The 57,671-nt window shown below is 68.0% G+C and carries 47 protein-coding genes (2 of these 47 running past the window's edge); 18 read left to right on the plus strand and 29 right to left on the minus strand.

Translation table 11 applies throughout. The features are described 5' to 3' along the window. The 6 genes from C8J26_RS04315 to C8J26_RS04340 form a co-directional block, all read right to left on the minus strand. On the minus strand, positions 1 to 733 hold the 5' portion of the coding sequence (locus tag C8J26_RS04315; protein WP_056411772.1) for a putative DNA modification/repair radical SAM protein. The gene continues 518 nt to the left of window position 1, outside the view; the window shows 733 of its 1,251 coding nt (coding positions 1–733); the start codon lies at positions 731 to 733; its stop codon lies off the left edge, out of view. A gap of 223 nt (positions 734 to 956) precedes the next feature. Then, positions 957 to 1,133: a hypothetical protein gene (locus C8J26_RS20380; protein WP_167398769.1), complete on the minus strand. Its 177-nt coding sequence runs from the start codon at positions 1,131 to 1,133 to the stop codon at positions 957 to 959. A 62-nt stretch (positions 1,134 to 1,195) separates the two neighbouring features. Beyond that, on the minus strand, positions 1,196 to 4,582 hold the full coding sequence (locus tag C8J26_RS04325) for a chromosome segregation SMC family protein (protein ID WP_107956823.1): 3,387 nt from the start codon (positions 4,580 to 4,582) through the stop codon (positions 1,196 to 1,198). A gap of 339 nt (positions 4,583 to 4,921) precedes the next feature. Then, positions 4,922 to 5,662, minus strand: a complete 741-nt coding sequence (locus C8J26_RS04330; protein WP_107956824.1) for a thioredoxin domain-containing protein — start codon at positions 5,660 to 5,662, stop codon at positions 4,922 to 4,924. 26 nt (positions 5,663 to 5,688) lie between these two features. Next, entirely contained in the window at positions 5,689 to 6,354 is a 666-nt protein-coding gene (locus C8J26_RS04335) for a thioredoxin domain-containing protein (RefSeq protein WP_056411768.1), read from the minus strand. Then, complete coding sequence (locus tag C8J26_RS04340) at positions 6,354 to 6,917, minus strand: DUF721 domain-containing protein (protein ID WP_199860826.1); 564 nt, start codon at positions 6,915 to 6,917, stop codon at positions 6,354 to 6,356. Before C8J26_RS04340 ends, C8J26_RS04335 begins: the two co-directional genes overlap by 1 nt. Before the next feature lie 59 nt (positions 6,918 to 6,976). Between C8J26_RS04340 and C8J26_RS04345 the strand changes: the two genes are divergently transcribed. Genes C8J26_RS04345 through nudC form a run of 3 tightly spaced genes read left to right on the plus strand, consistent with a single transcriptional unit; the run spans position 6,977 to position 10,241 of the window. Further along, on the plus strand, positions 6,977 to 8,008 hold the full coding sequence (locus C8J26_RS04345; protein ID WP_107957071.1) for an A/G-specific adenine glycosylase: 1,032 nt from the start codon (positions 6,977 to 6,979) through the stop codon (positions 8,006 to 8,008). Continuing rightward, on the plus strand, positions 8,005 to 9,357 hold the full coding sequence (locus C8J26_RS04350) for a serine hydrolase domain-containing protein (protein WP_107956825.1): 1,353 nt from the start codon (positions 8,005 to 8,007) through the stop codon (positions 9,355 to 9,357). Before C8J26_RS04345 ends, C8J26_RS04350 begins: the two co-directional genes overlap by 4 nt. A gap of 5 nt (positions 9,358 to 9,362) precedes the next feature. Next, positions 9,363 to 10,241 (plus strand): NAD(+) diphosphatase, encoded by an 879-nt coding sequence (gene nudC / locus C8J26_RS04355; RefSeq protein WP_107957072.1) that lies wholly within the window; start codon positions 9,363 to 9,365, stop codon positions 10,239 to 10,241. Positions 10,242 to 10,390: 149 nt separating this feature from the next. Here the strand turns inward: nudC and C8J26_RS04360 are convergent, their stop codons facing one another. Together C8J26_RS04360 and C8J26_RS04365 are read right to left on the minus strand one after the other, a co-directional pair. Continuing rightward, a complete protein-coding gene (locus tag C8J26_RS04360) occupies positions 10,391 to 11,389 on the minus strand; it encodes an LLM class flavin-dependent oxidoreductase (protein ID WP_107956826.1) in 999 nt (332 codons plus the stop codon). 195 nt (positions 11,390 to 11,584) lie between these two features. After that, positions 11,585 to 13,903, minus strand: coding sequence for a S8 family peptidase (locus C8J26_RS04365; RefSeq protein WP_107956827.1), 2,319 nt, complete (start codon positions 13,901 to 13,903; stop codon positions 11,585 to 11,587). A gap of 134 nt (positions 13,904 to 14,037) precedes the next feature. On the opposite strand from C8J26_RS04365, the gene C8J26_RS04370 reads away from it, so the two are divergent. The 5 genes from C8J26_RS04370 to C8J26_RS04390 all read left to right on the plus strand — a co-directional run bounded on the left by C8J26_RS04370 (position 14,038) and on the right by C8J26_RS04390 (position 19,562). Then, positions 14,038 to 14,703 carry a pyrimidine 5'-nucleotidase gene (locus C8J26_RS04370; protein ID WP_056411758.1) on the plus strand — a complete coding sequence of 222 codons (666 nt, stop codon included), beginning with the start codon at positions 14,038 to 14,040 and terminating at the stop codon, positions 14,701 to 14,703. Then, entirely contained in the window at positions 14,700 to 15,518 is an 819-nt protein-coding gene (dapD, locus tag C8J26_RS04375) for a 2,3,4,5-tetrahydropyridine-2,6-dicarboxylate N-succinyltransferase (protein WP_107956828.1), read from the plus strand. The genes C8J26_RS04370 and dapD overlap by 4 nt, the downstream gene beginning before the upstream one ends. A 61-nt stretch (positions 15,519 to 15,579) precedes the next feature. Further along, entirely contained in the window at positions 15,580 to 16,551 is a 972-nt protein-coding gene (glpX, locus tag C8J26_RS04380; RefSeq protein ID WP_082445030.1) for a class II fructose-bisphosphatase, read from the plus strand. A 360-nt stretch (positions 16,552 to 16,911) separates the two neighbouring features. Continuing rightward, positions 16,912 to 17,643: a CPBP family intramembrane glutamic endopeptidase gene (locus tag C8J26_RS04385; RefSeq protein WP_167398770.1), complete on the plus strand. Its 732-nt coding sequence runs from the start codon at positions 16,912 to 16,914 to the stop codon at positions 17,641 to 17,643. A gap of 53 nt (positions 17,644 to 17,696) precedes the next feature. Further along, on the plus strand, positions 17,697 to 19,562 hold the full coding sequence (locus C8J26_RS04390; RefSeq protein ID WP_107956830.1) for a CocE/NonD family hydrolase: 1,866 nt from the start codon (positions 17,697 to 17,699) through the stop codon (positions 19,560 to 19,562). Between the two features lie 145 nt (positions 19,563 to 19,707). Here the strand turns inward: C8J26_RS04390 and C8J26_RS04395 are convergent, their stop codons facing one another. The 5 genes from C8J26_RS04395 to C8J26_RS04415 all read right to left on the minus strand — a co-directional run bounded on the left by C8J26_RS04395 (position 19,708) and on the right by C8J26_RS04415 (position 27,041). After that, positions 19,708 to 20,484 carry an ABC transporter permease gene (locus C8J26_RS04395; protein ID WP_425275392.1) on the minus strand — a complete coding sequence of 259 codons (777 nt, stop codon included), beginning with the start codon at positions 20,482 to 20,484 and terminating at the stop codon, positions 19,708 to 19,710. Further along, positions 20,481 to 21,410, minus strand: a complete 930-nt coding sequence (locus tag C8J26_RS04400) for an ABC transporter ATP-binding protein (protein WP_107956831.1) — start codon at positions 21,408 to 21,410, stop codon at positions 20,481 to 20,483. Before C8J26_RS04400 ends, C8J26_RS04395 begins: the two co-directional genes overlap by 4 nt. A 166-nt stretch (positions 21,411 to 21,576) precedes the next feature. Further along, positions 21,577 to 22,287 (minus strand): DsbA family protein, encoded by a 711-nt coding sequence (locus tag C8J26_RS04405; RefSeq protein ID WP_107956832.1) that lies wholly within the window; start codon positions 22,285 to 22,287, stop codon positions 21,577 to 21,579. Beyond that, positions 22,284 to 23,639 (minus strand): M48 family metalloprotease, encoded by a 1,356-nt coding sequence (locus tag C8J26_RS04410; RefSeq protein ID WP_107956833.1) that lies wholly within the window; start codon positions 23,637 to 23,639, stop codon positions 22,284 to 22,286. Before C8J26_RS04410 ends, C8J26_RS04405 begins: the two co-directional genes overlap by 4 nt. 486 nt (positions 23,640 to 24,125) lie before the next feature. After that, positions 24,126 to 27,041 carry a ribonuclease E/G gene (locus C8J26_RS04415; RefSeq protein WP_107956834.1) on the minus strand — a complete coding sequence of 972 codons (2,916 nt, stop codon included), beginning with the start codon at positions 27,039 to 27,041 and terminating at the stop codon, positions 24,126 to 24,128. A gap of 562 nt (positions 27,042 to 27,603) precedes the next feature. Between C8J26_RS04415 and C8J26_RS04420 the strand changes: the two genes are divergently transcribed. Both C8J26_RS04420 and C8J26_RS04425 read left to right on the plus strand, forming a co-directional pair. Further along, a complete protein-coding gene (locus C8J26_RS04420; RefSeq protein ID WP_107956835.1) occupies positions 27,604 to 28,845 on the plus strand; it encodes an N-acetylmuramoyl-L-alanine amidase in 1,242 nt (413 codons plus the stop codon). 159 nt (positions 28,846 to 29,004) lie between these two features. Next, positions 29,005 to 30,978 (plus strand): OPT family oligopeptide transporter, encoded by a 1,974-nt coding sequence (locus C8J26_RS04425; protein WP_244185150.1) that lies wholly within the window; start codon positions 29,005 to 29,007, stop codon positions 30,976 to 30,978. Positions 30,979 to 31,202: 224 nt separating this feature from the next. Here the strand turns inward: C8J26_RS04425 and C8J26_RS04430 are convergent, their stop codons facing one another. The 3 genes from C8J26_RS04430 to queF all read right to left on the minus strand — a co-directional run bounded on the left by C8J26_RS04430 (position 31,203) and on the right by queF (position 35,443). Continuing rightward, positions 31,203 to 32,486 carry a glycoside hydrolase family 130 protein gene (locus C8J26_RS04430; protein ID WP_056411727.1) on the minus strand — a complete coding sequence of 428 codons (1,284 nt, stop codon included), beginning with the start codon at positions 32,484 to 32,486 and terminating at the stop codon, positions 31,203 to 31,205. Positions 32,487 to 32,550: 64 nt separating this feature from the next. Continuing rightward, positions 32,551 to 34,821 (minus strand): glycosyltransferase family 4 protein, encoded by a 2,271-nt coding sequence (locus C8J26_RS04435; protein WP_107956836.1) that lies wholly within the window; start codon positions 34,819 to 34,821, stop codon positions 32,551 to 32,553. Positions 34,822 to 34,966: 145 nt separating this feature from the next. Continuing rightward, positions 34,967 to 35,443: a preQ(1) synthase gene (gene queF, locus C8J26_RS04440; RefSeq protein ID WP_107956837.1), complete on the minus strand. Its 477-nt coding sequence runs from the start codon at positions 35,441 to 35,443 to the stop codon at positions 34,967 to 34,969. A gap of 20 nt (positions 35,444 to 35,463) precedes the next feature. On the opposite strand from queF, the gene C8J26_RS04445 reads away from it, so the two are divergent. From C8J26_RS04445 to C8J26_RS04465, 5 genes are all read left to right on the plus strand, one after another. Continuing rightward, a complete protein-coding gene (locus C8J26_RS04445) occupies positions 35,464 to 37,020 on the plus strand; it encodes a cryptochrome/photolyase family protein (RefSeq protein ID WP_107956838.1) in 1,557 nt (518 codons plus the stop codon). Positions 37,021 to 37,043: 23 nt separating this feature from the next. Next, entirely contained in the window at positions 37,044 to 37,874 is an 831-nt protein-coding gene (locus C8J26_RS04450; RefSeq protein ID WP_107956839.1) for a sulfurtransferase, read from the plus strand. Continuing rightward, positions 37,871 to 39,082, plus strand: coding sequence for a cystathionine beta-lyase (gene metC / locus C8J26_RS04455; RefSeq protein WP_107956840.1), 1,212 nt, complete (start codon positions 37,871 to 37,873; stop codon positions 39,080 to 39,082). The genes C8J26_RS04450 and metC overlap by 4 nt, the downstream gene beginning before the upstream one ends. A gap of 71 nt (positions 39,083 to 39,153) precedes the next feature. Next, the gene (locus C8J26_RS04460; protein WP_107956841.1) at positions 39,154 to 39,522 is read left to right on the plus strand and encodes a hypothetical protein; all 369 of its coding nucleotides are present in this window, start codon (positions 39,154 to 39,156) and stop codon (positions 39,520 to 39,522) included. A 199-nt stretch (positions 39,523 to 39,721) separates the two neighbouring features. Continuing rightward, positions 39,722 to 40,579 (plus strand): TorF family putative porin, encoded by an 858-nt coding sequence (locus C8J26_RS04465; protein ID WP_056411714.1) that lies wholly within the window; start codon positions 39,722 to 39,724, stop codon positions 40,577 to 40,579. Positions 40,580 to 40,961: 382 nt separating this feature from the next. On the opposite strand, the gene C8J26_RS04470 is transcribed toward C8J26_RS04465, so the two are convergent. From C8J26_RS04470 to C8J26_RS04500, 7 genes are all read right to left on the minus strand, one after another. Continuing rightward, on the minus strand, positions 40,962 to 41,375 hold the full coding sequence (locus tag C8J26_RS04470; RefSeq protein WP_056411713.1) for a DUF3035 domain-containing protein: 414 nt from the start codon (positions 41,373 to 41,375) through the stop codon (positions 40,962 to 40,964). Then, positions 41,368 to 41,871 (minus strand): signal peptidase II, encoded by a 504-nt coding sequence (gene lspA / locus C8J26_RS04475; protein WP_107956842.1) that lies wholly within the window; start codon positions 41,869 to 41,871, stop codon positions 41,368 to 41,370. The genes C8J26_RS04470 and lspA overlap by 8 nt, the downstream gene beginning before the upstream one ends. Next, complete coding sequence (locus C8J26_RS04480) at positions 41,864 to 44,830, minus strand: isoleucine--tRNA ligase (protein WP_107956843.1); 2,967 nt, start codon at positions 44,828 to 44,830, stop codon at positions 41,864 to 41,866. The genes lspA and C8J26_RS04480 overlap by 8 nt, the downstream gene beginning before the upstream one ends. A 168-nt stretch (positions 44,831 to 44,998) precedes the next feature. Then, positions 44,999 to 45,925 (minus strand): bifunctional riboflavin kinase/FAD synthetase, encoded by a 927-nt coding sequence (locus tag C8J26_RS04485; protein ID WP_107956844.1) that lies wholly within the window; start codon positions 45,923 to 45,925, stop codon positions 44,999 to 45,001. Positions 45,926 to 46,002: 77 nt separating this feature from the next. Beyond that, on the minus strand, positions 46,003 to 46,467 hold the full coding sequence (locus C8J26_RS04490; RefSeq protein WP_107956845.1) for a dihydrofolate reductase: 465 nt from the start codon (positions 46,465 to 46,467) through the stop codon (positions 46,003 to 46,005). 181 nt (positions 46,468 to 46,648) lie between these two features. Then, positions 46,649 to 47,167, minus strand: a complete 519-nt coding sequence (locus C8J26_RS04495) for a hemerythrin domain-containing protein (protein WP_031395906.1) — start codon at positions 47,165 to 47,167, stop codon at positions 46,649 to 46,651. Positions 47,168 to 47,244: 77 nt separating this feature from the next. Then, complete coding sequence (locus C8J26_RS04500; protein WP_107956846.1) at positions 47,245 to 48,039, minus strand: thymidylate synthase; 795 nt, start codon at positions 48,037 to 48,039, stop codon at positions 47,245 to 47,247. 100 nt (positions 48,040 to 48,139) lie between these two features. Here C8J26_RS04500 and C8J26_RS04505 point away from each other — a divergent pair, with 100 nt between their 5' ends. Further along, on the plus strand, positions 48,140 to 48,517 hold the full coding sequence (locus C8J26_RS04505; protein ID WP_244185151.1) for a JAB domain-containing protein: 378 nt from the start codon (positions 48,140 to 48,142) through the stop codon (positions 48,515 to 48,517). Positions 48,518 to 48,839: 322 nt separating this feature from the next. On the opposite strand, the gene C8J26_RS04510 is transcribed toward C8J26_RS04505, so the two are convergent. The 3 genes from C8J26_RS04510 to C8J26_RS04520 form a co-directional block, all read right to left on the minus strand. After that, a complete protein-coding gene (locus C8J26_RS04510; RefSeq protein ID WP_056411697.1) occupies positions 48,840 to 49,535 on the minus strand; it encodes a class I SAM-dependent methyltransferase in 696 nt (231 codons plus the stop codon). 23 nt (positions 49,536 to 49,558) lie between these two features. Beyond that, positions 49,559 to 50,686 carry a peptide chain release factor 2 gene (gene prfB / locus C8J26_RS04515; protein WP_056411695.1) on the minus strand — a complete coding sequence of 376 codons (1,128 nt, stop codon included), beginning with the start codon at positions 50,684 to 50,686 and terminating at the stop codon, positions 49,559 to 49,561. A gap of 113 nt (positions 50,687 to 50,799) precedes the next feature. Continuing rightward, on the minus strand, positions 50,800 to 53,316 hold the full coding sequence (locus tag C8J26_RS04520; protein WP_107956848.1) for a penicillin-binding protein 1A: 2,517 nt from the start codon (positions 53,314 to 53,316) through the stop codon (positions 50,800 to 50,802). Between the two features lie 121 nt (positions 53,317 to 53,437). On the opposite strand from C8J26_RS04520, the gene hrpB reads away from it, so the two are divergent. Next, positions 53,438 to 55,960, plus strand: coding sequence for an ATP-dependent helicase HrpB (gene hrpB, locus C8J26_RS04525; RefSeq protein ID WP_107957074.1), 2,523 nt, complete (start codon positions 53,438 to 53,440; stop codon positions 55,958 to 55,960). A gap of 10 nt (positions 55,961 to 55,970) precedes the next feature. Continuing rightward, positions 55,971 to 56,252, plus strand: a complete 282-nt coding sequence (locus C8J26_RS04530; protein WP_055881180.1) for an ETC complex I subunit — start codon at positions 55,971 to 55,973, stop codon at positions 56,250 to 56,252. A gap of 129 nt (positions 56,253 to 56,381) precedes the next feature. Here C8J26_RS04530 and C8J26_RS04535 read toward each other — a convergent pair whose 3' ends face one another. The 3 genes in view from C8J26_RS04535 to C8J26_RS04545 are tightly spaced (at most 1 nt apart) and all read right to left on the minus strand, a layout consistent with a single transcriptional unit that may run on beyond the window. Next, complete coding sequence (locus C8J26_RS04535) at positions 56,382 to 56,885, minus strand: NUDIX hydrolase (protein ID WP_107956849.1); 504 nt, start codon at positions 56,883 to 56,885, stop codon at positions 56,382 to 56,384. Beyond that, positions 56,882 to 57,553, minus strand: coding sequence for a TPM domain-containing protein (locus C8J26_RS04540; protein ID WP_107956850.1), 672 nt, complete (start codon positions 57,551 to 57,553; stop codon positions 56,882 to 56,884). Before C8J26_RS04540 ends, C8J26_RS04535 begins: the two co-directional genes overlap by 4 nt. A gap of 1 nt (position 57,554) precedes the next feature. After that, positions 57,555 to 57,671 carry the final stretch of a TPM domain-containing protein gene (locus C8J26_RS04545; protein WP_107956851.1) on the minus strand. Its footprint extends 753 nt past the window's final position, so only the last 117 of its 870 coding nucleotides appear in the window; its start codon lies beyond the right edge, outside the window — the gene reads right to left on this strand; the stop codon is at positions 57,555 to 57,557.

The raw sequence follows: 57,671 nt of genomic DNA on the forward strand, positions 1-57,671 counted from the left end.
TTGACGCCTTGCGCACGATGTCGCCGTCGGTCGCGGCGTCGGCGCCGACGATCATCTGCGTCGACTGGCCGGCGGGGGCATAGCGCGGCGCGGACTTGTACTTGGCCTTCGCATCCTTGCCGTCGATGATCGACGTCTTGACCTCGGCCATCGCGGTTTCGATGCGGACGCCGTCCTTTTCGGGGGCGAGGCGCTTCAGTCCGTTCGCGGTCGGCAGCTCGACGTTGATCGACAGGCGGTCGGCGTAGAGCCCGGCCTGGTGGACGAGCTCGGGGTCGGCGTCGGGGATCGTCTTGAGGTGAATATAGCCGCGGAAATGATGGTCCTCGCGCAACGACCGCGCGACCTCGACCATCTGCTCCATCGTGTAGTTGGACGAGGCGATGATGCCCGACGAGAGGAACAGCCCCTCGATATAATTGCGCTTGTAGAAGGCGATCGTCAGGTCGACGACTTCCTTGGCGGTAAAGCGCGCGCGGCGGACGTTCGAGCTCTTGCGGTTGATGCAGTAATGGCAGTCGAAGATGCAGCTGTTGGTCAGCAGGATCTTGAGCAGCGAGATACAGCGGCCGTCGGGGGCGTAGGCGTGGCAGATGCCCATGCCCTCGGTCGAGCCGAGCCCCTTGCCGTCCTTCGAATTGCGCTTCGCGGTCCCCGACGACGCGCAGGAGGCATCGTATTTCGCCGCATCGGCGAGGATCTCGAGCTTTTCACGGGTGTCGAGTTGGGCCATTCGTTCGTCTTACGTTCCGTGGCGGAAGGTGTCGAGTGATGGAGATCAACTTGTCGGCATGCCGCTATGTCGCTGAGACGGCGTGGTTCTCGGTCGGGGCGCCAGAGTGAAGTATAGGAAGTATAGACGCTGGGAGCGTTTCTGCACGAGGGATGCCGCCCCGGTATTTTGGGGGCGAGTGGTCGCATGGTGTCAGGACGACGGCGTGTAGGACAGCGCTCGTTCAGTCGAACAGATAGCGGATCAGATCGACCATGCCGCCGAGGCTGACGGGGAGGATCAGCAGCAAAACGAGATAGACGAAGATCAGCCGCGTAAGCGCCTTTTCGTGGCGATAGACGGGCCTTTTCGGAGGAAGCTCCTCCTTGCGCGGCCAGATGCTGGAGTCGTCCAGGAACATGATCTCATTATAGCGCGGTGACGGCGAAAATATCGCGCAAAATCGCCGGCCGGTATCGTGCATCATCCGGTCGCGATCAGCCCGGTCGCGGCCTGGAGGTCGACCGAGACGAGGCGGCTTATGCCGCGTTCGATCATCGTCACGCCAAACAGGCGGTGCATCCGGCTCATCGTGACGGCGTTGTGCGTGACGACGAGGTAGCGCGTGTCTGTGTCGCGCGCCATCCGGTCGAGCAGGTCGCAGAAGCGTTCGATATTGGCGTCGTCGAGCGGCGCGTCGACCTCGTCGAGGACGCAGATCGGTGCGGGGTTGGTGAGGAAGAGGCCGAAGATCAGCGCGACCGCGGTGAGGGCCTGTTCGCCGCCGGACAGAAGCGTGAGCGATTGCAGGCGCTTGCCGGGCGGTTGGACCATGATCTCAAGCCCCGCCTCAAGGGGGTCGTCCGAATCGACGAGTTCGAGATGCGCGCTGCCGCCGTCGAACAGCGTCGTGAAGAGCCGTTGAAAATGGCCGTTCACCGCCTCGAATGCCGCGAGCAGGCGTTGCCGGCCCTCGCGGTTGAGCGTGCCGATCGAGCCGCGCAGACGGCTGACCGCCTGGCCGAGTTCGTCGCGTTCGACCGCGTTGCCGCGCGACGCGTCTTCGAGGGCGGCGAGTTCGGTTTCGGCGACGAGGTTGACCGGGCCGATGCGTTCGCGGTCGGTCGCGAGACGATCGTGCGTCGCGGATTCTTCGGTCGGCGCGCGGACGTCGGCGACCGCGAAGCCGAGGCGTTCGGGGAGGACGGGGGCGGGGCACTGGAAGCGTTCGCCCGAGAGCTTGCCGAGATCGAGCCGGCGCGCCTCGTGGTTTTCGACGCGGGCGATGGCGCCGGCGCGGGTTTCGCGGGCGACGGCGAGCGCTTCGGTGGCGGCACGGTGCGCATCATCGGCGGCGCGCGTGACGGCTTCGGCGGCGCGTTCGGTGGCGAGCAGCGCGTCGGCGGCGGCGCGGGCGTCGCGATGCGCGTCGTCCAGCGTGGCGATGTCGCGGTCGAGGTGCGCGGGGCGATCGGCGATCGCGGCGAGATCGACGCTCAGCGCGCTCTCGCGTGTGTCCATGTCGGCGATGCGCCTGGCGGCCTCACCGGCGCGCGCGCGCCAGCTTCGCGTGTCGGCCTGCGCTGCGGACAGGCGTTCGCGGTCGGTGGCGATGCCGCGGTCGAGCGTGGTGCGATCGGCGCGGACCTGCGCGACCGCGGTACGGCCGCGTTCGGCGTCGTATTGGAGCGTGGCGACGAGGCGCGCGTTGGCGCTGCCGTCGGGGACCGCGGCCATCGCCGCCTCGGCCCGTGCGTACTCGGCATGTGCGTCGGCGACGTCGTCGGCGATGCGGTGCGCGCGAACGTCGAGATCGGCGCGCTGGGCGGCGAGGCGTTCGAGCGCGGCGGCGGCGCGGTCTTCGTTGCGGGCCGCATCGCGCGCGGCGGTTTCGGCGCGGTGTAGCGCGGCGCGGGCCATCTGGGACTGGCGGCGCGTTTCGGCGATCTGGTGGTCGATTGCGGCGCGTGCCTGTTCTGCGCGGTCGAGCGCTGCGGCCGCGGCGGGGCGTTCGGCCTCGAGTGCGGCGAGGCGGTTGCGGCGGACGAGGCGTTCCGCCGCTGCCGCGCCGGTGCCGGTGGCGGTGAACCCGTCCCAGCGGCGCAAGGTCCCGTCGCGGGTGACGATCCGCTGCCCGACCGCGAGGGCTTGTCCCTCGTCGGTGTCGATGGCGAAGACCTGCGCCAGCCTGCGGGCGAGCGCGGGGGGCGCATCGATATATGCTGCGAGCGGGGTGGCGTTGTCGGGGGCTGCGGGATCGTCGGCGTGGGGCGCGGCGCCGGCCCAGGCGTCGAGACCGGTATCGAGATCGTCGCCGAGAGCGGCTGCCAGCGCGCGTTCGTAGCCGGCGCTTGCCGAGACATGGTCGAGCAGGCGATCACGTCCGCTGTGCCGCGTGGCCTTGGTGAGCGCGGCCATTTCGCTGTCGATCGCGGCGAGGTCGGCGCGGGCGGTCGCGTAGGCGGTTTCGGCGGTGTCGCGGCTCGTGACGGCGGCGGCTTCGTCGGTGTCCGCACGGGTGATGGCATGGCGTGCGGCGTCCGCGGCGGCGGTGGCGTCGCGGCGGGCTTCCGCGGCGGCCTCGCGGTCTGCGGCCAGCGGGGCAGGGTCGCCGAGCGTGCGGAGCGCGGCGGCGATCTGCGCGGCGTCGCGATCGGTGCGGTCGGCGCGGGACCGGGCGGCGGCGAGTGCGGCGGTGGCGACGCGGACTTCGGCGGCGTCGCGCGCTTGCGTGGCGAGCGCCTGGGCCAGCGAGACTTCGGCGTCGCGGGCGGCGCGTTCGGCTTCGGCCAGCGCGACGTCGAGATCGGGGCGCGCGGCGGTGGCGTCGGCGATCGCGGTGTCGAGGGTCCTGGCTTCGTCGGCGAGGGCGGCAAGTGCGGTGGCGGCGTCGCTGGCGAGCGAGCCTTCGCGTGCACGATCGTCGGCGATGCGGGCGCGGGCAGCTGCGAGGTCGGCGACCCTGCGCGCGACGCTGGTCTTCTCGGTCTTGAGGGTGACCAGTTGGTGGGCGAGGTCACCGGCCTGGTCGCGCGCGGCGAGCGCGGCGGCGCGCGCGGTGGCGACGGCTTCGATGGCGCGGTGCTGGTCGGTCGCAGCGCTCCGTTCGGCGCAGGTGGCGGCGCGGACGTGTGTATCGGCGGAGGTGGCTTCGGCCTTGGCGGCGTCGGACGCGGTGGCGGCGTCGCGCCAGCGGGAGAAGAGCGTGCGCGCCTCGGCGACGCGGATCTGCGCGGAGAGGAGGCGGTAGCGTTGGGCGGCGCGCGCTTGGCGCTTCAGCGTGGCGGCGCGTGCGTCCTGGTCGGAGATGATCTCGTCGAGCTTGGCGAGATTGGCTTCGGTGGCGCGCAGCTTGCCCTCGGCGTCCTTGCGGCGGACGTGGAGCCCGGCGATTCCGGCGGCGTCCTCGAGCATCGCGCGGCGGTCGGCGGGCTTGGCGGCGATGACCGCGCCGATCCGGCCCTGGCTGACGAGGGCGGGGCTGTGCGCGCCGGTCGCGGCGTCGGCGAAGAGCAGCCCGACGTCCTTCGCGCGGACATCGCGGCCGTCGATCCGGTAGGCGGAGCCGGCGCCGCGCTCGATCCGGCGGACGATCTCGCGTTCATCGCCGCTTATTTCGGCGAGGATCGAGACTTCGGCGAAGTCGCGCGGCGGGCGGGTCGCGGTGCCGGCGAAGATGACGTCGTCCATGCCCGCGCCGCGCAGCGACTTGGCGCTGGCCTCGCCCATCGTCCAGCGGAGCGCTTCGAGGAGGTTCGACTTGCCGCAGCCGTTGGGGCCGACGACGCCGGTCAAGCCGGGTTCGATGCGGAGATCGGCGGGGTCGACGAAGCTCTTGAAGCCGGTGATGCGGAGGCGTTTGATCTGCATTTTTGCGCCTCCCCCCTACGACTCCGTGTTGATCCTTAGCCTGAGCCCAAGCGTAAAACTTGTGTCCCCGCGAAGGCGGGGACCCAGACTGGGCTCCCGCCTTCGCGGGAGAACAAGGGAAGGGGCGCACCACGCTGGCTCGGTCCCTACCCAATCCGTTCGTGCTGAGTAGAGGCCGAGTAGCTCCGTCAGGAGCGTATCGAGGGCTCGTATCGAAGCAGGGTTGGACGCGCCAACCTGTCCTTCGATACGCCGTCTCGATACGCTGCGTTGCAGCTACTCGACGGCTACTCAGGACGAACGGGGAGGGGGTGTTCGTCCGAGCAGTTTGACGGTGTCTTACGCCCCGGCCGCCTTCAGCGCCTTCTCCATCTGATCCCAGCTCACGACCTGGTCGAGCTTCTTGTCGTTGATCAGGAAGGTCGGCGTGCCCGTCACCGTGCCGGCCTGCATCGCGGTTTCGGTCGGCTTGGCCATCACTTCGAGCTGCTTCTGGTCGGCGAGGCAGGCGCGCGCCTTGGCCTCCGGAATGCCGCGCTGCTTGACGAAATCGATCGCGCCCATCTGTTCGGCGAGCTTGGTGGCGACGACCGTCGGCGGCTGGTTGGCGAGCTCCTGCTGCTGCGCGGGCGTCATCGCCTGGAGCTTGTCGAGGAACGCGATCTGGTTGCCGTACATCTGCTCGAGGATCGGGAAGAACGGCGCGACGCCGCCGCACTGGCCGAGCAATGTCAGCGCGACGTCGGGCGCGCCGTGGACGAGGAAGTCGCGGAATTCGAAGCTCACCTTGCCGGTCGAGACATATTTCTCGGTCAGCGGCTTGTACGCCTCGCGGCCGAAAGCGCCGCAGGTCGGGCACGAGCGCGCGCCATATTCGACGAGCTTGATGGCCGCATTCGGGTTGCCCATCAGATAGCCCTCGGGGGTCTTCACGACCGTCTCGGTCCAGTTCTGGCCGGCGGGCGCAGCGGTGGCGGCGACGGGCGCGGCGGTGGGCGTGTCGACGTTGCCGGTGGAATCATTCTTCGAGCAGGCGGCGAGCGCGAGCGGCAGGACGGCGAGCGTGGTCAGGAACTTCATGGGGGTACTCCAGAGGATCGGATGAATTAGCGGGCGCCGGCCTTGCGCAGCGCGGGTTCGAGCTGGTCCCAGCCGACATGGGGAACGATCTTGCCGTTGAGGTAGAAGGTCGGCGTGGAGTCGATCTCCTTGGGCGCGTCGGCGGTCAGTTTGACGATCCGGTCGATCTCGGGCTGGTTGGCGAAGCACGCGTCGATCGCCGCGTCGGACAGCCCGCGCGCCTTGACCATCGCGGTCAGGCCCGAGCCGTCGGCGTTGGCGCGGACCTGCGCGGCGGCCGGGTACATGGCGAGACGTGCGGCGTTGCCCTGCTGATACTCGATCCCGCGCTCCAGCCATTGCGGCTGCGCAGCGAAGATCGCGGACGAGGTGGCGGAGAAGCCCTTGGGTCCGGTGCAGCGCGCGAGGATCGCCGCCGCCAGATCGAGCCGGTCGCGGATGAAGCTGCGGACCTCGAGGCTGGTCGAGCCCGAGGCGATCATCTGGCGCTTCAATACGGGCTCGGACTTCACCGAGAAGTCGGCGCAATGCGAGCAGGTGTAGCTGGCATATTCGACCAGCTTCACGCGCGCGGCGGGGTTGCCGATCAGATACGCGCCCGACGGGAGGATGCGCGCGGTCTGCGACCAGTCGCGTTTCGGCGCGGCGCCGGTCAGGAGGAAGAGGGCGAAGACGGCAAGGAGGACGCGCATCAGTTGATCCTGGGAAGGCCGTGCGTCGAGGCGACTCCGGCGGCGAGGGATTCGAGGACGGCGCGCAGTTCCGGATCGGCGATGCCCTTCAGGCTCGCACCGAGATCGACGGGGACCGGGCGGATCGACGGCGGGGCGCGGCGGGGTGCGGGGGCGGCGACGTCGCCCTGGCGGATCGCGACCTTCACGATCGCCGCGTAGCCGAAGAAGCGGTTCACGCGCTCGATGATCTCGGGCGCGATGTGCTGCATCATCGGCGCGTGCGCGCCGCGGACGGTCAGCGTGAGCACGCCGTCCTGTTTCTTGCCGAGCGGGAAGCGGATCGATTCGGGGGTGCTGGCGCCCGCGAGCTTCGCGCCGACGATATCGGGCCAGCGGCTGACGATCGACGACTGGACGAAGCCGAATCGCCGGAACGCCGCGCCGCCGATCGCCGGCAGCAGCTCGGCGACCGCGCGCGAGCGGTTCTCGCGCGGGGCGTCGGGATCGGTCTTGCCCCTCACGCGCTTCGTCGCCGGCTTGGGCGTCGCAACTTTAGGCAGGGAAACGGGCGGCTTGCTCATCCGCAAACCCATGCCATAGGCGACGCGTGAACGCCAAGCGCTCTTCGGTCTCGACGGCCCTGCTCGACTGGTACGATGCGCATCGCCGCGACCTGCCGTGGCGCGCCAAGCCGGGAGAGATCGTCAATCCGTACCGGGTGTGGCTGTCCGAGGTGATGTTGCAGCAGACGACTGTCGCCGCGGTGACGCCCCGGTTCCTGGCGTGGACCGCGCGCTGGCCGGATTTCGCGAGCCTCGCGGCGGCGGATGATGCCGATGTGATGGCGGCGTGGGCGGGGCTCGGCTATTATGCGCGCGCCCGCAATCTGGTGAAGGCGGCCAAGGCCGTTGTCGCCGAGCATGGCGGCGTGTTCCCGCGGACCGAGGCTGAGCTACGCGAACTGCCGGGGCTCGGCGCGTATACCGCGGCGGCGGTGGCGGCGATCGCGTTCGGCGAGCGCGCGGTGGTGGTCGATGCCAATGTCGAGCGGGTGGTCGCGCGGCTGTTCGCGATAGAGACGCCTTTGCCGGGCGCGCGGCCGGCGATTCGGGCGGCGGCGGACTCGATCACGCCCGACGCGCGCGCAGGCGATTTCGCGCAGGCGATGATGGATCTGGGTTCGGGGACGTGCACGACGCGCAGTCCGAAATGCCTGCTGTGTCCGATCCGCGAGCATTGCGAGGGGTTCAGGCAGGGTGCACCCGAGCGGTTGCCGGTCAAGGCGAAGAAGGCGGCCAAGCCGCAGCGCTTCGGCACGATCTTCTGGCTGGAACGCGACGGGCAGGTGCTGCTGGTACGGCGGCCCGATACGGGGCTGCTCGGCGGGATGCGCGCGTTTCCGACCGGGCCCTGGGGCGAGGGCCCACCGGGGTTCGAGGACGCGCCGGCGCAGGCGGAGTGGCGGATGCTGGACTCGACCGTCGCGCACGGCTTTACCCATTTCGATCTGCAACTGACGCTTGCGGTGGCGACGGTCGAGGCGCATCAATCCCGCGTTCCAACGGCAAGCGAATGGTGGCCGATCGACGACCTGGATACCGCCGGGCTCCCGACCGTTTTCGCAAAAGCCGGCCAAGCCATACGAAACTGGGCCATACGGAGAGCTGCATGAAACTGGTGCACTGGATTTCGACCGGCGGCCTCGCCGCGCTGGCTGCCGCGACCGCCTATGCGCAACAGGCGCAGCCCCGGCCTGCACCCACGCCGCAGGCCCGGCCGACGCCTCGGATGACGATCCCGGTCAAGGCGCTGCTGCCCGCCACGTCCGCATTGTTCGACGGCTATGTCGCGCAGGACAAGATGCCGGGGATCGTTGGCGCGTTCGGCGTCGGCGACGGCCCGACCTTGTTCCCGGCGGCGGGCAGGATCCGCGACGATGCGGGCGCTCCCGCGGCGGGGCCGGACAGCCTGTGGCGCGTCTATTCGATGAGCAAGCCGATCACCGGCATGTCGGCGATGATGCTGATCGAGGACGGCAAGCTCAACCTCGACGATCCGGTCAGCAAATATATCCCGGCGTTCAAGGACATGAAGGTGGCGATCAGCCCCGACACGTCGCTCGACGCGCGCCCGGCGACGCGGCCGATCACGATCCGCAATTTGCTGACGCACACCGCCGGGCTCGGTTATTCGATCATCACCAAGGGGGCGTTGCTCAAGGAATATGAGCGGCGCGGCATCCTGCCGGCATCGGTCAATGCGGCGATGGAAGAGAAGATGCGGCTGGTCCGGCCGACGTCGCTGGAGGAGTTCGCCAACCGTGTCGCGACGCTGCCGCTGATCGCCGATCCGGGCACCAAGTGGAGCTATTCGATCGGGCTCGACGTGATGGGGCGCGTGATCGAGGTCGCGAGCGGCATGAGCTTCGAGCGGTTCGTGCAGACGCGGCTGTTCGATCCGCTCAAGATGAAGTCGAGCTTCTGGCAGGTGCCGCAGAGCGAGGTTGGCAGGCTTGCGACGAACTATGCGTTTGTCGGCGACACGCGGACGCCGCTCGATCCCGCCGCGACGTCGGTGTTCCTGCAGAAGCCGAGCTTTCCCTATGGCGGCGCGGGCCTCGTGATGTCGGCGCGCGATTACGACCGGTTCCTGCACATGATCCAGAACGGCGGCACGCTCGACGGCGTGCGCGTGATGAAGCTGGAGACGATCGCGCTGGCGACGTCGAACCTGTTGCCGTCGGGCGTCACCTATGGCGGCGTGAGCGGCGGTACCGGGGGGACGAAGGGCAGCAACATGGGCTTTGGCGCGGGCGGATCGGTGGTGCTGGCGACGACGCCGAACGGCCCGGGCAAGGGCACCTATGCCTGGGGCGGTGCGGCGGGGACGATCGCGTGGGTCGATCCGCTCAAGCGGTCGCGCGGCAATGTGATGGTCAATTACTTCCCGGCGGACCGGATTCCGCTGCGCGAGCAGGTGGTCGCGGCGCTGATGCAGGATGCGGCGAGGTTGCGCCGATGAGCGTGATGGAGGCACCGGGTTTCACGGGCGGGACGCTCGACCGGGTCGATGCGATGCGGCACGATGCCGAGGCGCTGGCGGCGGCGCGGAGCGACTGGCGCGCGCGGCTGCTGGTGCTCGACGGGCTGCTGCCGGGGGTGACCGACGACGGGCGGCTGGCGTGGACGTCGATGGCCGACCTGCCCGACGATGCTTATCCGATGCTGCTTGGGCTCGACGACGAGGGCCGGCCGCATTTCGCCGCGCTGCTGGCGGGGATGCGAGTCGATACCGCGCCGGCGATGCGGTCGCCCGCGCTGATGGCGGTGCTGGGCGCGCTGGCCCCGGGCGAGGCGGCGACCTATGCGGCGGCGCGAAGCCTGATCGACTGGCATGTCCGGCATGGCTTTTGCGCGAAATGCGGGTCGCCGACTGACGTGTTCCGGGCTGGCTGGGCGCGCAAATGTCCGGCGTGTGCGACCGAGCATTTCCCGCGTGTCGATCCGGTGGTGATCATGATCGCCGAGCATGACGGGCGCGCGCTGCTCGGGCGCGGCAAGGGGTGGCCGGCGGGGCGCTATTCGGCGCTTGCCGGGTTCCTCGAGCCGGGCGAGTCGATCGAGGAAGCGGTCGCGCGCGAGATCGTCGAGGAGGCGGGCGTGCGCGTCGGCAAGGTGCGCTATATCGCGAGCCAGCCCTGGCCGTTTCCTTCGTCGCTGATGATGGCGTGCGTCGCGGAAGCCGAGGACGACGCGATCACCCTCGATACCAACGAGCTGGAGGACGCGATGTGGGTGCCACGCGAGATGGTGCGCGCGGTGCTGCGGGGGGAGGACGGGCCGTTTCTGCCGCCGCCGCCCTATGCGATCGCGTATACGCTGTTGAAGGAATGGGCGGGGGAGTAGGGTTAGCCCTTACTCCCGATACAACCCCGGCGGAGGCCGGGGCCCAAATGGGGGACGGTCGTAACTGAGGCCGCGCTTCGTTACCCCAACCTTTCCAATTGGGCCCCGGCCTTCGCCGGGATGGTGGTCATGGGTAGTGCGCGGGTAGATTACGCCGCGATCTTCATGTCCTGCATCACGCCGGCGGTGATCGATAGGCTCCGCTTGCGCGCGTCGTGGTCGTAGATCGCGCTGGTCACCATCACCTCGTCCACGCCGGTGCGCTCGACGAACGCCGCGATGCCGCGCGCGACGGTGGCCGGGCTGCCGACCGCCGAGCATTGCAGCACATGCCCGAGGATCTGGTTGCCCTGCGCGCCGAGCGACTCGCGGTAGCCCGCGACGGGCGGCGGAAGCTGGCGGGGGTTGCCGGTCCGCAGCGCGACGAACGACTGTTGCTGCGAACTGGCGAGCAGTTCGGCCTCGGCATCGGTGTCGGCCGCGAAGACGTTGAAGCCGGCCATCGCATGCGGCTTGGCGAGCCGCGCGGACGGGCGGAAATCGCGGCGGTAGATCGCGAGCGCGGCATCGAGCGCATCGGGCGCGAAATGCGACGCGAAAGCGTAGGGCAGGCCGAGCGCGGCTGCCAATTGCGCGCCGAACGTGCTGGAGCCGAGGATCCACATGTCGACGTCCGCGCCCGCGCCGGGCGTGGCGACGATGCCGGTCTGGCCGTCGTTCGCGAAATAGCTTTGCAGCTCCATCACGTCCTGCGGGAAGGCGTTGGCGTCGGTTTCCAGCGTGCGGCGCATCGCGCGCGCGACGCGCTGGTCCGAGCCTGGCGCGCGGCCGAGGCCGAGGTCGATCCGGCCGGGGAACAGCGCGTCGAGCGTGCCGAACTGCTCGGCGATCGTCAGCGGCGCGTGGTTGGGGAGCATGATGCCGCCGGAGCCGACGCGGATCGTGCTGGTGGCCGCGGCGATGTGCGCGATCACGACCGCGGTCGCGGCGGAGGCGATCCCGGTCATGCCGTGATGTTCGGCGACCCAATAGCGCTGGAAGCCGACGCTCTCGGCGTGGCGCGCGAGATCGGCGGCGTTGGCGAGCGCCTGGGAGACGGTGCCGCCTTCGACGACGGGGACGAGATCGAGCAGGGAATAGCGTGTCATGCAGTAGAGATAGGTACCGAGCGGTAGCTTATCCAGTGGTGGTGTTGGATTGACCCGTAATCCTCCCCCGCCAGGTGGAGGTGTCGCCGAAGGTGACGGAGGGGGAGGACACGGAACACGCGTTTCGCGTACCGCCCCCTCCGTCAGGCTGCCGCCTGCCACCTCCCCTTGGCGGGGGAGGATCTCAAATGGCCCTCAAAACCCCAGACTGTACCGCATCGCCATGCCGTAGTCGTTCGGCAGCGCGGCGATGTTGCCGGGGTCGCGGCGGAAGAACAGGTTCGTGTCGAGCCCGCCGCCGAACACGGGCAACCCGTAGCGCAGCTCGACGTCGAGTTCGCGGCCTTGCGGGGCGAGGTTGAGGCGTTGCGTGGTCCAGTCGGTGACGGTGCCGCTCGAGTAGTCGAAATAGGTCGGCAGGCGGAGGTCGACGCCGCCGCGGGCGACGCGCAGCGGCTGGGCGATGCGGAGGCCGAGGCTGTCATGGCCGAACACGCCGTCCTTGCCGATATCGGCGGCAAACGCGGTGGTGCGGACGAGGCCGTCGCCGTCGAGACCGCCGCGCACCGCCGCCTGCGTCCAGCCCTGGCGCATCGATCCGCCGATGCTCCAGCCGGCGCCGGCATCGAGGCGCGCCCTGGCATCGACGAACCACGTCGCCGCGCGCGTCGCGCCGAGCGCCGCGTCGAAGCGCGCGCCGAGGACGGTGTCGCGCTCGTCCATCCGGGTGACCGAGATCATCGTCGCGAGCGCACCGAAGCGCCGGTCGACCGTCAGCGAGGCGCGGGTGTAGCCCGAGCGTTGCCAACGGTGGCGCAGTTGCAGCGCGCCATCGCGTTGCGTCAGGACGTCGCCATTCTCGAGTCCTGCGGTGAAGCCGAATTCGCCGACGCTCTGCCGGATCGCGCTCGAGGCGCGCGTGCTGCTGTCGAAGCCCATGCTCCCGGTATTGGCGATCAGGAAGGCGGGTTCGGACTGGCCAGAGAGCTGCGCACCCAGCGCGCCAGATCCTTGTGAGAAGCCGAAGCCGAACGAGAGCGTGCTGCCGAGCTTCTGCGTCACCATCCCCGCGATCGCGCGCGCGCTGGTCGCGTCGGTGGTGGAGAGCGTCGTCCGGTCGAGCGCGACGTCGCCGTTGCTGCGCGGGGCGAGCGTCATCGATACCCTCATGCCGCCCTGCGCGAGCGCGACGTTGCGGAACCGCGACTGGAGCGCCGACCCGAGCGAGCGGTCTGGGCTGCGGCGCGCGATCGTCTTGGCCAAGTCGATCGCGAAGGCGCGGCTGTAGCCGTCGAGTATCACCGCGCCGAGTTCGCCCTGCGTCGCGTCACCCATCGGTGCGGAGAGCGTAGCGTTGCTGGTGGTCGAGACGACCGCCTTGGATCCCGCCACCGACGTCGTCCCGAGCGGCTGGAACGCGCGGGTCAGGTCGAGCACGCCGTTGCCATAGACCGAGTCGACGCCGGGCGCGCCGGCATCGCGCGCGCTCTTGAACAGGATGTCGACGATCTGCGCGCCGGTGAGGTTGGGGAAGGCTTGCGCCAGCAACGCAACCGCGCCCGAGATCTGCGGCGCGGCGAACGACGTGCCCGACCAGAGAGCGGCGGTGTCGGTCTGGTCGGGCGCGCGGACGCTTTCGCCGACTGCGGTCAGGAAATGCGCGGCGCCGGTGCCGGCCCTGTCGCTGAAGCTCGAAATGCCGTCGCCGGCGCCGACCGAGCCGGCGATGATGACCTGGTTGCGGCCCTGCGCCTCGCTGGCGACGTTCGTGAACGGATCGGGATTGGTCGAGCCGTCATTGCCCGCGGCGATCACGACGACGAGGCCGGCGGCGGTGGCGCGGCCGACCGCGTCCTTGAGGCTCTGCGGCATGTCGGAGCCGCCGAGCGAGATGTTGACGACTTTTGCGCCGGCGGTGCGCGCGGCGTCGAGTCCGCGCGTGATCGCGTCGGTGCCGAACTTGCAGCCCGAATCCTCGTCGTCCTTGCTCGCGGTGGCGCAGGTGCCGGGACGATCGGCACGCAACACGATCAACGTCGAGTCGAACGCGACACCGTGCGTGCCCGCGTCGTTGCGGCGTCCGGCGAGCGTGAAGGCGACCGCGGTGCCGTGGCCGCCCTCGTCGTCGATCGAGCTGTTGCCGGCGACGGCCTGCGACGCGGACGAGACGCGGGTGCCGAACTCCTGGCTCTGCAGGTCGATGCCGCTGTCGATCACGCCGACGCCGATACCCTTGCCCGTCGCGCCGACGCGATAGGCGGCGAGCGCGTTCATCGAGACCGCGCCGACCGTCGCGCGATATTCGGCGGTGTCGTAGCTGGCGGTCGGGGTTGGCGTAGGGGCGGGCGTCGGAGCCGGAGTGGGCGTGGGCGTGGGCGTCGGTGCTGGAATCGTCGCGGAGGGCGGAGTCGGCGTACTGTTGATGCCGCCGCCGCCGCCGCCGCCACAGCCGGCGAGGAGAAGCCCTGTCGCGATTGGCGCCGATCGCAGCAGGCCGGCCTTGAAGCGTCGCATGAGTCGTACCCGTTTTGCCCCGTAAGGCTACTGGATTACAAAGTGTTACGCGAACGTAAACTCGGTGGGGGTAAAGACCGCTGCTGCCGGAGCCGACTTGCCCGCTCGGTTTGCGGTGCCTAGAGGTTCGCGCCATGCTTGCCAGCCTCGACCATGTCCGCAACTGGATCTTCGATCTCGACAATACGCTGTACCCGGCGAGCGCGAACCTGTTCTCGCAGGTGGACGCGCGGATGACCGGGTTCATCCAGGACCTGCTCGGGCTCGATCACGACGAGGCGCGGCGCGTGCAGAAGGGGTATTTCCACAATCACGGCACGACGCTGTCGGGACTGATGACCGAGCATCACGTCGATCCGCACGCGTTCCTCGCGCATGTCCACGATATCGAGATGGACGTGATCGAGCATGACGCGCCGCTGGTCGCCGCGATCGCGAAGCTGCCGGGGCGCAAGCTCGTCTTCACCAACGGCGACACGCCCTACGCGACGCGGATCCTCGACCGGCTGGGCCTGAGCGAGAGCTTCGAGGCGATCCACGATATTCACGCGATGAACCTGATGCCCAAGCCGCATGCATCGGCCTATGCCGGGTTCTGCGCTGCGTTCGATATCGATCCGGCGCAATCGCTGTTCGCCGACGACATGGCGCGCAACCTGACGCCGGCCAAGGCGATCGGGATGACGACCGTGTGGATCGACAACGGCTCCGAACAGTCGCCCGAAGCGGCGCGCGATCATATCGATTTTACCGTGCCGGTGCTCGCACCCTGGCTCGAAACCATCCTGGAGACATCATGACCTTGCAGACCATCATCGACGCCGCCTGGGACGATCGCGCGAACCTCGGGCTGGAGACCAAGGGTGAAGTGCGCGACGCCGTCGAGTCCGCGCTGGCGATGCTCGATGCGGGCACCGCGCGCGTCGCCGAGCCGACGGCAGATGGCTGGCAGGTCAACCAGTGGCTGAAGAAGGCGGTGCTGCTGTCGTTCCGGCTCAACGACAACGTCGTGATCGACGGCGGCTCGGCGGGTGCGCCTGCGTTCGACAAGGTGCCGTCGAAGTTCGCGGGCTGGGGCGATGCCGAGTTCCGCGCGGCAGGCATCCGCGTCGTGCCGGGCGCGGTCGCGCGCCGCGGCAGCTTCATCGCCAAGGGTGCGATCCTGATGCCGAGCTTCGTCAATATCGGCGCCTATGTCGGCGAGGGGACGATGGTCGACGCCTGGGCGACCGTCGGGTCGTGCGCGCAGATCGGCAAGAACGTGCATCTGTCGGGCGGCGCGGGAATCGGCGGCGTGCTCGAGCCTCTCCAGGCGGACCCGGTGATCATCGGCGACGGCGCGTTCATCGGTGCGCGCGCCGAAGTCGCCGAGGGCGTGCGCGTCGGCGAGGGCGCGGTGCTGTCGATGGGCGTGTATCTGGGCGCGTCGACCAAGATCATCGATCGTGCGACCGGCGAGGTCTTCAAGGGCGAAGTGCCGCCGTATGCGGTGGTCGTGCCTGGCTCGATCGGCGGCGGAGACGGCAAGCCCGCGCTGTACTGCGCCGTGATTGTCAAACGGGTCGACGCGCAAACGCGCTCGAAGACCTCGATCAACGACCTGCTGAGGGACTGATCGGGTCGACAACGTGGCGGGGGCTGCCTATCCGGTACGAAACATACCGAGGAGATAGACTTTGACCGCTGCTGCCAGCCAGGTTCTCGACCGCGTACTCGTCCTCGAAATGGTCCGCGTGACCGAGGCGGCGGCGATCGCCGCCTCCACGCTCGTCGGGCGCGGTGACGAGAAGGCGGCGGATGCCGCCGCGGTCGAGGCGATGCGCGAGGCGCTCAACTCGCTGTACATGGACGGCACCGTCGTCATCGGCGAGGGCGAGCGCGACGAGGCACCGATGCTGTTCATCGGCGAGAAGGTCGGCTCGGCGATTGGCAAGGGCCCGAAGATCGACATCGCGCTCGATCCGCTCGAAGGCACCACGATCTGCGCGACCGCAGGGCCGAACAGCCTTGCCGTGCTGGCGATCGCCGAAGAGGGCGGGCTGCTCAACGCCCCCGACGTCTATATGGACAAGATCGCGGTCGGCCCGGGCTATCCCGAGGGCATCATCGATCTCGACAAGACGCCGACCGAGAACATCATGGCGGTTGCGGCCGCCAAGGGCGTGCCCGCGCGCGACCTGATCGTGTGCGTGCTCGATCGCCCGCGTCATGAAAAGCTGATCGCCGAGCTGCGCTCGGTCGGGTGCGGCGTGATGCTGATCGGTGACGGCGACGTGGCCGGCGTGATCGCGACGTCCGATCCCGAGACGACGGTCGACGTGTATATGGGCTCCGGCGGCGCGCCCGAGGGCGTGCTGGCGTGCGCGGCGCTGCGCTGCGTCGGCGGGCAGTTCAAGGGCCGGTTGCTGTTCCGCAACGACGATGAGCGCGGCCGTGCGGCGAAGTGGGGGATCACCGATCTCGACAAGCAGTATGACCTGTCCGAGCTGGCCAAGGGCGACTGCATCTTCGCGGCGACCGGCGTGACCGATGGCTCGCTGCTGGCTGGCGTCAAGCGGAAGAAGGGCAAGATGACGACCGAGAGCGTCGTGATGCGCGCGTCGTCGGGGACGGTGCGGTGGGTCAAGGGCGAGCATCGGACGGATTGATCTGGGGGCTTCGCCTCATTGGCATTTGAGCACCGCCCCGGTGCTGGCCTCGTCGATAGGTGAGCACCGCCCCGGCCGAGGCCGGGGTCCAATTGGGGACCGTTGCTAACGTAGCGATGCGCTTCGTTACTCCGGACGTTCCATTTGGGCCCCGGCCTCCGCCGGGGTGAAGTATGGGGTTGGGGTTGCGGACTACCATCCTGTTTCCCCGCGAAGGCGGGGATCCAGACTGGGCTCCCGCCTTCGCGGGCGAACAAGGTGGGGCTGGGCTACCGGCTTTGCAAAGACCAAGGCTTGGCGTTCGCCTTTGCGGACTAAGAGGCGGTAGCATGGGGGCGTATGGGCGGTGGGAGTGCCGGCATGATCGTTCCGATGGCTCTCCTGCTCCTCACGCTCGGCGCGCTGCGCTGGTTTCTCAAGGGCGATCTGCGCGGGTATCGGCGGGTCAAGCGGCGGCCCGATACTGCATCGCGCCAGCGGACCTATCGATTGTGGATCGGCAAGGCGGGGATCGGCTTCGTGCTGCCGGCGCTTGTCGGGCTCGCGCTGCTTGGGCGCCTCGACGCGCTCGTTACCATTCCGGTCGAATTCGATGATCTGCGCCTCTGGCTGCCGACGTTTGAGGGGGAGGATCGTGCCGCGCTGCTGGGGCTGATGGGTGGCGGCGCGCTGGGCGGGCTAGTGCTCGGCGCGCTCTTCGCGATGTGGCGCGGCGGGCGGGGTCAGAAGCCGATCGCCAATGTCGGGTCGCTTCTCCCGCGTAATCGCCCCGAACTCGCGCATGCCGCGGTCATGGCGATCGCGGCGGGTATCTCCGAAGAACTCGCGTTCCGGCTGTTCCTGCCGCTGCTGCTCGTGCTCGTCACCGGCAACGCGGTCGTCGCGTTCGGGATCGCGATCGCGCTGTTCGGGGCGATGCATCGCTATCAGGGGTGGGCGGGCGTGATCGCCACGACGATCGTCGGTGCGCTGATGGCGGCGGTCTACCTCATGACCGGGTCGTTGTGGCTGGCGATGCTGTTGCACGCGCTGATCGATCTCAATTCGCTGGTCCTGCGCCCGGCGCTGGGCGGCGCGTGGCGCGCGGCTTGACTTCGCCGGCGCGGGTTCGTCCAATCGCCGCTGGTTTCATCAAGGGGACACCGATGTCACGCCACGCCCTCCTGCTCGCCTTGGCGATCACCGCCGCGGTACCCGGCGCCACCGTCGCGCAAGCGGGGGCGGGGCAGGCGGGTGCGCAGGCCCCGCAGCCAGCGCCCTTCACCTATCAGGAGGTCATGGTGCCGATGCGTGACGGCGCGCGGCTGCAGACCGTCGTCATGCGGCCGCGTGGGGTCACCGGCCCGCTGCCGATCCTGCTCCAGCGCACGCCCTACGGGGTGCCCGACGCGCCGTTCGCCAGCGCCAGCCGCTTCGGGCCGCTGATGAAGGACGGCTATATCTTCGTGTTCCAGTCGATGCGCGGGCGGTTCAAGTCGGACGGCGTCTTCACGCTGTCGACCGCGGTGCATCCGAACGATCCCAAGGCGGTCGACGAGGCGACCGATGCGTATGATACGGTCGACTGGCTGGTGAAGACGCTCCCTGAGAACTCTGGCAAGGTCGGTATGTGGGGGGTGTCCTATCCCGGGTTCGCGGCGGCTGTGGCGCTGGCCAAGCCGCATCCTGCGCTGAAGGCGGTCAGCCCGCAGGCGGCGTGGATCGATTACTGGCAATCGGACGACCTGCACCGCAACGGCGCGTTGCGGCTGAGCTATGCGACCGACTGGGTGTCGTCGCTGCAGCTCGACAAAACGAAGAATTCGGACTTTGCGTATCCGAGCGACACCTACGACTATTTCCTGAAACAGGGGTCGGCGGAGGCGATTGACCGGACCGTCTTCAAGGGGCGGGTGCCGATGTTCACCGCGCTGCTCGATCACCCGAACCACGACGCCTTCTACACCGGGCAGCGCTGGACGGATTCGCTCGGCGAGACGACGGTACCGACGCTGAACGTAGCGGGGTTCTGGGATCAGGAGGATCCGTGGGGCTCGTGGCAGATCTACGCGCGGCAGAAGCGCAACGATCCGAACCATCTGGCGCAGATGGTGGCGGGGCCGTGGCGGCATGGCGGCTGGCAGGGGGTGGCGGATCATCTGGGGCCGATCCCGATCGGAACGCCCAGCGGCACGCAGTTCCAGGAGCAGATCCAGGCTCCGTTCTTCGCCTATTGGCTGCACGGCAAGGGGCCGCGGCCCGACTTTGCCGCCAGGATGTTCCAGTCGGGATCGAACGCGTGGAAGACCTATGCCGCGTGGCCGCCGGCGGGGGCGAAGCCGACGAACCTCTATCTGCATGCCGATGGCAGCCTGTCGTTCACTGCGCCCGCGGCAGGCGAGGGGTGCCGCGACTATGTGTCCGATCCCGCCAACCCGGTGCCGTTCCGCCGGCGGCCGATGTCGGCGACCTATGCCAGCCCTGACTGGTCGTGGTGGGAGGCCGACGACCAGCGCTTCGTCGATCATCGCCCCGACGTGCTTGGCTATGTCTCCGAATCGCTCGACGCGGACCTGACGGTGACGGGCGCGCTGTCGGCGACGTTGCAGGCATCGACGAGCGGGACGGACAGCGATTTCGTGGTGAAGCTGATCGACGTGCTGCCCGACGATACCGCGCCGTTCGACGGCCAGACCGCGCAGCCGGGGGACTATGCCAGGACGCTCAACGGCTATCAGCTGCCGATCGCGATGGAGGTGCGGCGCGGGCGGTTCCTCGCCAGCGACACCGCGCCGCAGCCGTTGGTGCCGGGAAAGGTCGTCGCGTGGGACGTGCCGCTGCGCGACCATGACCATGTGTTCAAGGCGGGGCACCGGATCATGGTGCAGGTCCAGTCGAGCTGGTTCCCGATGATCGACCGCAACCCGCAATCGTTCGTGGCGAACATCGCGCGGGCGAAGCAGGGCGATTATGTGAAGGCGACGCAGAAGGTCTGTGCAGGATCGCGGGTTACGTTGCCGGTGATGCGGTAAGGCTTGTAGCTGCTTGCACCTCCCCGGCGGGGGCCGGGGCCCAGTTGGGAAGTGCCGCTGATTAGAGACTGCGTCTCGTTATTACGGCCTCACCAATTGGGCCCCGGCCTCCGCCGGGGAGGTGGTCTTTCGACCGTCGGCTCTGTCAGTTCTTCATCCGCCAGCCGGTCTTGAAGATCAGCGCGATGACGATGAGGCATGCGGCGAGGAAGCCCGCCGTGACCGCGAGGCTGATCCCCACCGCGACATCGCCCTGCCCGAAGAAGCTCCAGCGGAAGCCGCTAATGAGATAGACGACCGGGTTGAACAGGCTGACGGTACGCCAGGGCTCAGGCAGCATGTCGATCGAGTAGAACGCGCCGCCGAGGAAGGTGAGCGGCGTGATCAGCAGCGCGGGGACGAAGTTCAGCTGTTCGAAGCCGTTGGCCCAGACGCCGATGATGAACCCGAACAGGCTGAACGCGACCGCGGTGAGGACCAGGAACGCGATCATCGCGAGCGGGTGCTCGATCCGCAGATCCACGAAGAACGATGCGGTCGCCAGGATGATCAGCCCGAGGATCACCGACTTGGTGGTCGCCGCGCCGACATAGCCGATCACCATCTCCATCGCCGAGACGGGCGCGGAGAGCAGTTCGTAGATCGTGCCGGTGAATTTGGGGAAGTAGATCCCGATCGACGCGTTCGAGATGCTCTGCGTGAGCAGCGACAGCATGATCAGGCCGGGGACGATGAAGCTGCCATAGCCGACGCCGCCGACCTGTTGCATCCGGCTGCCGATCGCACCGCCGAAGACGATGAAATAAAGCGACGTCGTGAGGACGGGGGTGACTAGACTCTGCCACAAGGTGCGGAGTGCACGGGCCATTTCAAAGCGATAGATTGCCCAGATGCCGTGCCAGTTCATGAGGGGGATATTCATGCGCGCTCTCCGACGAGATCGACGAAGATGTCTTCGAGGCTCGATTTGCTGGTTTCGAGATCCTTGAAGCCGATGCCAAGTTCGGCGAGCTTTCGGAGCAACGAGGGGATGCCGGTGTGATCGGCCTGCGCGTCGAACACGTAGCGCAGGCGCTTGCCGTCGTCCTGTAGCGATACATCCCAGTCCGCCAGTTCGGCGGGGATCGCGGTCATCGGATCCTGGAGCGACACGTCGAGTTCGCGCTTGCCGAGCTGCTTCATCAGCGCCGCCTTGTCGTCGACCAGCAGCAGCTTGCCCTTGTTGATGACCCCGACCCGGTCGGCCATCTCCTCGGCCTCCTCGATATAATGCGTCGTCAGGATGATCGTCGTGCCGCCCTCGCGCAGGCGGTGGACGAGCTTCCACATGTCGCGGCGCAGCGCCACGTCGACGCCCGCGGTGGGCTCGTCGAGGAAAAGGATCTCGGGCTCGTGGCTAAGCGCCTTGGCGATCAGCACGCGGCGCTTCATCCCGCCCGACAATTCCATGATCTTGGCGTGGCGCTTGTCCCATAGCGACAGGTCGCGGAGTACCTGTTCGATATACGCGCTGTGGCCCGAGCGGCCGAACAGCCGGCGGCTGAAGGTGACGGTGGCGAGCACCGTCTCGAACATGTCGACGTTGAGTTCCTGCGGCACGAGGCCGATGCGGCTGCGCGCCTGCTTGTAGTCGCGGATCGCGTCGAAGCCCGCGACCTTGATCGTGCCGGCGGTCGGCGTGACGATGCCGCAGATGATGCTGATCAGCGTCGTCTTGCCCGCACCGTTGGGGCCGAGCAGCGCGAAGATCTCGCCCTTGCGGATGTCGAGATCGACGGGGTGGAGCGCGGTGGTACCGCTCTTGTAGGTCTTGGTGACGCCCGCGACGGACAGGATCGGTTCGGTCATTGGCACCCCTTTTTCGTGAGGGGAAGATGGGGGTGGGGCATTGGGAATGATAGGGGGCGTCCGTCCCATTCCCGTCATCCTGGGCTCGACCCAGGATCCAGAGCCGCGTTCGCCCCGCTTGTGGCTCTGGATCCTGACTTTCGTCAGGATGACGGAGTTGGTGGGGTTAGCCCGCCCGTGCTGCCGCTACCGCCTTTTGCAGGTCTTCGAGCGGCAGCGCGCCCGACAGGACTCGGTCGCCGACGACCCAGCTTGGCGTGCCGGTCAGCCCGAGCTTGGCGGCGGTTTCCATGTTCTTGGCGATCTCTGCGTCGGCGGTCTTGGTGAAGCCTGGCTGCGAGAGGTCGACCCCGGCCTTGCCAGCCGCGGCGGCGATCGAGGCGTCGCTGACCGGGCCGCCGGCATAGAGCGCGTCGTGGAAGGAGGCGAACTTGCCCTGTTGCGCGGCCGCCAGGCTCGCGCGCGCGGCGATGCGGCTTTCGGCACTGAGGATCGGGAGTTCGCGGAAGACGACGCGCACCTTGGGGTCGGCGGCGATCAGCTTGGCGATCATCGGCAGGCTCGCGCGGCAATAGCCGCAATTATAGTCGAAATACTCGACCAGCGTGACGTCGCCCTTGGGATTGCCCGCCCAGGCGCTGCCGAACGGCGTGACGATCGCATCGCGGTTCGCGGTGACGGTCTTGCCCGACTCGCGGTCGCGCAGCTTCTCCATCGCCTCGGGGAGGATTTCGGGGTGCGCCAGAACGTAATCGTGGACGATCGATTCGACCTGCGCGCGCTCGACGCCCCCGCCCTGGCGATCGAAACCCCAGACCGCGAGGCCTCCGATGACGGCGCCGGCGACAGCGATCGCCGGGAATGTGAATTTGCTCATTTGCGGCGCTTATACTGCTTGGGGTTGTCGTCCATCTCGTTCTGCGCGGCCATCGCGATATCCTGCGCGCGGATCCAGTCGGTGGTGTTGGCGGGGATGTTGGCGAGCGCATATTGCGCGCTGGCCGACGCGGTCCGCATGTCGCCGCCCATGCTCGCGCGCTCGGCGGTGGCAAGCGCGGCGCGCGCGGTGTCGCCGGTCAGTTCGTACACCGTGCCGAGCTGCATCCAGGCGAACGGATTCTGGTCGTCGCGGCCGACCGCGGTGCGCAGGACGCGAGTCGCCTCCGGATAGTTCGCCTTGTTCTCGGTCGCGATCAGCGCGTGGCCGAAGGTGGTGGCGATCAGCGGGTTGTTGCGCGAGCCTTCGGTCGCTTCGCGCAAGGGCACCAGCGACTCGACCGGCTTGCCCGCCTCGAGCAGGATCTGGCCCTTGATCTCGAGGAAATAGGGGTCGGTCGGCTCGGCCCTCACCAGCGCGTTCGCCTCGGCGTCGGCTTTCTCGGGATAGCCGGCCTTGTGATACGCATAGGCGCGGGCGTAGTGCGCGTAGATCGACTGGTTGCTGGGCGGGAAGGCCTGCAGCGTCTGGTCGGCGGGCATGACGTAGCCGGCGAGTTTCGCCTTCACGCGGCGGAAGCGTTCCTCCAGCGCGGCGTCGGGCTTGTTGGCCCAGGCGGGCGAGGCCTGGAGATCGGCGGTGAGTGTTGCGACGCGCTCGCCTGAAAGCGGATGCGACTGCATGAACGGATCGATGTTCGCGGTGCCGAAGCGATATTCCTGCTGCTGCAGTTTCTTGAAGAAGCTGAGCATGCCGCGGCCCGAGACGTTGGCCTCGCGCAGGAATTTTGCGCCGGTCGCGTCGGCGGTCGATTCCTGGACCCGGCTGAACGAGAGATAGGTCCCCATCGCCGCCTGCTGGCCCGCCGCCATGATGCCGGCGCCGGCTTCGCCGCTGCCCGCGGCCATCGCGGCGAGGCCGAGGACCATCGATAGCAGGTACATGCCCATCGCCGGTTTCGTGCCGCGATCGGCGAGGACGACATGGCCGTCGGCGATGTGGCCGAGCTCGTGCGCGATGACGCCCTGGACTTCGTTGGCGTTGTCGGCGGCCTGGATGAGGCCGGAGTGGACGTAGACGGTCTGCCCGCCCGCGACGAACGCGTTGATCGACTCGTCGTTGATCAGGACGACCTTGACGTCGCGCGTCGAGAGCCCGGCGGCCTTGATGAGCGGGTTCGACATTTCGGCGAACATCGTCTCGGTCTCGGCGTCGCGGAGAATCGACTGCGCCTGAAGGGGTTGCGTCCAGAGGAGGAGGGCGGTGGCTGCGGCGGCTACGAAGCGCTTCATGCCGGGGGTTATCGTCGATTGGGGGCGGGGGGGCAATGGCTGGGGGTGGGGGTGCGGTGGTCGGAGACGCGAGGTCGTTCGGGGGGGGGCGTGCGTCGACGCACCGCTGTCGTGATGGAGGGCGCGCTTCTGCCGGCCACCTCCCCGGCGGAGGCCGGGGTCCAGTTGGGGGACGGTACTGGCTGAGGGGGGCGCTTCGTTATTGCCACCTTTCCAACTGGGCCCCGGCCTTCGCCGGGGTGGGTAGGGGAGTGGGGGTGGGTGGGGGAGCCGGGGGCGTCCTTCGACATGCTGAACGTCCCAACTGCGCATCGCTCCCGCCTCCTTGTTCTCCCAAGAAGGCGGGAGCAGAGTCTGGGTCCCCGCCTTCGCGGGGACACAAGCCTTGGCACAGGGCGCGCTTCACCGAGAGTGTTCGCCCGCTCCATAAACGAAAACGGGCGCGGCCTTTCGGTCGCGCCCGTCCTTCGGTCACAGCGTCCGGCGTTAGCCGAAGGTGCGCTGCCACCAGCCGCGGCGGGGGGCGCCGTCGGGGCCGTCGTTGGTGCCATCGTCGGTGCGGTCGGTCGCGACGTCCTGCGGCTGGACTTCGGCCTTTGGCGGGACGGTGTCGATCGGCGTATCGAGCGGTTCGCTGGTCGGCGCGGCATCGCCGGCGTCGACCACGGCAGCCTTGCGCGGGCGACCGCGGGGCTTGGCGGCCTTGGCAGGCGCTTCCTCGACGACCGGCGTTTCGGCCACCGCGTCCGACGCCTTGCGGCGCGCACGCTTGGGCTTCGGCGCCGCAGCCTCGATAGTCTCGGCGGGCGTTGCGCTCACCTCGTCCATCGTCGCTTCGGCGACCGCCTCACGACGACGGCGGCTCGGCTTGGGCGCAGCCGGCTCGGCGGCGACGGGCTCGGGCGCGACCGGCTCTGGCGCGACCGTCTCGACGTCCGCCTCGACCGCGCGCGGCTTGCGACCGCGACGCGCCTTGGGGGCCGCCTCTGCAACCGGCTCGGCGATGTTCGCCGCAGCGGCTGCCGCGCGGGCGCGCGGACGACGGCGCATCTTCGGACCGTCGGCGACCTCTGCGACCGGCGCCTCCTGGACGACCGGCTCTTGCGCCGGCTCGTAAGGCGGCTCGGCATAGGTCGACTCGACCGGCTCATACGCTTCCGGCTCTGGGGCCTCGGCGATCAGCTGGGCATCGTCGATGCTGCTGACGGCGACCGATTGGCCATTGTCCGACCCCTGCTCGTTGCGGCGACCGCCACGACGACCGCGACGACCGCGACGACGACGGCCTTCGCCCTCGGCACCGTTGGCCTGTTCGGCCGACATGATCTTCTCGGCCTCCTCGCCACCGCCGACTTCGACGATGTCGCCCTCGACCGCGTCGATTTCCTCGACGTTGGTGTCGGCGTCCTCGAACGAACCCTCGCCGTTGGTGCCCTCGACCGCACCCTCTTCGCCGGGACGTCCGCGACCGCGACGACCGCGGCGACGGCGACGCTTCTTGCCGCCTTCACCGTCCGCATCGCGACCGTTTTCACGGGGTGCATTCTGCTCGCGCGGTTCACGACGACGCGGCTGCTCGGCTTCGGCCTCTTCGACCTCGTCCTCCTCGATCTCGTCCTCGATTTCCTCGGGAAGGTCGTCCTCGTCTTCCTCGATGATCTGGACGAACTTGGGCGCGTGCGCGGGCGGCGGGCCGCTGGCCTCGACCGTCATGTGCGCGCCTTCCTCGTCCTGGCCGGGGATGATCTCGACGATCACGCCGTAGCGATCCTCGATCTCGGCGATGTCGGCGCGCTTGCGGTTGAGGATGTAGACCGCAGCCTCCTGGCTCGCGCGCAGGGTGAGCAGCGACCCGCGACCGCGCGCGGCTTCGTCCTCGATGAGGCGGAGTGCGGAGATGCCCGACGACGATGCGGTGCGGACCAACCCGGTGCCCTCACAATGCGGGCAGGCGCGGGTCGATGCTTCGAGCACGCCGGTGCGCAGACGCTGGCGGCTCATTTCCATGAGGCCGAACGACGAGATGCGGCCGATCTGGATGCGCGCGCGATCGTTCTTCAGCGCCTCCTTCATCGCCTTCTCGACCTTACGGACGTTGGAATTGTTATCCATGTCGATGAAGTCGATGACGACGAGCCCGGCCATGTCGCGCAGACGAAGCTGGCGGCCGATTTCCTGTGCGGCCTCGAGATTGGTCGCGGTCGCGGTCTGCTCGATCGAATGCTCACGCGTCGAGCGGCCCGAGTTGATGTCGATCGAGACGAGCGCCTCGGTCGGGTTGATGACCAGATAGCCGCCCGACTTCAGCTGGACGACGGGATGGTACATCGCCGACAGCTGATCCTCGACGCCCGCGCGCTGGAACAGCGGAACCGGATCGGCGTAATGCTTGATGCGACGGGCGTGCGTCGGCATCAGCAGGCGCATGAATTCGCGCGCCTGGCGATAGCCGTCCTCGCCCTCGACGATGACCTCTTCGATTTCCTTGTTGTAGATATCGCGGATCGCGCGCTTGATCAGGTCGCTGTCGCCGTAAACGAGCGCCGGCGCCGACGCCTGCAGCGTGGCTTCGCGGATCCCGTCCCACAGGCGGGCGAGGTAATCGAAGTCGCGCTTGATCTCGACCTTGCTGCGCTGGAGCCCGGCGGTGCGGACGATGCAGCCCATCGAGGGCGGCAGCTGCATGTCGGCCATGATCGACTTCAGGCGCTTGCGATCGCCCGCGTTGCTGATCTTCCGCGAGATGCCGCCGCCATGCGACGTGTTGGGCATTAGCACGCAGTAGCGGCCGGCGAGCGACAGATACGTCGTCAGCGCCGCGCCCTTGTTGCCGCGCTCTTCCTTGACGACCTGGACGAGCAGCACTTGGCGGCGATGGATCACGTCCTGAATCTTGTAGCGGCGGCGCAGGTTCATGCGACGCTCGCGCAGGTCCTCGACCGCGGCATCGTCGCTGCTCGACTTGCGCTTGCGGCGCGGAGCATCGCCCGTTTCGCCACCTTCGAGTTCCTCGGCGACGTCGGGATCTACCCCGCCATCGTCCTCGAAGCGCTCGATATCGTCCTCGTCGTCACCCTCTTCGTCGTCCGCGTCGTAGTCGGCGCGCAGGGCGGCCTCCTCGGCGGCATGCTCGGCTTCTTCGCGGAGCAGCGCGTCGCGGTCTTCCTTGGGAATCTGGTAGTAATCGGGGTGGATTTCGCTGAACGCGAGGAAGCCGTGGCGATTGCCGCCGTAATCGATGAACGCCGCCTGGAGCGACGGCTCGACCCGCGTAACCTTGGCGAGGTAGATATTGCCTTTCAGCTGCTTGCGTTCGGCACTCTCGAAATCGAATTCCTCGATCCGGTTACCTTTGACGACGGCGATCCGGGTTTCTTCCCGGTGGCGTGCGTCGATCAGCATACGCGTTGTCATTATAGAATCTCCGCGCGCGCGCCGGGCCTGTCGGCAGCCGTCGCGCGCTTGATGGTGGGGCGGTCGGACACGGACGTCCTGAGCCGCGGAAGGTATGCGAAACTGCCTCTGCTCGGTTTGCATGCCGCGGGAACTCTCCCTGCGGCGCCCGCACGACCGCGATCCCGTCGGCGAAGGCCGGTCGGAGAGCGGGGCGGGGGGAATGCGTCATTCGAGCGTCAACCTGAATTGCCGCGCCGGCGAGGATCCGCAGGCGGGCGTCGAGACCAGCGCGTCGCTGGTCAAAACCAGGCGACACACGGCTGTACGACAGGACTAGCACTGCATACCCGATCCCGCAATGCGCCACATAATGTCGGCAAACCGCCCGCGGACACGCGCGCTTCACCGCGGAACTGGGGCAGCAAGGCGCAGAATTGCCGGGGCGGCAGCGCGTTGCCGGCAAATTCATGGCAAACGGCAAATTAACCGCACACCGCAACGCGCTCTTGGGACACCGGGGCTTACCTGTCCGTGCAGCGATCGGATGTATCGATCAAAGGGGTGTAGCATGGATTTTCGCTGGACCGGCGGCACGTCCGCACGGCAAGGACGCGGGGTGTTGACCGTCATCGCCCTCATGGCCGGCTGGCTGGCGAGCGTGCCCGCCTGGGCGGCGACCGTGCAGAGCGTCGCGATCAGGGACGGGCGTATCGTGATCCGGTTCGACGAGGCGGTCGGCGATGCCGCCAGCCGCGTGCTGACCGGGCCGCGCCAGATCGCGGTCGACGTGACTGGTGCGACGCCGGGTCGCGAGGTCGCGGCGCGCGGGCTGGTGACTGGCGTGACGCAAATGCGCAGCGGGCGCTCGGGGATGCGGATGGTGTTCGATCTCGCCGAGCCGGCGATCGTCACCGATGGCGGGTTCGATTCCGACGGCCGCGAACTCACGCTCGCGTTGCGCACGGTCGACGACGACCAGTTCGCGGAAGCGGGAATTGCAGGGCCGCTCAACTTCTTCCCGTTCAATTTTGGCGCGGCCTCGCGGCCCAGATACAAGGTGTCGGTCGCGGTGCCGCCCAAGGCGCGCGGGGTCCGGCTGCCGCGCGTGGACGGCGACGACACGCGGCCACTGGTGGTGATCGATGCGGGGCATGGCGGTGTCGATCCGGGTGCGATCGGGCCGAACGGGCTGCGCGAGAAGGACGTGACTCTCAAGGTCGCCAAGGCCATTCGCGATCAATTGCTGGCATCGGGGCGCGTGCGCGTGGCGCTGACGCGCAGCGACGACCGCTATCTGATCCTGCGCGAGCGGTACGGCGTTGCGCGGCGGCTGAAGGGCGATCTGTTCATCTCGATCCACTGCGACAGCACCGGCACCGAGACGGCGAGCGGCGCGACCGCGTACACGCTGTCCGAGGTGGCGTCGGACAAGGAGGCAGCCCGGCTGGCGGCGCGCGAGAACAAGGCGGACGTGATCTCGGGCGTAAACCTGGGCGAAGCGCCCGCGGACGTGTCGTCGATCCTGATCGACCTGACCCAGCGCGAGACGATGAACGCGTCGGCGACGTTTGCGCGGTTGCTCGGGCGCGAGGCCAAGCCGCTGATGCCGCTGAAAGCGAACTTCCACCGGATGGCGTCGCTGATGGTGCTGAAAGCGCCGGACATGCCGTCGATCCTGTTCGAGACGGGATATATTTCGAACCCGCAGGACGCCGCGTTCCTGGATAGCGCCGAGGGGCGGCACCGGATCGCGGAGAGCGTGACGCGCGCGGTCGAGGTCAATTTCGCGCGGCGGATGGCCGTGCGGTAGGGTTTGGGGAGGGGGCAGCCCCTTCTTGTTCTCCCGCGAAGGCGGGAGCCCAGTCTGGACTCCCGCCTTCGCGGGAGAACATACCGGTTACGGTCGATACGGTTTCCTCTGACCGCACATCATGGCACATGTCGCCCAAATTGCTTTGAGGCTGACGAGATGACCGACGCGACGCGGGGCGTACCCGAGACGGGACCCGAAACGAGCATGCGCGAGCTCACCTTTCGTGGGATCGTGCTCGGCGGGATCATCACGCTGCTGTTCACCGCGGCCAACGTCTATCTCGGGCTCAAGATCGGGCTGACCTTCGCGACGTCGATCCCCGCCGCGGTGATCTCGATGGCGGTGCTGCGCCTGTTCAAGGATTCGACGATCCTCGAGAACAACATCGTCCAGACGATCGCGTCCGCCGCGGGTACGCTGGCGGCGATCATCTTCGTGCTGCCCGGGCTCGTGATGATCGGCTGGTGGCAGGGCTTCCCGTTCTTCACCACCGCGGCGATCACGATGTTCGGCGGCGTGCTCGGCGTGCTGTTCTCGGTGCCGTTGCGCCGCGCGCTCGTCGTCGACACCGTGCTGCCCTACCCGGAGGGGCGCGCGGCGGCCGAGGTGCTCAAGGTCGGCGCGGGTAGTCGCGAGGGCGGCGAGGAGAGTGCGCGCGGGCTCGGCATCATCGTCGCCAATGCGATCGTCTCGTCGGGCTTCGCGATCCTGACCCAGACCAAGCTGGTCGCTGCCGAGGCTGCCACCTATTTCCGCGTCGGCGCGGGCGCGACCGGGATTTCGGGCGGGCTGTCGTTCGCGCTGCTGGGCGCAGGGCATCTGGTCGGCATCTCGGTCGGCATGGCGATGTTCGCGGGCGTCATCATCGGCTGGTGGATCCTGCTGCCGATCCTGACCTCGGGCGGGAGCATCACCGGGACCGCGGAGGTGATCGCGACCACGGTGTTCCGCTCGGACGTGCGGTTCTTCGGCGCGGGCGTGATCGGCGTCGCGGCGATCTGGACGTTGCTCAAGATCGCAGGACCCGTGGTCGGCGGCGTGCGCTCGGCGCTGGCGGCATCGGCGGCCAAGCGCGGCGGCGAAGTGCTGGCGCTGGAGGAGCGCGACATTCCGATCGGGATCGTCGGGATCGGCTCGCTGGCGATGCTGGTGCCGATCGGCATCCTGCTTTGGACCGTGTTGCAGGGTGGCCCGCTTCAGGCGTCGGCGATCGGGCTGATCGCCGGGAGCCTCGTGTTCATCCTCGTCATCGGGCTCGTGATCGCGGCGGTGTGCGGGTACATGGCGGGGCTGATCGGCGCGTCGAATTCGCCGGTGTCGGGGATCGGCATCCTCGCCATTCTCGCCGCCTCGATCCTGCTGGTGTCGTGGTTCGGCCGCGCGGTCGAGCCCGGCACGACGCAGGCGCTGGTCGCCTACGGGCTGATCGTGACGGGGATCGTGTTCGGGATCGCGACGATCTCGAACGACAATTTGCAGGATCTGAAGACCGGGCAGCTGGTGGGCGCGACGCCGTGGAAGCAGCAGGTCGCGTTGCTGATCGGCGTGGTGTTCGGATCGATCGTCGTGCCGCCGGTGCTCAACCTGCTCGGCAGTACGCTCGGGTTTGCGGGCGCGCCGGGGGCGGGGCCCAATGCGCTGGCGGCACCGCAGGCCGCGCTGATCTCGGCGCTGGCGAAGGGCGTGCTGGGGGGCAATCTCAACTGGGCGATGATCGGCTATGGCGCGCTGACCGGCGTGGTGGTGATCGCGGTCGATGAGTTGCTGGGCAAGGCGGGCAAGCTGCGCTTGCCGCCGCTCGGCGTCGGACTGGGCGTGTATCTGCCGATGTCGGTGACGCTGCCGGTCACGATCGGCGCGGTCGTCGGCTATATGTATGACCGCTGGGCGGACGGCGCGCGCGATCCCGAGCTGGCGATGCGGATGGGCGTGCTGACTGCGACGGGGATGATCGTCGGGGAGTCGCTGTGGGGCGTCGGGTTTGCGGGGATCGTGTACCTGACCAACAAGGAGACGCCGCTGGGGCTGGTCGGGGACGGGTTTGCGAGCGTGGCACTGGTGGGCGGGACGCTGTTGTTCGGCGTGCTGACCTGGGTGATGTACCGGCGGACGATGGCGGCGTCGCGCTAGGAGGATGTTTCCCCGCGAAGGCGGGGACCCAGACTGGGCTCCCGCCTTCGCGGGAGAACACCGCCCGCACCCCGTGCTGAGTAGAGACCGAGTAGCTGCGTCAGCAGCGTATCGAGGGCTCGTATCGAAGCATGTGTGCCGCGCGCCACCCTGTCCTTCGATACGCCGTCTCGATACGCTCCTTCGGAGCTACTCGATGGCTACTCAGGACGAACGGCAATAGTTCACAGCATCGCGGCGAGCATGTCCTTGATCGGCACGAACGCGAAGCCCACCGAGCTGTCCGCGATGCCGTACGGCATGAAGATCGTGTCGCCATGCTTCAACGCGCCGCAGCTATAGACGACGTTGGGGACATAGCCCTCGCGATCCTGGTCCTTCGCGGCGAGGATCGGCTGCTTGGTGCGGCCGATCACCTTCGACGGATCGTCCTTGTCGAGCAGCACCGCGCCGATCGAATATTTGCGCATCGCGCCGACGCCGTGGGTCAGCAGCAGCCAGCCCTCGTCGAGCTCGATCGGCGGTCCGCAATTGCCGATCTGGACCAGCTCCCACGGATATTCGGGCGTCAGGATCTTCTCGCCATCGTCCCAGTCGGTCAGCGTGTCGGACTTGAGCAGGAACAGGTTCTCGCCGTCCTGCCGGCCGATCATCATATACTGGCCGTTCACCTTCCGCGGGAACAAGGCCATGCCTTTATTCCGCGCGGCGGGGCCGGTCATCGGCACGAGATCGAACGCGCGGAAGTCGCGCGTGCGCATCAGCTCGGACTGGATCACCGAGCCGTTATACGCGGTGTAGGTGCCGATCCATTCGTAATCGCCATTCTCGTGCTGGAAGCGGACGATGCGGAGATCCTCAAGGCCCTTCGACTGCGCCTGCGTGATCGGGAAGATCACCGTGCCGCTCAACGTGCTGTCGCGGTGGCGATAGACGGTGACGGGGCCGATCGGCATCTCGTCCTCGCCGCTGCCGACCGCGTCGGTCGCGGTTGCGAACGGCGGCTCGGGCGCGAGCTTCATCTGGTTTTCGCAGGTGATGATGCCTTCGCGGAACGCAACCGACGAGATGTGACCCTCGCCGACCGCGCGCAGGCTCATCAGGATGCGCATCGAGCCCGGCGGCATCCCCGACTGGTCGAAATGCGGCACCGCGCTCGGGTTCATCAGAGCGGCGGCGGCGTAGCTGTATTCGTGACAGAAATACGCACCGATCAGCTGGCGCTTCTCGTCGCCGATCTCCGCGCCGTTCAGCCCGAGCATATCCTCGATCTGATCGTAGCGCGTCATGAAGACGCGCCGCGTTTGCCAGTGGCGTGCCTCGAAATCCTTCAGCACGACCTCAAGCTGCGCGCGCGCCTGCGCAGGCGACATTTCCAGCACTTCGCCGACGAGCCGCTCGGTACGGCTCGGCGCGCCGCCATGACCGGCCCATGCGATATGGAACGGCCGGACGACGACACGCGAAGGGTCCGCGTGCAGCCGCAGCTGGTGGTTGAACAGATCCATCGTAGCAGTGCCCCGCGTCGTTCCACTCAACGCGCCGTCAAGACCGGGACCCGCTCAGGTCCGGCTAGGCGACGACGCGGGTGGCTCCTGCCACGCTTTGCGCTGCTTTAGATACCCCTGAAATGGCGCAACTTGCGAGTTGCAGTGCCAAAATCGACTCGGCACCCTGGTTTCGGTTGAGCCCGGTCGGCATCAGGCCGTCATAGCAGCCGCCATCCGCAACGCTCGCGAGCGGCAGATCGAGGTCGTTGACGCCGAGGAACCAGCCATAGGCACGCAACGCCTCGTCGCGCCAACGAACGTCGCCGGTCGCGTCATAGGCGGCCGCGCACGCGTCGACGGTCGCCTGCGCCTCGAGCGGCTGCTGGTCGAACTGCAACGGCTCGGCATAGGGCCGGTTGAAGCTCTCCGACCCGACCGCGCGGAAGCGGCCCTCGGGCGAGGTCTGCTTGGCGACGATCCAGTCGAGCGTGGCAAGGCCGCACTCGATCAGGTCCTGACGCCCCAGCGCCTGGCCCGCACGGATCAGCGCCTGTGGGAGACGGGTGTTGTCATAGGCGAGCACGATCTCGAACCACTGCCATTCGGGGCGGCGTGCCTTGGCGAGCAGATCGAGATGAACCTTGGGGAACGCCTCGAGGATCGACAGCGACAGCTGGTGGCCGGGCTTGGCCTCGAGCATCGCCGCGGCGCCGAGCATCGCGAACGCCTGCGCGCGAAGGCTGCCGAGTTCGAGCGCCATCGACGCGGTCGAATCGAACATCGCGGTCGCCCAGTCACGGTGCTTGGCGGCCTGCGCATCGCGCGCGGTGACGCCGAGCGACCAGAGCGTGCGGCCGTTCGAGTCCTCAGACCCCGCATCCTCGCACCAGGTGCGATCGAAGTTCATGAAGTTGCGGAAACGGCGCGTGTCCGGGTTCCAGGCATATTGCACGAACGAGGCGTAGATCGTCATCCACTTGTCGCGCGCCACGTCGTCGAGACCGGGTATCGCGCTCATCAGCATCAGCGCGCGGCAATTGTCGTCGATGCAATAGCCGTGGCGGCGATCGGGGACCGAGTAGATCGAATGCTGGAGCATACCGGTCGAATCGCTCATCCGCTCGACTGCGGCGAAATCGGGCGTCAGCATCTTCAGCGGCGCCGGCACCTTGGCGAGGCGAAACGGGCGCGCCGCGACGATCGCACGGATCTCCGCCATCATCGCCTCGGCGAGCTTGGGCCAGATCATCGTACGGCCGCGCGCATACGCACGCTCGGCCAGCCGGTTGCGATCGCGGTCGTTCGACATCAGCGCGTCGATCTCACGTGCGAACGCATCGACATCGCCGAACGGCACGAGCACGCCGTGGCCATCCGCGAGGATTTCGGTCGCGTGCACGTAGGGGGTCGAGATCACGGGCTTGCCGACGCCGATCGCGTAGCTGAGCGTACCCGACGTGATCTGCGCGGGGTTGGTGTACGGCGTCACATAGACGTCAGCCGCCTGCAGATAGTCGAGCAGTTCGCCATGTTCGAGGAACGCGTCGACGAACGTGACATTGTCGGCAACGCCCTTGTCGGCGGCGAGCGCCTTCAGCTTGTCGCGATACTTCTCGCCTTCATGCGCGACAAGGTTCGGATGCGTGGCGCCGAGCACGACGTACAGCAGATCGGGGTGCTTCGCGATCACCGCGGGCAGTGCGTTGATGACCGTCTCGATCCCCTTGTTGGGGGCGAGCAGGCCGAACGTCAGCATGACCTTGCGGCCATCCCAGCCGAACTTGTCCTTGAGCGTCGCGGGATCGAGCAGGTCACGATCGGGCACGCCGTGCGGGATCATGACGACCTGGCGCGGGTTGGCGCCGTAGACGCGCTGCAGGATGTCGCGGCCACGCTCGGCCATGACCACCACGCGCGCGGCGCGGCGGAGCAGGCCTTCGAGCACGCGACGCTGGTCGGCGTTGGGCTTTTCGAGGATCGTGTGCAGCGTGACGATCACCGGCAGCGTCGTGCGATCGAGCAGCGCGAGGATATGCTCGCCGGCGGGGCCGCCGAAGATGCCATATTCGTGCTGGAGCCAGATCGCCTGCGCGCCGCTCGCCTCGATCTTGCGTGCGGTGTCGATATAGGCCGACAGCTCTGGCTCGGGGATCGTGCCGGTCACTTCGGCGGGGTAGTCATATTTGCCGGGGTGATCGTCCATCGCGTAGACGTCGACGGCGATCTCGGGATAGCGCGCGCGCATGGCCGTGAAAACGTCGGTCGTGAAGGTGGCGAGCCCACACTGTCTCGGCAGAAAATTGCCGATCAGCGCCAGTCGCGCGATATTCCCACCGTCCGCCGGTTTCACCATACCCTGTCCCTCGTTTGAGCGCGCACTTCTGGGAAAACCCGGTCGCGCGTTCAATTAAACGGTTCAGCTAGCATAAAGTTTCATCACATACTGCAGTGCAGCATAGTAAACTTGCCAACATGGATTAGTATGGATCGATCATGGGTCAGCCGCGTCCGCGATAGGAAGCGACACCCTGGTCGGGCAGCCACAGATCCTGCGGCGGTGCGCTCGACTGCCAGAACACGTCGATCGGGATCCCGCCGCGCGGATACCAATAGCCGCCGATGCGCAGCCATACGGGCTTCATCTCGTCGAACAGCCGCTCGCCGATGCCAACCGTGCAATCCTCGTGGAAACCGGCATGGTTGCGGAAGCTGCTGAGGAACAGCTTCAGCGACTTCGACTCGACGATCGTCTCGCCCGGGACATAGTCGATCACGAGATGCGCGAAGTCGGGCTGGCCGGTGACGGGGCACAGCGACGTGAACTCGGGCGCCGCAAACCGCACGAGATAGGTCCGGCCGGGCCGCGGGTTCGGAACATAATCGAGCACGGCCTCTTCTGGAGAGGCGGGAAGGGCGCTGTTCTGGCCAAGATGCAAAGGGTTCTGTGGGTTATGGGGGTTCTGGGAAGCGGTCATACGCCGCCATGTAGGATGCGATGACGCGCAAGAAAACCACACTCGTGCCGATCCTCGGCGACCAGCTCACGATCGACCTCGCCGTGCTGCGCGGGCAGGATCCCGCGACGACGATCGTGCTGATGATGGAGGTCGACGACGAGACGACCTATGTCCGCCATCACAAGCGCAAGATCGCCTACATTCTCTCGGCGATGCGGCATCATGCGGAGGCGTTGCGCGAGAGCGGGTGGACGGTGGAATACACCACGCTCGACGACCCGGACAATGCGGGGAGCTTCACCGGCGAGATCGCGCGCGCCGTCGCGCGGCACGACCCCGAGCGGATCGTCGTCACCGAGGGCGGCGAATGGCGCGTGATGGCGATGCTCGAAAGCTGGGAGACGCTGTTCGGCATCCCCGTCACGATCCGCAGCGACGACCGGTTCCTGGCGAGCCATGCCGATTTCGAGACCTGGGCGGCGGAGCGCAAGTCGCTGACGATGGAATGGTTCTACCGCCAGATGCGGACGCGCACCGGGCTGTTGATGACCGACGGCAAGCCCGAGGGCGATCGCTGGAACTTCGACAAGGAGAACCGCAAGCCCGCGAAAAACGACCTGCTGATGCCGCGCCCGCTGGTGTTCAAGCCGAATGCGATCACGGCCCAGGTGCTCGCGCTGGTGGCCGACCGGTTTGCCGAGCATCCGGGGAGCCTCGACGGGTTCGACTATGCGGTGACTGCCGAGGATGCCGAGCGGCAGGCGGCGAACTTCTTCAAACACGCGCTCCCGCAGTTCGGCGATTACGAGGATGCGATGCTCACCGGAGAGCGGCACCTCTGGCACTCGATCCTGTCGCCCTACATCAATTCGGGGCTGCTCGATCCGCTCGATCTGTGCCGCCGCGCGGAAGCGGAATATCGCGCCGGGCGGGCGCCGCTCAACGCGGTCGAGGGCTATATCCGCCAGATCATCGGCTGGCGCGAATATATGCGCGGGATCTACTGGCGCGAGGGACCCGATTACGTCGAGCGGAACTTCCTCGACCACCACCGCGAACTTCCCGGCTGGTACTGGACGGGCGAGACCGACATGCATTGCCTGCGCGAGGCGATCGGGCAGACGCTCGAGACCGCGCATGCGCACCACATCCAGCGGCTGATGGTGACGGGCAACTTCGCGCTGCTGATCGGCGCCGATCCTGCCAAGGTCCACCAATGGTACCTCGAGGTCTATGTCGACGCGTATGAATGGGTCGAACTGCCCAACACGCTGGGGATGAGCCAGTTCGGCGATGGCGGGCTGCTGGGCTCGAAGCCGTATATCTCGTCGGGCGCGTATATCGACCGGATGTCCGATTATTGCGGGACATGCCGGTACAAGGTGAAGCAGCGGATCGGGCCCGATGCGTGTCCGTTCAACGCGCTGTACTGGGATTTCCTCGCGCGGCACGAGGACAAGCTGGGACGCAACACCCGGCTGGCGATGCCGTATCGCAACTGGCACAAACAGACCGAGGCGGACCGCGACGCGACGCGCGCGCAGGCCGCGCAGTTTCTCGCCTCCCTCGACGCGAGCGGCCCCGCTGGCTACTGACAGGGCAGCAAAAGGAGCCGGATATGGACGCGTTGGTGACCACCGAATGGCTGGCGAGCGAACTGGGCGCGAATGATCTCAGGATCGTCGACGCGACCTATGCCGAGGGACGCGACGCGGCCGCGGAATATGAGGCGGCGCACATTCCCGGCACGGTGTTCATAAACCTTGCCGAGCTGCGCGATACCGACAGCGACCTGCCGAACATGCTGCCGTCCGCGGAGAAGTTCGCGAGCCGGATGCAGACGCTGGGCCTGGGCGATGGCAGCCGGATCGTGCTGTACGACAGCTCGCCCTGGCACACTGCGGCGCGCGCGTGGTGGATGCTGCGGCTGTTCGGCGCGCACAATGTCGCGATCCTCGACGGCGGGCTGTCCAAATGGCAGGCCGAGGGGCGCGAGACGGCGTCGGGCAAGGAGACGCTGCGGCACCGCCACTTCACGACCTGGGCGGACCTCAAGGGCGTGCGCGACCTCGATCAGATGAAGGCGAACGTCGAAAGCGGCGCGGAGCAGGTGCTCGACGCACGCTCGGCCGCGCGCTTTACGGGGGCGGAGGAAGACCCGCGGCCCGGTACGGCGCCGGGGCATATTCCGGGCTCGAACAATCTGCCGCAGGGCGCGGTGTTCCACGCGGACGGGACGTGGAAGACCGGCGACGCGCTGAAGGCCGAGTTCGACAAGGCGGGCGTCGATCTGTCGAAGCCGCTCGTGATGACCTGCGGCTCCGGCATCACTGCGGCGGTGCTCGCATTCGGCGCGCATCTGCTTGGCAACGAGGCGGCGCTGTACGACGGCAGCTGGTCCGAATGGGGCGGCGACCCCTCGACTCCCAAGGCGACAGGAACGGCATGAGCGATACGAACAAGCCGGTCGGCGATGCGACCAAGGTCGTGCTCGCCGGCCGTCGCAAGGAGTGGACGCGCGGGGTTGGAGAGGGGGGCATCGTCAGCCCGCCGGTCTGGCGTGCGTCGACGATCCTCTACGATTCGGTCGGCCATCTTCGCGACAGCGCGACGCGCGATACGCATCACCGGCTGTTCTACGGCCGCAAGGGCACGCCGACGCAGTGGAGCCTTGCCGATGCGCTGACCTCGCTCGAGCCGGGCGCGGAGGGGACGTTCCTCTATTGCTCGGGCGTCGCGGCGATCGCGGCGGCGTTGCTGTCGGTGCTGTCGCCCGGCGACGAGCTGCTGCTGGTCGACAGCGCCTATGATCCGACACGCGGGATGGCGGGCGGGCTGCTCAAGCGGTTCGGGATCACGACGCGCTATTACGACCCGATGATCGGCGCGGGCATCGCCGACCTGATCGGCGAGAACACGCGCGCAATCTTCATGGAAAGCCCTGGCTCGCTCAGCTTCGAGGTGCAGGACGTCCCCGCGATCGTCGCCGCCGCGAAGGCGCGGGGGGTGACGACGCTGCTCGACAACACCTGGGCCACCCCGCTGTTCTTCCCCGCGATCGAACGCGGCGTCGACCTGACGATCCTCGCCGGCACGAAATATGTCGTCGGCCATTCGGACGTGATGCTCGGATCGGTCACCGCCGGCCCCGGCCATTTCAAGAAACTGCGCGAGACGAGTTTCCAGCTCGGCCAGGTCGCGAGCCCCGACGATTGCTGGCTCGGCAGTCGCGGCCTGCGCACGATGGCGGTCCGCCTCGCGCAGCACCAGTCGAGCGCGCTCCAGATCGCCAAGTGGCTGCAATCGCGCCCCGAGGTCGCGCAGGTGCTCCATCCGGCGCTTCCCGGCTGCCCCGGCCACGACGTGTTCGTCCGCGACTTCAAGGGATCGAGCGGTCTCTTCTCGTTCGTGCTGAACGGCGGAGACGAGGCGGCGCGCGCCGCGCTTATCGACACGCTCGAGCTGTTCGGGATCGGCTATAGCTGGGGCGGGTTCGAAAGCCTCGCCATCCCCGCCGACCCGCAGCGGTACCGGAGCGTCACCAGGCGTGATGCGGCGGGGCCGATGGTTCGCCTGCAGATCGGCCTCGAAGACCCCGCCGACCTGATCGCGGACCTCGAAGCCGGGCTCGCTGCGTTCGCGGCCTTGCGCGGCTAGGCGCGGCAGTTAGCTGCGGTTCAGGACGCGTCGCGTAGGGACCCGAACTCCGGGATATTCGGGAGGTTCGTGTGCTCTATACGCCGTTCATCGTTCTGGCCCTCGCGGCAAGCGGGGGCGTCGCGCGCATTCCGCAACAGGACTATCCCAGTTGCGACACCGCGCGGCAGCATAGCGTGACGGGCAGCCTCGGCGGGTCGATCCGCGACCCGCGACAGGCGCATGTCTCGGTGCGCGCCAACATCTTGCAGGCCGATATCGGCACGGCGCGCAAGGCAGGGCGGCTGACGGCGTCCGGGGCCGCCCGGTCGTGGCGGCAGGTCGACGGGGTCCGCAAGGCGGCGGACGGGCTCGTTCGCAACCAGGGGTTTCTGAGCGCGGCCGAACGCGCGAGCTACGACCGCGCGCTGGACGCGATCGCGCGGCCTGTCTGCCGCTAGGCGGGCGCGGTGTGGCTCTGGCGCAACATGTGTGGCGTCAACCCCCGGTCATACGCAAGATTCGCTTGTATGGCCGGGTCCGCACTGTCACACATCAGTCATCGCAGGAAAGACCGCACTCGGAGGGCACGCCCTCGATAGATGCGGCGTCCGCGGTTGCAGGCGGGGACATCGCATTTCCAGTATCGAAAGGGAAACGATGCGCTTCACCACTATTCTTCTCGGCGGCGTCGCACTGGCCGCTGCTACCCCCGCGTTCGCGCAGGACGAGGCTACCGCGCCACCCAAGGAGGTCACGGTCTCCGGCTCGGTCGGTCTCGTCAGCGATTATCGCTTTCGCGGCGTGTCGCAGTCGGACGAGAATCTTGCCGTCCAGGGTGGCATCACGATCGCGCACAAGAGCGGGCTGTATATCGGCACCTGGGGATCGAACCTCGCGGGCTGGGGCACGTTCGGCGGCGCGAACATGGAGCTCGATCTGATCGCGGGCTACAAGCTGCCGGTCGGCGGCGGCGGGACGCTCGACGTCGGTGCGACCTGGTACATGTACCCGGGCGGCTTCGACAACACCGACTTCATTGAGCCTTATGCCAAGCTGTCGGGCACGGCCGGGCCGGTCGCGCTGACCGCGGGCGTCGCCTATGCGCCCAAGCAGCAGGCGCTGGGGCCCTGGTACGCCAATGGCACGTCGGCGGCGAACGGCGTCTATGACCGGGTCAATGCCAAGGACAGCAACCTGTATCTGTGGGGCGACGTCAGCAGCGGCATTCCCAACACCGGGCTGACCGTGAAGGGGCATGTCGGCTATTCGAACGGCAACAAGGGGCTCGGGCCGTTCGCGACCAGCGTATCGCCGACGGGCGAGTATTTTGACTGGCTGCTCGGCGCCGACTATGTGATCCCGTCGACCCCGCTGACGCTGGGCGTGGCGTATGTCGATACCGATATCGGCAAGGGCGAATCGGCCTATCTCCAGCCGAGCTTCAGCCGTGGGCAGGACGGCAATGGCTCGATCGCCAACGGCAAGGTGCTCGTCTCGCTCACTGCGGCGTTCTGAACCGTCTCGGCAGACGGCGCGCCTGACCCTTGTGTCCCCGCGAAGGCGGGGACCCAGACTGGGCTCCCGCCTTCGCAGGAGAACAGGGGCGCGAGATGAAACTTGCCGACTTCGTCGCGGGAGAACAAGGCGCGCGCCGAGACCTCCCAACTCCGTCACCCCAGCGAACGCTGGGGTATCTCTCGAGGCAGATGACGCCTGCCACACGGGGAGATCCCAGCGTTCGCTGGGATGACGGGTGGGGTGGAGCTTCTCGGATGACGGGTGGGCCATCCCCGACGGTGGGTGGTCGGGTGAGGCTTCTCGGACGGCGGGCCTAGTCTTGCGGACACAAAAAAAGGGCGGCTCCCGCGTGGGGGCCGCCCTTTTTCGTTCGTCGCGATCAGTTCGCGGTCGTGCGCGCGTCCTGGCCGTCGCCCTCTGGTGCGGCGACGATGTCGCGCGTGGTCGAGCCCTTGTCGACCACCGTCGTGCCCGGATCGCCCGCGCTGGAGCGGATGCCGGGATCGTCGCTGTCCGCGCCTGCATCGGCGACGACGCCCGATTCCGCCGGGCTGCGCGCGGCGGCGCCGCCGAACAGCGCGTCGAGCGTCTGTGCGTTGGCGGCGGTATCCTGCGGGCGGGCGGCACCCGGCTGCGGCGGCACGAGCGCGAAGTCGGGCGGGATCACGAGCGGCGCCTGGCGCGCGACGGCGAACTCGTCCGGGCGCGCACGATCGAGGCTTCGGCCTGCGCCACAACCGGACAGAAGGGCGACGCTCGCCAGACCGGCAGCCAGGGGTACGAACTTACGCATGGGAATTCTCCACAGGGGGCTTTTCGCGCACGAGAAGCGCCCGGACAAGCAGGACGAGCACGCCGACAGTAATCGCTGCATCGGCGACATTGAAGACCAAAAACGGACGCCACTCGCCGATATGCAGGTCAGCGAAATCGACGACGTAGCCGAGCCGGATCCGGTCGAGGATATTGCCGATCGCGCCGCCGAGCACAAAGCCAAGCGCGACCTGGTCGGCGGGATTCTTCTCGCGCGTCATCCACACCGCGACGCCGACCGCGATCGCGCCGGTCAGCAGCACCAGCGCCCAGCGGGTCAGATGGCCGTCGGCGGGGAGCAGTCCGAGCGAGATGCCGATATTGGGCACGAACCGCAGGTCGAAGAACGAGGTGATCGTCCGCACATCGCCGAGCGAATCGATCCCGAGCGGCTTCGTCACCGCCCATTTGCTCAGCTGGTCGGCGAGGAACAGCGCGATCGCCGCGCCGAACCCGGCCTTGGGCAGGTTACGCATGCGCCACGACCCCTTCGCACCGATCGCACAGTTCGCCGTCGACGCTCACCTCGGGGAGGTGGCGCCAGCAGCGGCCGCATTTGTGGAAGTCGGTGCGCGTGACGGTAACCGAGTCGCCCGGCGTGACCTTGGCGACGATGAACGCCTCGGCCAGCGCGTCGGCGTCGAGCAGCATCGATGGCACGGTGACTTCGGCCTCGAGGCTGGAGCGTACCGTCTTCTCGCGGCGCAGGGGCTCGATCGCCTCGGTGACGGCGACGCGGAGCTCGCGGATTTCGCGCCACTTGCTGCCGACCACGTCATCCGCGTCGAGCGACGGGAGCGAGGGCCATTCGAGATAGTGGACCGAGCTGTCGTCGCTCGGGAAGCGGGCCTGCCAGACTTCCTCCGCGGTGAAACACAGCACCGGTGCGGCGTAGCGGACCAGCGCGTGGAACAGCACGTCGAGGACGGTGCGGTACGCGCGGCGCTTCACGTCGCCGGGCGCGTCGCAATAGAGCGAATCCTTGCGGATATCGAAGAAGAACGCGGACAGGTCCTCGTTCGCGAAGTCGGTCAGCAGGCGCGTGTAGCGGTTGAACTCATAGCTTTCCGCCGCCTGGCGCAGTTCGGTGTCGATCATGCCGAGGCGGTGGAGCACGTAGCGCTCGAGCTCGGGCATGTCGGAGACAGCGACGCGCTCCGAATCGTCGAAGCCTTCGAGTGCGCCGAGCATGTAGCGGAACGTGTTGCGCAGTTTCCGGTACGCGTCGGAGGCGGTGGCGAGCACCTCCTTGCCGATCTTCACGTCGTCGAAATAGTCGGTCGAGGCGACCCACATGCGCAGGATGTCCGCGCCGCTCTCGCCGATGATCTTGAGCGGATCGACGACGTTGCCGAGGGACTTCGACATTTTCCGGCCCTGGCCGTCGAGCGCGAAGCCGTGCGTGAGGACCGCGTCATAGGGTGCGCGACCGCGGGTGCCGCAGCTTTCGAGCAGCGACGACTGGAACCAGCCGCGATGCTGGTCCGAGCCTTCAAGATACAGGTTGGCGCGGGTGCCTTCGCCATAGCGCGCCTCGACGGTGAAGACGTGCGTGCAGCCGGAGTCGAACCAGACGTCGAGGATGTCCTTGACGACCTCATAGTCGGCGAGGGCGTAGTCGGGGCCGAGCAGCGCCTGGTGGCCATCGGCATACCACGCGTCCGCGCCGTTCTGGCGGAAGGCTTCGACGATGCGCGCGTTGACCGCGGGGTCGTTGAGATACTGGCCGGTGGCGCGGTCGACGAACAGCGCGATGGGCACGCCCCAGGCGCGCTGTCGCGAGATGACCCAGTCGGGGCGGCCCTGCACCATCGACGTGATCCGGTTTTCCGCACGCGCGGGGATCCAGGTGGTCGCGGCGATCGCGTCGAGCGCGATCTCGCGCAGCGTCGCGCCGTTGCCGTCCGGCTCCCTCTCCCCGTCGGGGAGAGGGCTGGGGTGAGGGGCTGTTCCGGGCGCAGCACTGCTTGGCTGCCCCTCACCCCGACCCTCTCCCCGGAGGGGAGAGGGAGGCGTGGCCGCATCCATCGGGATGAACCATTGCGGGGTCGCGCGGAAGATCACCTTCGCCTTCGAGCGCCACGAATGCGGGTAGCTGTGCTTGAAGTCGTCGCTCGCCGCGAGCAGCGCGCCGGTCGCGCGCAGGTCGGTGCAGATCGGGCCGTCGGCGGCCACGAACTTCTTGTTGATGACGGACCCTTGCCCGCCGAGCCACGCCCAGTCCGCGCGGTACATCCCCGCGCCGTCGACCGCGAAGACCGGGTCGATGCCGTATTGCTTGCAGAGCTCGAAATCGTCCTCGCCGTGGTCCGGCGACATATGAACGAGCCCGGTGCCTGCGTCGGTCGTGACGAAGTCGCCGGGGAGGAACGGGCGGGGCTTTGCGAAGAAGCCGCCGAGCGCGTGCATCGGGTGGCGTGCGGTCGCGCCTTCGAGATCGGAGCCCTTGCCGCGCCAGAGGATCGCGCCACTCTCTTCTCCGCCATCCCGGCGGATGCCGGGACCCGCCTCACCGCCGTCTCCCACTTGGGTAAGTGGGTCCCGGCTTTCGCCGGGATGACGGGAGGAGAGGGTACGGGCATTGAAACTACCGACGAGCGCTTCTGCGATCAGCAACCGGCGATTGCCGTCCGACAGCAGCACATACTCAATCTCAGGCCCATAGCTCAGCGCCTGGTTCACCGGGATCGTCCACGGCGTCGTCGTCCAGATCACCGCATGCGCGCCGACCAGTTCGGGCGCGTTCGGCGCCTCGACGATCTCGAACGCGACGTCGATCTGCGTCGAGACGATATCCTCATATTCGACCTCGGCCTCGGCGAGCGCGGTCTTCTCGACCGGCGACCACATCACGGGCTTCGCGCCGCGGTACAGCTGGCCGCTCTCGGCGAACTTGAGCAATTCGCCGACGATCGTCGCTTCGGCGTCGTACTTCATCGTCAGGTACGGATCGGCCCAGTCGCCCATCACGCCGAGCCGCTCGAACTCGCCCTTCTGCACGGCGACCCATTTTTCGGCATAGGCACGGCATTCGGCGCGGAACTGGTCGACGGGGACGTCGTCCTTGTTGAGCTTCTTGGCGCGATACGCTTCCTCGACCTTCCACTCGATCGGCAGACCGTGGCAGTCCCACCCGGGGACATAGGGCGCGTCCTTGCCCATCAGCGACTGCGAGCGGACGATGATGTCTTTCAGCACCTTGTTCATGGCGTGACCCATGTGGATGTCGCCGTTCGCGTACGGGGGGCCATCGTGCAGGATGAACCGCTCGCGCCCGAGCCGCTGTTCGCGCAGCCGGTCGTAGATGCCGAGTTTCGCCCAGCGCTCGAGGATCGCCGGCTCCTTGGCGGCGAGGCCCGCCTTCATCGGGAAGTCGGTCTTCGGCAGGAAGACGGTGTCGCGGTAATCGCGGGCGGGCGCAGGAGTATCGGTCATAAGTGGGCCGGGCTGTAGCGGGTCGCGCGCCGCGTTGCCATCCCCTCTCCCTCGGGGACACAAGCACTACCTTCGTCACCCCAGCGAATGCTGGGGTCTCGTGCGGCAGGGGGCCGCCTCATGACCGAGATGCCCCAGCTTTTGCTGGGGTGACGGACTCTGGCGAGTCTATCGCGCCAGGATCGCGCGCGCCCGCGCGCAGTCGGCGTCCATCTGCGCGATCAGCGGGTCGAGGCCATCGAACTTCGCTTCGGGGCGGAGATAGTCGATCAGCGAGACTTCGATGCGGCGGCCGTACAGATCCTCGGCGAAATCGAAGAAATGCGGCTCGAGCAGTTCCTTCGGCGGATCGAAGCTGGGGCGGATGCCGAGATTCGCCGCGCCCTTCAGCACGCGACCGTCCTCCAGCCGCCCGGTCACCGCGTAGATCCCGTAGGCGGGGCGCAGATAATTGCCCATGTCGAGATTGGCGGTCGGATAGCCGATCGTGCGGCCGAGCTCGTCGCCATGCTGCACCACGCCCTCGATCGCGAACGGACGCGTCAGCAGCCGAGTCGCGGTCGCCATGTCGCCCGCACGCAGCGCCTCGCGGATCCGGGTCGAGGACACCGTCTCACCATCCAGCGCGACCGCGCCGACGGTTTCCGCGCGGAAGCCGTGGACCGGGCCGCGCGCGGCAAGCGTGTGGACGGTGCCGCTCTTGGCATGGCCGAAGGTGAAGTCCTCCCCCGTCACCACGCCGCCGATCCGCAGATTGCGTTCGAGCCGGTCCGCGACGAACTGCTCGGCGGTCAGCGCGGCGAGATCGCCGTCGAAATGGAACACCACCATCGCATCGGCGCCAGCGTCTGCGAACAGCCGTTCGCGCTGGTCGAGCGTGGTAAGGCGGAAGGCGGGCGTATCGGGGCGGAAATGGCGGACCGGATGCGGATCGAACGTCGCCACCAGCGCGGGGCGACCCTCCGCCTTGGCCCACGCGATCGCACGCGCGACCACCGCCTGGTGACCGAGATGGAATCCGTCGAAATTACCCAGCGCCACGATCCCGTCCGCCAGATGCGAAGGGATGGATGCGCCACCGTCGAGCCGTTGCATGCACGGGTCAGTACCCAGACGCCGCGGATGACGATAGTCCTTCCTTACGCTGGCGCGCCTTCGCGGGAGAACAATCCTCAGCGGCGGGTGAGGGTGACGAAGCTGTAGGGTGGGCGCTGCTTTTCGCCCGGGTGGTCTTCGCGGGCGATCTCATGCCAGCCGTCGAACGCGGGGACGATGGCGTCGCCTTCGGGTTCGTCATGGACTTCGGTGAGTTCGATCCGGTCCGCATGGGGGAGCAGCTGGGCATAGATCTGCGCGCCGCCGATCACCGCGACGTCGTCGCCGGCCATCGCGAGCGCCTCGTCGATCGAGTGCGCCACCTCCGCGCCGTCGGCGTGCCAGTGGCCGCGCGTGAGGACGATGTGGCGGCGGCCGGGGAGGGGGCTGGGGAAGCTCTCGAAGGTTTTGCGCCCCATCACCATCGGCTTGCCCATCGTCAGCGCCTTGAACCGCTTGAGATCGGCGGGGAGGCGCCAGGGAAGCTGGCCGTCGCGGCCGATGACGCCGTTGGTGGCGCGGGCGAGGTAGAAGGTGATCATGCGGGTATCATGCCGGATCGGGGGGCGGGGGGCTACTCCCCCGTATGGGGCGGCACCCCGACCTCTCACTCCTCCCCGTCGGAGGCCGGGGCCCAATTGGAAAGGTTGGGGTAACGGAGCGCGGCGCGCATCAGCACCGTTTCCCAATTGGGCCCCGGCCTTCGCCGGGGTGGTAAGGGGATCAGTTCGGAGCGTGTTCCTTGACGTACGCCTCGGGATCCTTCTCGACGACCTTCACGCCGTTCAGGTGGTTCGCCTCGAACGCCGCGAACCGGACGCCTAGCTCATGCCGCTCTTCGAGCGTCGCATGCTTGCGGAAGTCGGTCAGGCCTTGGCGTTCTTCCTCGGCAAGGTGATCGCTGTTCGCCTTGTTGCACTCGCCGACCGCCTCGAACCATGCGTCGGAGCCGACCGGGTGCTTGTCGACCGCTTCGCCCGTTTCGCGGATGTCGTTGTGATCCTCGATCGCGTCCTCGGTTTCCTCGGCCGCCGAGTCGGCGTCGTTGCCGCCGGTGCCAATCTTCATGAGGCGTGGGTAGAAGAAGCGTTCCTCCGCCTCGGCATGCGCGTCGAGCAGGTTCTTGAGGCGGGTCCACAGCGCCGACAGCGCCTCGGTGTCCTTGGCGTCGATCGAATCGATCTGCGCGAACAGCGCACGCTGCTGCGCGTGTTCGTCGAGGATGAGCTGGGTGATGTCCATGATAGGCCTTCCGAATGGGTTCGGACGGTCAACCGGGCGTGACGCTGCGAGTTCCTATTGCGATTCGCTCTCTGTGTTCAGACGGCGACGGGCGCCTTGATATGTGCCTGCGCGACATAATCGTGGAGTACGAAATCCTCATACTCATACGCGTCGATCGAGCCCGGCTTGCGCACGATTTCAAGCCGCGGGAGCGGGCCGGGGTCGCGGCCCAGTTGCAGCCGCGCCTGTTCGAGATGGTTCGAATAGAGGTGGCAGTCGCCGCCGGTCCAGATGAACTCGCCGACCTCGAGCCCGCATTGCTGCGCGAGGATGTGCGTCAACAGCGCATAGCTGGCGATGTTGAACGGCACGCCGAGGAAGATGTCGCCCGAGCGCTGGTAGAGCTGGAGCGACAGCTTGCCGTTGGCGACATGAGTCTGGAACAGGCAGTGGCACGGTGCCAGCGCCATCGCGTGCAGGTCGCCCGGATTCCACGCGCTGACGATCTGGCGGCGCGAGGCGGGGTTGGTCTTGATCTGCGTGATCAGCTCGGCGATCTGGTCGAGATGGCGGCCGTCGGCGGTGGCCCAGTCGCGCCACTGCTTGCCGTAGATCGGGCCGAGATCGCCGGCCTCGTCCGCCCATTCGTCCCAGATCGCGACCTTGCGCTCCTGCAGCCAGCGGACGTTGGTGTCGCCGCGCAGGAACCACAAAAGCTCGACGATGATCGAGCGGAGGTGAAGCTTCTTCGTGGTGAGGACGGGGAAGCCCGCCGCGAGATCGAACCGCATCTGCGCGCCGAACACGCTGAGCGTGCCGGTGCCGGTGCGGTCCATCGTCTCGACGCCGGTCGAGAGCACGCGGTCCATGAGGTCTAGATATTGGCGCATCGGGTTCGCCTAGTCGGGTGCGCGGGCGGGCTCAAGTGGATGCAGTTGCGCGTGCAGTCGGAGATGGCGCGCGGCAGTCGTGCGTGTGTTGCCGTCGTCCGTGCCTTCCCCGCATATCGTCGACCTGTCGGCGGCGTGTCTGCTGTTCGCAGGATTGCGCGATGCGGCGCGCGAGACGGTGGCGATCGCCTATCTTGATCCGAATCGGAGGCTTCTCGGGATGCGGCATGTCGTGGGCGGGCGGGATCATGTCGTGGTGTCGATCCGGCGAATCGCGGCGGACGCACTGGCGTTCGATGCGTGGGGCGTGGTGATGGCGCATAACCATCCGAGCGGCGATGCGACGCCGAGCGACCGCGATCTCGCCTTCACGCGCGCGCTGGCGGCGGCGTTGCGGACGCTGGAGGTGGTGCTGGTGGATCATCTGGTAATCGCGGGCGACCGCGTCACGAGCCTGCGCGCGATGGGGGTGGTTTGATGATTACGACGCCTACGTCGTCATGAGACTTCGGAGCTTGGGCGTTGGAACTGCGCCATCGCGCGCCTCCACCGTCATCCTCACGAAAGTCAGGATCCAGAGCCATAGGTCGCGCCGTTCGTGACCCTGGATCCTGACTTTCGTCAGGATGACGAAAAGGGGGATGACGGCGCCAGGATAACGGGAGAGCGCAAGCGTGCGAGTTACGGCGCCAACGACCCGCAGGATGCTGCTACTTCGACCTTTCCAACTGGGCCCCGGCCTTCGCCGGGGTGGCGCGGGTGGCTGGGTCAGTGCCTCGGACCGAAGCCAAAGCCGAAACTCACCCCAGCCGGCACGCCCGGATCGCCTCCGGCGCGGGGCGCGGGCCGGTTGCCTTGAACGCGGCGAGATAGCCGCCGGCGGACGGCATGTCCTCCATCGCGACCTGCGTGTAGCCGACCGCGGCGAACTCGCACTTCAGCAGCGCCGGCGGCGTGCCGTGGTTCTGCGTCTGGCGATCGGCATCGACCACGATGACCAGCCCGTCGGGCTTGAGCGACGGGCGCAGCCGCCAGAGGAATTCATAGGGCTGCTCGATCTCGTGGTACATGTGCACCATCAGCACGCGGTCGAAGCTGGCCTCGGGCAGTTTCGGGTCGTTCGCCTCGCCAAGCTTGACGCTGACGTTCGCCAGATCCTCGCGCGCTACGCGTTCCGCGAGCTGGTCGCGGACGCTCGCGACGATGTCCTCGGCCAGCACGCGGCCTTCCTTGCCGACGCGCGCGGCCATGCGGATCGTGTAATAGCCCTCGCCCGCGCCGATATCGGCGACGGTCATGCCCTTGCGGATCTCGCCCTTGTTCATGACCTCGCCGGCTTCGTTCAGCCGGTCGCGCGCCTCCTCGTTCGACCAGCGCGCCGAGACGATCGACGCGACCGGGCGGTCGGCGGCGGGGAAGGCAGGTTCCTTCTGCTCGCGCTTGATCAGCGGCTTGCTGCCATCGCAGGCCGCGAGCAGGAAGACCGGCGACAGCATCAGGGCAAGGGCACCCCTCAGCCTCAATCGACGTCCTCCACCTCGACAGCCTCGCCGGTCACGCGCTGCGACAGCGCCGCGGCCATGAACGCTTCGAGGTCGCCGTCGAGCACGTCCGACGGGCTGGTCGAGACGACGCCGGTGCGCAGGTCCTTCACCATCTGGTACGGCTGGAGCACGTAGCTGCGGATCTGGTGGCCCCAGCCGATATCGGTCTTGCCCGCGTTCTCGGCATTGGCGGCGGCTTCGCGGATCGCCAGTTCGCGCTCATACAGACGTGCGCGGAGCTGGTTGTACGCCTCGGCCTTGTTCTTGTGCTGCGATCGCTGGTTCTGGCACTGGACGACGATGCCGGTGGGCACGTGCGTGATGCGCACCGCCGAATCGGTCGTGTTGATGTGCTGACCGCCGGCGCCGCTCGCGCGGTACGTGTCGATGCGCAGGTCGCTTTCGTTATATTCGACCTCGATATTGTCGTCGACGACCGGATAGACCCAGACGCTGGCGAACGAGGTGTGGCGACGCGCGGCCGAGTCGTAGGGGCTGATCCGGACGAGGCGGTGGACGCCGCTCTCGGTCTTGGCATAGCCGTATGCGTTCTCGCCTTTCAGCAGTAGCGTGGCGGACTTGATCCCCGCCTGCTCGCCCGAATGCTGGTCGATCAGCTCGACCTTCAGGCCGTGGCGCTCGCCCCAGCGCGAATACATCCGGCTGAGCATGCCCGCCCAGTCCTGGCTCTCGGTGCCGCCGGCGCCGGCATTGACCTCGATATAGGTGTCGTTGCCATCGGCCTCGCCCGCGAGCAGCGCCTTGATCTTGTCCTTGTCGGCACGCGCGGCGAGTTCGGCGAGCGCGGCGACGCCGTCGGCTTCCATCGCGGTGTCGCCCTCGGCCTCGGCCATCTCGATCAGCTCGGACGTGTCCGCCAGCTCGCTCTCGATCGCGCGGGTCGCGCCGATCGCCTCGTCAAGACGGCGACGCTCGCGCATCACTTCCTGCGCGGCCTTGGGATCGGACCAGAGCGCCTGATCCTCGACGCGCGCGTTCAGCTCGTCGAGACGACGCAGCGCGCGGTCCCAGTCGAGGAAGCGGCGCAGCAAGGCCAGCGCGTCTTTGATGGTGTCTACGTGAGCCTGCGCTTCGGCGCGCATGGGTATTCTCCAAAATGTCCGTCATCCCGGCGGACGCCGGAACCTCCGTCCGCGAGCGCGCGGGTGCGGACGGGGATCCCGGCGTGCGCCGGGATGACGATGTAGGAACTGCGCTAGTAGATTCCGCCTTGTCTTTGCAAGAAATCGCTGTCGCGCGGGGCTTCGGCCTTCTTCACCGCGACCGTGGCGGCGGCCGCCGGGGCGGGGCCTGCGCGGCGTGCGGCACGGCGTGGTTCGCTTTCGGGCTTGAACGCTTCCCAGATCACCGCGGGCTTCGGGTCGTCGGTGTTGGGCCACGTGCCGTAGACCGGACGCCCGCTCGCGCGATCGATCCGGACCATGCGGATCCCCGCCGGCGCACGGAACGGCAGCTTGGGCAGATCCTCATACGCCTTGACCGCGAACTGCTTGAAGATCGGTGCGGCAAGCGTGCCGCCCTGCGCGGCCCCGCCAAGGTTCTTCGGCGTGTCGAACCCGATATACAGCCCGCCGACGAACTGCGGCGTGCCGCCCACGAACCACACGTCGGTCGGGCCGTTGTTCGTGCCCGTCTTGCCGAACATCGGCCGATCGAGATCGCGCAGCGTCACCGCGGTGCCGCGCTGGACGACGCCCTCGGTGATGTGGACCATCTGGTACGCGGTCATCGCGTCGAGCACCTGGCGCTGGCGCGTGATCGGCCGCGGCATTGGCTTGCCGTCCCAGTCGGGCGCGTTGCAACGATCGCAGGCGCGCCAGTTCTCGGGCCAGATCACCTTGCCGTGACGATCCTGGACGAAATCGATCAGCGATGGCGGGCCGCCCTTGCCGTTGTTCGCGAGGATCGAATACGCGTTGACCATCCGCCCGACCGTCGTCTCGCCGGCGCCCAGCGCATAGGACAGATACGGCGCATAATCGCCGACCCCCATCTTCTTGATGGTGGCGACGACCTTGGGCATGCCCGTCTGCGCGGCGGTGCGCACCGTCATCAGGTTGCGCGACTGTTCGATGCCCCAGCGCATCGTGTGCGGCCCCGCGCCGCGCGAATTGCCGAAGTTGCGGAAGCATTTCTGCCCGAGCCGCGCGCCCTGATAGACGCAGAACGGCCCGTCGACGATGATCGACGCGGGCGTCATGCCGTTGTCGAGCGCGGCGGAATAGACGATCGGCTTGATCGTCGAGCCCGGTTGCCGCATCGCCTGAGTCGCGCGGTTGAACGCCTGCAACCGGTCGTCGAACCCGCCCTGCATCGCCAGCACGCGGCCCGAGGCCGGCTCCTCGACGACGAACGCACCGGAGACCTTGGGGATCGCCCGGAGCGAGAAATTGCCGCCGTCGGGCGCCACCGCGATGATGTCGCCGGTCTTGATCGCGCCGAACGCATTGCCGCCCTTGCCGCGGACCGCCATCTGCGCGGCATAGCGCGGCAGCGTGCCGGTCTTGCCGGTACGGAAGCCGAGGCTCCAGGCATTGCCGTCCTTGCCCGTCACGATCGCCGCGACCCAGTCGCGGTAATCGAGCGCGATATTGCTGTTGAGCAACGGCTGGAGCCAGTTGTCGTCCTCGATCTCGACATGGCGGATCGGCCCGTTCCAGCCGCGGCCGCTGTCGAACCGTACCAGGCCATCGCGTAACGCCTGCTGCGCCAGATCCTGCAACCGCGTATCGAACGAGGTGCGCACCCACAGCCCGCCCGAATAGACGCTGTACGGCCCGTCCTTCGCGCTTTCGCCGAACTTGGCCATCAGCTGGCGGCGGACTTCCTCGACGAAATAGCCGCCGACGCTCTCGAACTTGGGTGTCCGCCGCATCACCGCGCCGAGCGGCTCAGCATTCGCCTGGTCATGCTGCGCGCGCGTGATAAAGCCGTTGTCGAGCATCCGGTTCAGAACGTAATTGCGGCGGATCATCGCGCGCTCGGCGTTGCGCACCGGATCGTAGTTCGACGGCCCCTTGGGCAGGATCGCGAGATACGCCATCTGCGCGAGATCGAGCTGGTCGAGCTCCTTGTCGAAATAGGCGTGGCTCGCCGCCTCGACGCCGAACGCGTTACGCCCCAGCGCGATCTGGTTGAGGTAGAGTTCGAGGATCTGCTGCTTGGTCAGCGTATCCTCGATCTTATACGCCAGCACCGCCTCGCGCAGTTTGCGCGACGGCGAGTATGCGTTGCCGATCAACAGGTTCTTCGCGACCTGCTGCGTGATCGTCGAGCCGCCCTTGGCGCGTTTGCCGGTGCCGAGCTTGGTCGCGTAATCGACGACGGCGCCTGCGAGACCCGGGAAATCGACGCCGTGATGCTCGAAGAACGACTTGTCCTCGGCGGCGAGGAACGCCTTGACCAGCAGCGGCGGATATTCGGCGTAGCTGAGCTCGACGCGGCGTTCGCGCGCGTAGCTGTGGATCGGCGCGCCATCGATGCCGCGGACGTTGGTCGGCAGCGGCGGCTCGTAGGTGCGCAGCGTATCGACCGACGGCAGGTCGCGGATGACCGCGAACCAGAAGGCGAAGATCGCGACGAGGCCGAGCACGCCGAGCGCCAGCGCAACCTTGGCCCAGCGGCTCGTCCGCGCGCGCGCGAAACCGCCCCGCAACCTGTCGGTGGTGCGGCGGATCGCCGTCGTCGGATTGGGGGAGGGGTCGGACGCCATATATACTGGCGTCGCATCTAGCAGGTTCGCGGGCGCTTGCCAGCCTTCGGTGGTGCAGGGGTGGGGCGGGGATGCGCCACAAGGCCTGTCGCCGCGACCATGCTTGTGGCAGCAGGCGCCGATGACTCCGCCCCCTTTGCCGATATTTGCCGTATTGCCCGATCTTCTCGCTACGTTGCGAGAGCGGTCCTCGGCGGTCCTGGTCGCGCCCCCGGGCGCCGGCAAGACGACGGCGGTCGCGCCCGCAATGCTCGCCGAGCCGTGGTGCAGCGGCGAGATCCTCCTGCTTTCGCCACGCCGCCTCGCGGCCCGCGCCGCCGCGGAACGGATGGCGTCGACCGCGGGCGAGCCCGTCGGCCAGACCTTCGGCTACGCGACCCGCATGGACAGCAAGCGCTCCGGCGCGACGCGGGTCACGGTGATCACGGAGGGCATCTTCGTCGCGCGCATCCAGGCCGACCCCGAGCTCGCGGGTATCTCCGCCGTCCTGTTCGACGAGGTCCATGAGCGCAGCCTCGACGGCGATTTCGGATTGGCGCTGGCGCTCGACGTGCAGGCCGGGTTCCGTCCCGATCTGCGCATCGTCGCGATGTCGGCGACGCTCGACGGCGCGAGGTTCGCAGCGCTGATGGACGGCGCGCCCGTTATCGAAAGCGAAGGCCGCAGCTACCCGCTGACGCTGCGCCATATCGGCCGCCAGGCGGAATTGCGGATCGAGGATTCGGTCGCTTCGGCGATCCGTCGCGCGCTCGGCGAAGCGGAGGGCGGCGTGCTCGCCTTCCTTCCCGGTGTCGCGGAGATCGAGCGCACCGCCGACCGGCTCGCCAACCTTCCCGACGATATTGTCCTGCACGAGCTTCACGGTAGCCTCGACCCCGCGGCACAACGCGCCGCGATCCTCCCCGAACCCGATGGCCGCCGCAAGGTCGTCCTCGCCACCAGCATCGCCGAGACCAGCCTGACGCTCGACGGGATCCGCATCGTCGTCGATTCAGGGCTCGCCCGGCGTCCGCGCTATGATCGCGCCGCGGGGATGACGCGGCTGGTGACCGAGCGCGCAAGCCAGGCCGCGGTCACGCAGCGTGCCGGCCGCGCCGCGCGTCTTGGGCCGGGCATCGCGTATCGCTTGTGGGAGGAGGCGGCGACCGCGGGGCTGCCGCGCTACGACCCGCCCGAGATCCTGGAAGCGGACCTTTCGGCGCTGGTGCTTGCCTGCGCGCTATGGGGTGTCGGCGATCCGCGGGAGCTGCGCTGGATCGATCCGCCCCCGGCTGCTGCGATCGACGAGGCGACGGCGCGACTGACGACGCTGGAGGCGATCGAGGACGGTCGCCCGACGCTGCACGGACGCGCGATCGCGAAGCTGCCGATGCCGCCGAGGCTTGCGCACATGCTGCTGCGGGCGGGGGAGCGCGGGCTGGCACAGGTCGCGGCGCAGGTTGCGGTGCTGCTCGGCGAGCGCGGGATTGGCGGGCAGGACGTTGATCTCGAAACGCGTCTTCGCCGGTGGAAGACCGAACGCGGGCCGAAGGCGCAGGCGGCGCGGGGGATGGCCGATCGTTGGGCGAAACTTGCTCCCCTCCCGCTTGCGGGAGGGGTTGGGGGAGGGCGTGACATACCCCAAGCGCGCGGCGTTGCCGGGTCAGCCCCTCCCCCGACCCCTCCCGCAGGCGGGAGGGGAGCAGAGGTGTGCGTCGCGCTCGGCTTCCCCGATCGGGTCGCGCGGCGGCGCGATGCGTCCGGGGAGACCTGGGCCTCGGTCGGCGGGCGGGGGTTCCGGCTCGATCCGACCTCACCGCTGGCGCGGTCGGAATGGCTCGCGGTGGCCGATACGCAAGGCTCGGCGGCCGGCGCGCGGATCCTGTCGGCGGTGGCGATCGACCCGTCCACGGTCGAAGCGCTGTTCGCGGACCGGATCGAATCGCGCCGCACGGTGGTGTTCGATTCCGCGACCGGCGGTATCCAGGCGTTGCGCGAACGCCGGCTCGGCGCGATTCGCTTGTCGAGCGGCCCCGATAGCGGCGCCGACCCGGACTCGATCCTCGCCGCGCTGCTGGGGGGCGTCCGCGAGCATGGCCTCGGCCTGCTGGCGTGGAGCGACGGCGCGCAGGCGTTGCGCGACCGTGCCGCCTATGCGGGCGTGCCGCTCGACGATGCGACGCTGCTCGACCGGGTGGACGAATGGCTCGCCCCGTTGCTGACGGGCAAGCGCAGGCTCGATGCGATCGCGCCCGGTACGCTGGCCGAGGCGCTGCGTAACCTGCTCGGCTGGGACGCGATGCAGACGATCAACCGGCTCGCCCCACCCGATTTCACCAGTCCCGCCGGCAGCACGCACGCGATCGACTATGCGGCGGAGGGCGGCCCGCGCGTCGAACTCCGCGTCCAGGCGCTGTTCGGGCTCGGCGTGCATCCGGTGATCGGCGAGGCGCGCGTGCCGCTGGTGCTGAGCCTGACATCGCCGGCCGGCCGGCCGATCCAGACGACGCGCGACCTGCCGGGATTCTGGGCGGGCAGCTGGACCGCGGTGGCGAAGGAAATGCGCGGCCGCTACCCCAAGCATCCCTGGCCCGACGACCCCGCCGCGGCGTCCGCTACGCTGCGGACGAAAAAGGCGGATGCAAGGACCGCCGGTTCGCGATAAGGGGTCATCCATGCCTACCGCCCGTATCTTCCAGCGCCCCAAGAACGCCATGCAGTCCGGCAAGCACCGGACCGACGCCTGGCAGCTCGAATTCGAACCCTCGGAGGCCAAGCGCCCCGACCCGCTGACCGGCTGGGCCGGCAGCGGCGACACGCGCGACCAGTTGCGCTTGCTGTTCCCGACCGCGGAGGCGGCGATCGCGCACTGCGAGCGCGAGGGGTTCGGGTACACCGTCGTGCCCGCGCCGCAGAAGACGCTGAAGCTGCAGAGCTACGCCGACAATTTCAAGTAAGCGGGGCGCGTTCGCCGCGCGACCGTTGTTTGCCGTCATCCCAGCGGAGGCTGGGATCCAGAGCCACGGGCACCTAAGCCCGTGGCTCTGGATCCTGGGTCGAGCCCAGGATGACGGCCTGGGGCTGGGCTAGAGTATGGCCCCCGCCAGGATCAGCAGCATCTTGGTGTCGATCGCGACGCCGGCCTTGCGCTTCGCCGCGACGAACGCGGGCACCTCGGTCAGCGGAACCCGGTGCACGGTGATGTTCTCATCGCTGTCGCCGCCGCCGTCGCCGATCCTGGTCAGCCCGGTCGCGCGCACCAGCGTGAAGCATTCGGACGTCATCCCCGGCGACGAGTAGAACACGCCCAGATCCTCGATCGAGTCGGCGCGATACCCCGTCTCTTCCTCAAGCTCGCGCCCGGCCGCCACCGCGACGCTCTCGCCCGCGGTCTCGTCGCCGACCAGCCCCGCGGGCAGTTCGAGGCAGGCGCGGCCCAAGGGCACGCGGAACTGTTCGACCAGGATCACGTCGCCATCGTCGATCGCGACGATCACCGCGGCGGCGATCTGGCCCTGACGCGCGGCGAATTCCCACGTGCCCTCGGTCTGGACGGTCAGGAATTTGCCCGCCCATACGGTCTTGCTCATAGTTCGATCAGCCTGTCGGGAAGTTCGTTGACCGGCGCACCGGTACGCGGGAAATGCTCGGCGAGCACGCGGCCGATCTGCGCGACCGCATCGGCCATGCCGTCGGCGGGGCGATCGTCGCGGACGCCGGCCAGCACCGCCGCCATCGCCGCGCCCCAGGTTTCGTTCGGCACGCGCGAGTGGATCGCATCGTCGGCGATGATCTCGGCACGATGCTCGGCAAGCGACAAATAGAGCAGCACGCCGGTCGCGCCCTTGGTGCGCTTCTCGGCGCCCGCGCGGAACAGCAGCAGCGCGCGCCGCCGGACGCGACGCGCCTTGGTCGCCCCCGGGGTCAGTGCGACGCGCACCGCGGTCGCCGCCAGGACGAGCCGCACGCCGAGGAACACCAGCGTCACCAGCACCAGCGCGATCGCATAGAGCGCGCCCTGCGGGGCGGATTGCGCCCAGGGATCGACGAGACGCGCATAGATATGGTCCGCCGCAACCGGCCGGAACGCGAGCAGCGCCAGCGTCAGCAGCATGCCCAGCACGGCCCAGTGCATCGATACGTCATGGTAGGAGTCGGACTGCCGCGCGACGATCGTGACGATCTCGCCGGTCGTCGCGGTCTCCGCCTGCGTCACCGCCGCGGTGACCCGGTCGTGATCGGTTTCGCTCAGCCGCATGTCACCAACTCCCCGATGCGCCGCCGCCGCCGCCGGATCCACCGCCGCCACCGCCGAAGCCACCGCCACCCCAGCCACCGCCGCCGCTGTCACCGCCGCCGCCACTCCAGCCGCCGCC

The organism is Sphingomonas aurantiaca (assembly GCF_003050705.1).
In the GTDB taxonomy this organism is placed as follows: Bacteria; Pseudomonadota; Alphaproteobacteria; order Sphingomonadales; family Sphingomonadaceae; genus Sphingomonas; species Sphingomonas aurantiaca.

Coding starts and splice junctions, on each gene's coding strand:
- C8J26_RS20380 (WP_167398769.1), bottom strand. CDS start 1,133: ATGTTCCTGGACGACTCCAGCATCTGGCCGCGCAAGGAGGAGCTTCCT.
- C8J26_RS04325 (WP_107956823.1), bottom strand. CDS start 4,582: ATGCAGATCAAACGCCTCCGCATCACCGGCTTCAAGAGCTTCGTCGAC.
- C8J26_RS04330 (WP_107956824.1), bottom strand. CDS start 5,662: ATGAAGTTCCTGACCACGCTCGCCGTCCTGCCGCTCGCGCTCGCCGCC.
- C8J26_RS04335 (WP_056411768.1), bottom strand. CDS start 6,354: ATGCGCGTCCTCCTTGCCGTCTTCGCCCTCTTCCTCCTGACCGGCGCC.
- C8J26_RS04340 (WP_199860826.1), bottom strand. CDS start 6,917: ATGAGCAAGCCGCCCGTTTCCCTGCCTAAAGTTGCGACGCCCAAGCCG.
- C8J26_RS04350 (WP_107956825.1), top strand. CDS start 8,005: ATGAAACTGGTGCACTGGATTTCGACCGGCGGCCTCGCCGCGCTGGCT.
- nudC (WP_107957072.1), top strand. CDS start 9,363: ATGGAGGCACCGGGTTTCACGGGCGGGACGCTCGACCGGGTCGATGCG.
- C8J26_RS04360 (WP_107956826.1), bottom strand. CDS start 11,389: ATGACACGCTATTCCCTGCTCGATCTCGTCCCCGTCGTCGAAGGCGGC.
- C8J26_RS04365 (WP_107956827.1), bottom strand. CDS start 13,903: ATGCGACGCTTCAAGGCCGGCCTGCTGCGATCGGCGCCAATCGCGACA.
- C8J26_RS04370 (WP_056411758.1), top strand. CDS start 14,038: ATGCTTGCCAGCCTCGACCATGTCCGCAACTGGATCTTCGATCTCGAC.
- dapD (WP_107956828.1), top strand. CDS start 14,700: ATGACCTTGCAGACCATCATCGACGCCGCCTGGGACGATCGCGCGAAC.
- C8J26_RS04385 (WP_167398770.1), top strand. CDS start 16,912: ATGATCGTTCCGATGGCTCTCCTGCTCCTCACGCTCGGCGCGCTGCGC.
- C8J26_RS04390 (WP_107956830.1), top strand. CDS start 17,697: ATGTCACGCCACGCCCTCCTGCTCGCCTTGGCGATCACCGCCGCGGTA.
- C8J26_RS04395 (WP_425275392.1), bottom strand. CDS start 20,484: ATGAATATCCCCCTCATGAACTGGCACGGCATCTGGGCAATCTATCGC.
- C8J26_RS04400 (WP_107956831.1), bottom strand. CDS start 21,410: ATGACCGAACCGATCCTGTCCGTCGCGGGCGTCACCAAGACCTACAAG.
- C8J26_RS04405 (WP_107956832.1), bottom strand. CDS start 22,287: ATGAGCAAATTCACATTCCCGGCGATCGCTGTCGCCGGCGCCGTCATC.
- C8J26_RS04410 (WP_107956833.1), bottom strand. CDS start 23,639: ATGAAGCGCTTCGTAGCCGCCGCAGCCACCGCCCTCCTCCTCTGGACG.
- C8J26_RS04415 (WP_107956834.1), bottom strand. CDS start 27,041: ATGCTGATCGACGCACGCCACCGGGAAGAAACCCGGATCGCCGTCGTC.
- C8J26_RS04420 (WP_107956835.1), top strand. CDS start 27,604: ATGGATTTTCGCTGGACCGGCGGCACGTCCGCACGGCAAGGACGCGGG.
- C8J26_RS04425 (WP_244185150.1), top strand. CDS start 29,005: ATGACCGACGCGACGCGGGGCGTACCCGAGACGGGACCCGAAACGAGC.
- C8J26_RS04430 (WP_056411727.1), bottom strand. CDS start 32,486: ATGGATCTGTTCAACCACCAGCTGCGGCTGCACGCGGACCCTTCGCGT.
- C8J26_RS04435 (WP_107956836.1), bottom strand. CDS start 34,821: ATGGTGAAACCGGCGGACGGTGGGAATATCGCGCGACTGGCGCTGATC.
- queF (WP_107956837.1), bottom strand. CDS start 35,443: ATGACCGCTTCCCAGAACCCCCATAACCCACAGAACCCTTTGCATCTT.
- C8J26_RS04445 (WP_107956838.1), top strand. CDS start 35,464: ATGACGCGCAAGAAAACCACACTCGTGCCGATCCTCGGCGACCAGCTC.
- C8J26_RS04450 (WP_107956839.1), top strand. CDS start 37,044: ATGGACGCGTTGGTGACCACCGAATGGCTGGCGAGCGAACTGGGCGCG.
- metC (WP_107956840.1), top strand. CDS start 37,871: ATGAGCGATACGAACAAGCCGGTCGGCGATGCGACCAAGGTCGTGCTC.
- C8J26_RS04465 (WP_056411714.1), top strand. CDS start 39,722: ATGCGCTTCACCACTATTCTTCTCGGCGGCGTCGCACTGGCCGCTGCT.
- C8J26_RS04470 (WP_056411713.1), bottom strand. CDS start 41,375: ATGCGTAAGTTCGTACCCCTGGCTGCCGGTCTGGCGAGCGTCGCCCTT.
- lspA (WP_107956842.1), bottom strand. CDS start 41,871: ATGCGTAACCTGCCCAAGGCCGGGTTCGGCGCGGCGATCGCGCTGTTC.
- C8J26_RS04480 (WP_107956843.1), bottom strand. CDS start 44,830: ATGACCGATACTCCTGCGCCCGCCCGCGATTACCGCGACACCGTCTTC.
- C8J26_RS04485 (WP_107956844.1), bottom strand. CDS start 45,925: ATGCAACGGCTCGACGGTGGCGCATCCATCCCTTCGCATCTGGCGGAC.
- C8J26_RS04490 (WP_107956845.1), bottom strand. CDS start 46,467: ATGATCACCTTCTACCTCGCCCGCGCCACCAACGGCGTCATCGGCCGC.
- C8J26_RS04495 (WP_031395906.1), bottom strand. CDS start 47,167: ATGGACATCACCCAGCTCATCCTCGACGAACACGCGCAGCAGCGTGCG.
- C8J26_RS04500 (WP_107956846.1), bottom strand. CDS start 48,039: ATGCGCCAATATCTAGACCTCATGGACCGCGTGCTCTCGACCGGCGTC.
- C8J26_RS04510 (WP_056411697.1), bottom strand. CDS start 49,535: ATGCTGTCGCCGGTCTTCCTGCTCGCGGCCTGCGATGGCAGCAAGCCG.
- prfB (WP_056411695.1), bottom strand. CDS start 50,686: ATGCGCGCCGAAGCGCAGGCTCACGTAGACACCATCAAAGACGCGCTG.
- C8J26_RS04520 (WP_107956848.1), bottom strand. CDS start 53,316: ATGGCGTCCGACCCCTCCCCCAATCCGACGACGGCGATCCGCCGCACC.
- hrpB (WP_107957074.1), top strand. CDS start 53,438: ATGACTCCGCCCCCTTTGCCGATATTTGCCGTATTGCCCGATCTTCTC.
- C8J26_RS04530 (WP_055881180.1), top strand. CDS start 55,971: ATGCCTACCGCCCGTATCTTCCAGCGCCCCAAGAACGCCATGCAGTCC.
- C8J26_RS04535 (WP_107956849.1), bottom strand. CDS start 56,885: ATGAGCAAGACCGTATGGGCGGGCAAATTCCTGACCGTCCAGACCGAG.
- C8J26_RS04540 (WP_107956850.1), bottom strand. CDS start 57,553: ATGCGGCTGAGCGAAACCGATCACGACCGGGTCACCGCGGCGGTGACG.